At 74.0% G+C, this 51,909-nt stretch carries 47 protein-coding genes and 1 riboswitch; of the genes, 27 read left to right on the forward strand and 20 right to left on the reverse strand.

The window, feature by feature from the left end; translation table 11 throughout:
- The 3 genes from ACFV4G_RS11195 to ACFV4G_RS11205 all read left to right on the forward strand — a co-directional run.
- Nucleotides 1-557, forward strand: a 557-nt coding sequence (locus tag ACFV4G_RS11195) for a divalent metal cation transporter (protein ID WP_380438871.1), incomplete at its 5' end; no start/stop codon positions are given.
- Nucleotides 558-664: 107 nt separating this feature from the next.
- Complete coding sequence (locus tag ACFV4G_RS11200) at nt 665-1,399, forward strand: MgtC/SapB family protein (protein WP_380438873.1); 735 nt, start codon at nt 665-667, stop codon at nt 1,397-1,399.
- A gap of 48 nt (nt 1,400-1,447) precedes the next feature.
- Nucleotides 1,448-2,119, forward strand: a complete 672-nt coding sequence (locus ACFV4G_RS11205) for a YoaK family protein (protein ID WP_380438875.1) — start codon at nt 1,448-1,450, stop codon at nt 2,117-2,119.
- Between the two features lie 12 nt (nt 2,120-2,131).
- Here ACFV4G_RS11205 and ACFV4G_RS11210 read toward each other — a convergent pair whose 3' ends face one another.
- Entirely contained in the window at nt 2,132-2,677 is a 546-nt protein-coding gene (locus ACFV4G_RS11210) for a hypothetical protein (protein WP_380438877.1), read from the reverse strand.
- A 61-nt stretch (nt 2,678-2,738) separates the two neighbouring features.
- Complete coding sequence (locus tag ACFV4G_RS11215; protein WP_380438879.1) at nt 2,739-3,392, reverse strand: hypothetical protein; 654 nt, start codon at nt 3,390-3,392, stop codon at nt 2,739-2,741.
- Between the two features lie 420 nt (nt 3,393-3,812).
- On the opposite strand from ACFV4G_RS11215, the gene ACFV4G_RS11220 reads away from it, so the two are divergent.
- From ACFV4G_RS11220 to ACFV4G_RS11230, 3 genes are read left to right on the forward strand one after another with little or no spacing between them, the layout of a single operon-like run.
- A complete protein-coding gene (locus ACFV4G_RS11220) occupies nt 3,813-4,337 on the forward strand; it encodes a PadR family transcriptional regulator (protein WP_359963749.1) in 525 nt (174 codons plus the stop codon).
- Nucleotides 4,334-5,068, forward strand: a complete 735-nt coding sequence (locus ACFV4G_RS11225) for an ABC transporter ATP-binding protein (protein WP_380438881.1) — start codon at nt 4,334-4,336, stop codon at nt 5,066-5,068. Before ACFV4G_RS11220 ends, ACFV4G_RS11225 begins: the two co-directional genes overlap by 4 nt.
- Nucleotides 5,065-7,305 (forward strand): FtsX-like permease family protein, encoded by a 2,241-nt coding sequence (locus ACFV4G_RS11230; RefSeq protein ID WP_380438883.1) that lies wholly within the window; start codon nt 5,065-5,067, stop codon nt 7,303-7,305. The genes ACFV4G_RS11225 and ACFV4G_RS11230 overlap by 4 nt, the downstream gene beginning before the upstream one ends.
- A gap of 72 nt (nt 7,306-7,377) precedes the next feature.
- On the opposite strand, the gene ACFV4G_RS11235 is transcribed toward ACFV4G_RS11230, so the two are convergent.
- Complete coding sequence (locus ACFV4G_RS11235) at nt 7,378-7,881, reverse strand: NUDIX hydrolase (protein ID WP_380438884.1); 504 nt, start codon at nt 7,879-7,881, stop codon at nt 7,378-7,380.
- 21 nt (nt 7,882-7,902) lie between these two features.
- Complete coding sequence (locus ACFV4G_RS11240; protein ID WP_380438945.1) at nt 7,903-9,366, reverse strand: SDR family NAD(P)-dependent oxidoreductase; 1,464 nt, start codon at nt 9,364-9,366, stop codon at nt 7,903-7,905.
- 338 nt (nt 9,367-9,704) lie between these two features.
- Between ACFV4G_RS11240 and ACFV4G_RS11245 the strand changes: the two genes are divergently transcribed.
- Nucleotides 9,705-11,144: a GuaB1 family IMP dehydrogenase-related protein gene (locus ACFV4G_RS11245; protein ID WP_380438886.1), complete on the forward strand. Its 1,440-nt coding sequence runs from the start codon at nt 9,705-9,707 to the stop codon at nt 11,142-11,144.
- Here ACFV4G_RS11245 and ACFV4G_RS11250 read toward each other — a convergent pair.
- From ACFV4G_RS11250 to ACFV4G_RS11260, 3 genes are all read right to left on the reverse strand, one after another.
- The gene (locus ACFV4G_RS11250) at nt 11,105-11,974 is read right to left on the reverse strand and encodes a DUF5995 family protein (RefSeq protein WP_380438888.1); all 870 of its coding nucleotides are present in this window, start codon (nt 11,972-11,974) and stop codon (nt 11,105-11,107) included. The two genes, ACFV4G_RS11245 and ACFV4G_RS11250, sit on opposite strands and share 40 nt — an antisense overlap.
- A 158-nt stretch (nt 11,975-12,132) precedes the next feature.
- Nucleotides 12,133-12,522, reverse strand: coding sequence for a DUF3224 domain-containing protein (locus ACFV4G_RS11255; protein ID WP_380438890.1), 390 nt, complete (start codon nt 12,520-12,522; stop codon nt 12,133-12,135).
- A 107-nt stretch (nt 12,523-12,629) separates the two neighbouring features.
- Nucleotides 12,630-13,736 carry a PP2C family protein-serine/threonine phosphatase gene (locus ACFV4G_RS11260; protein WP_380438892.1) on the reverse strand — a complete coding sequence of 369 codons (1,107 nt, stop codon included), beginning with the start codon at nt 13,734-13,736 and terminating at the stop codon, nt 12,630-12,632.
- Between the two features lie 144 nt (nt 13,737-13,880).
- On the opposite strand from ACFV4G_RS11260, the gene ACFV4G_RS11265 reads away from it, so the two are divergent.
- The 3 genes from ACFV4G_RS11265 to ACFV4G_RS11275 all read left to right on the forward strand — a co-directional run bounded on the left by ACFV4G_RS11265 (nt 13,881) and on the right by ACFV4G_RS11275 (nt 16,827).
- Complete coding sequence (locus ACFV4G_RS11265; protein ID WP_380438947.1) at nt 13,881-14,837, forward strand: RluA family pseudouridine synthase; 957 nt, start codon at nt 13,881-13,883, stop codon at nt 14,835-14,837.
- 113 nt (nt 14,838-14,950) lie between these two features.
- The gene (locus tag ACFV4G_RS11270; protein ID WP_380438894.1) at nt 14,951-15,763 is read left to right on the forward strand and encodes an SDR family NAD(P)-dependent oxidoreductase; all 813 of its coding nucleotides are present in this window, start codon (nt 14,951-14,953) and stop codon (nt 15,761-15,763) included.
- On the forward strand, nt 15,760-16,827 hold the full coding sequence (locus ACFV4G_RS11275; RefSeq protein ID WP_380438896.1) for an S-adenosylmethionine:tRNA ribosyltransferase-isomerase: 1,068 nt from the start codon (nt 15,760-15,762) through the stop codon (nt 16,825-16,827). Before ACFV4G_RS11270 ends, ACFV4G_RS11275 begins: the two co-directional genes overlap by 4 nt.
- Before the next feature lie 7 nt (nt 16,828-16,834).
- Here ACFV4G_RS11275 and ACFV4G_RS11280 read toward each other — a convergent pair whose 3' ends face one another.
- The 3 genes from ACFV4G_RS11280 to ACFV4G_RS11290 form a co-directional block, all read right to left on the reverse strand.
- Nucleotides 16,835-17,242 carry a nuclear transport factor 2 family protein gene (locus ACFV4G_RS11280; RefSeq protein WP_380438898.1) on the reverse strand — a complete coding sequence of 136 codons (408 nt, stop codon included), beginning with the start codon at nt 17,240-17,242 and terminating at the stop codon, nt 16,835-16,837.
- A gap of 132 nt (nt 17,243-17,374) precedes the next feature.
- Nucleotides 17,375-21,058: a SpoIIE family protein phosphatase gene (locus ACFV4G_RS11285; protein ID WP_380438900.1), complete on the reverse strand. Its 3,684-nt coding sequence runs from the start codon at nt 21,056-21,058 to the stop codon at nt 17,375-17,377.
- Nucleotides 21,059-22,687: 1,629 nt separating this feature from the next.
- Nucleotides 22,688-24,148 (reverse strand): MFS transporter, encoded by a 1,461-nt coding sequence (locus tag ACFV4G_RS11290; RefSeq protein ID WP_380438902.1) that lies wholly within the window; start codon nt 24,146-24,148, stop codon nt 22,688-22,690.
- Between the two features lie 126 nt (nt 24,149-24,274).
- On the opposite strand from ACFV4G_RS11290, the gene ACFV4G_RS11295 reads away from it, so the two are divergent.
- Nucleotides 24,275-24,808 carry a winged helix-turn-helix transcriptional regulator gene (locus tag ACFV4G_RS11295; protein ID WP_380438904.1) on the forward strand — a complete coding sequence of 178 codons (534 nt, stop codon included), beginning with the start codon at nt 24,275-24,277 and terminating at the stop codon, nt 24,806-24,808.
- Nucleotides 24,809-25,125: 317 nt separating this feature from the next.
- Here the strand turns inward: ACFV4G_RS11295 and ACFV4G_RS11300 are convergent, their stop codons facing one another.
- From ACFV4G_RS11300 to ACFV4G_RS11325, 6 genes are all read right to left on the reverse strand, one after another.
- Nucleotides 25,126-26,331, reverse strand: coding sequence for an alpha/beta hydrolase family protein (locus ACFV4G_RS11300; protein WP_380438906.1), 1,206 nt, complete (start codon nt 26,329-26,331; stop codon nt 25,126-25,128).
- A gap of 149 nt (nt 26,332-26,480) precedes the next feature.
- Nucleotides 26,481-27,665, reverse strand: coding sequence for a thiolase family protein (locus tag ACFV4G_RS11305; RefSeq protein ID WP_380438908.1), 1,185 nt, complete (start codon nt 27,663-27,665; stop codon nt 26,481-26,483).
- Between the two features lie 135 nt (nt 27,666-27,800).
- Nucleotides 27,801-28,853 (reverse strand): serine hydrolase domain-containing protein, encoded by a 1,053-nt coding sequence (locus ACFV4G_RS11310; protein ID WP_380438909.1) that lies wholly within the window; start codon nt 28,851-28,853, stop codon nt 27,801-27,803.
- Between the two features lie 182 nt (nt 28,854-29,035).
- Nucleotides 29,036-29,911, reverse strand: a complete 876-nt coding sequence (locus ACFV4G_RS11315) for a glycoside hydrolase family 19 protein (RefSeq protein ID WP_380438949.1) — start codon at nt 29,909-29,911, stop codon at nt 29,036-29,038.
- Nucleotides 29,912-30,070: 159 nt separating this feature from the next.
- Entirely contained in the window at nt 30,071-30,484 is a 414-nt protein-coding gene (locus ACFV4G_RS11320) for an HIT family protein (protein WP_380438911.1), read from the reverse strand.
- 164 nt (nt 30,485-30,648) lie between these two features.
- Nucleotides 30,649-31,344 (reverse strand): MSMEG_1061 family FMN-dependent PPOX-type flavoprotein, encoded by a 696-nt coding sequence (locus tag ACFV4G_RS11325; RefSeq protein ID WP_380438913.1) that lies wholly within the window; start codon nt 31,342-31,344, stop codon nt 30,649-30,651.
- 128 nt (nt 31,345-31,472) lie between these two features.
- Between ACFV4G_RS11325 and ACFV4G_RS11330 the strand changes: the two genes are divergently transcribed.
- The gene (locus ACFV4G_RS11330) at nt 31,473-31,787 is read left to right on the forward strand and encodes an antibiotic biosynthesis monooxygenase family protein (RefSeq protein WP_380438915.1); all 315 of its coding nucleotides are present in this window, start codon (nt 31,473-31,475) and stop codon (nt 31,785-31,787) included.
- 63 nt (nt 31,788-31,850) lie between these two features.
- On the opposite strand, the gene ACFV4G_RS11335 is transcribed toward ACFV4G_RS11330, so the two are convergent.
- The gene (locus tag ACFV4G_RS11335) at nt 31,851-32,096 is read right to left on the reverse strand and encodes an SCO4226 family nickel-binding protein (RefSeq protein ID WP_380438917.1); all 246 of its coding nucleotides are present in this window, start codon (nt 32,094-32,096) and stop codon (nt 31,851-31,853) included.
- A 256-nt stretch (nt 32,097-32,352) separates the two neighbouring features.
- Nucleotides 32,353-32,480, forward strand: a riboswitch (FMN riboswitch).
- A 210-nt stretch (nt 32,481-32,690) separates the two neighbouring features.
- Here ACFV4G_RS11335 and ACFV4G_RS11340 point away from each other — a divergent pair.
- The 10 genes from ACFV4G_RS11340 to ACFV4G_RS11385 all read left to right on the forward strand — a co-directional run bounded on the left by ACFV4G_RS11340 (nt 32,691) and on the right by ACFV4G_RS11385 (nt 41,684).
- On the forward strand, nt 32,691-33,413 hold the full coding sequence (locus ACFV4G_RS11340; RefSeq protein WP_380438919.1) for a riboflavin synthase: 723 nt from the start codon (nt 32,691-32,693) through the stop codon (nt 33,411-33,413).
- 56 nt (nt 33,414-33,469) lie between these two features.
- Nucleotides 33,470-34,057: a nicotinamide mononucleotide transporter family protein gene (locus ACFV4G_RS11345; protein ID WP_359963820.1), complete on the forward strand. Its 588-nt coding sequence runs from the start codon at nt 33,470-33,472 to the stop codon at nt 34,055-34,057.
- A complete protein-coding gene (locus tag ACFV4G_RS11350; protein ID WP_380438921.1) occupies nt 34,054-35,337 on the forward strand; it encodes a bifunctional 3,4-dihydroxy-2-butanone-4-phosphate synthase/GTP cyclohydrolase II in 1,284 nt (427 codons plus the stop codon). Before ACFV4G_RS11345 ends, ACFV4G_RS11350 begins: the two co-directional genes overlap by 4 nt.
- 61 nt (nt 35,338-35,398) lie before the next feature.
- Nucleotides 35,399-35,872, forward strand: a complete 474-nt coding sequence (ribH, locus tag ACFV4G_RS11355; protein WP_380438923.1) for a 6,7-dimethyl-8-ribityllumazine synthase — start codon at nt 35,399-35,401, stop codon at nt 35,870-35,872.
- A gap of 172 nt (nt 35,873-36,044) precedes the next feature.
- Nucleotides 36,045-36,317, forward strand: a complete 273-nt coding sequence (locus ACFV4G_RS11360) for a phosphoribosyl-ATP diphosphatase (protein WP_030242547.1) — start codon at nt 36,045-36,047, stop codon at nt 36,315-36,317.
- Nucleotides 36,318-36,367: 50 nt separating this feature from the next.
- A complete protein-coding gene (gene hisG / locus ACFV4G_RS11365) occupies nt 36,368-37,216 on the forward strand; it encodes an ATP phosphoribosyltransferase (RefSeq protein WP_380438925.1) in 849 nt (282 codons plus the stop codon).
- A 153-nt stretch (nt 37,217-37,369) separates the two neighbouring features.
- Nucleotides 37,370-37,810: a PH domain-containing protein gene (locus tag ACFV4G_RS11370; RefSeq protein WP_380438927.1), complete on the forward strand. Its 441-nt coding sequence runs from the start codon at nt 37,370-37,372 to the stop codon at nt 37,808-37,810.
- Between the two features lie 246 nt (nt 37,811-38,056).
- On the forward strand, nt 38,057-39,397 hold the full coding sequence (locus ACFV4G_RS11375; protein ID WP_380438929.1) for a hemolysin family protein: 1,341 nt from the start codon (nt 38,057-38,059) through the stop codon (nt 39,395-39,397).
- On the forward strand, nt 39,394-40,440 hold the full coding sequence (locus ACFV4G_RS11380) for a hemolysin family protein (RefSeq protein ID WP_380438931.1): 1,047 nt from the start codon (nt 39,394-39,396) through the stop codon (nt 40,438-40,440). Before ACFV4G_RS11375 ends, ACFV4G_RS11380 begins: the two co-directional genes overlap by 4 nt.
- 194 nt (nt 40,441-40,634) lie before the next feature.
- Nucleotides 40,635-41,684 carry an NAD-dependent epimerase/dehydratase family protein gene (locus tag ACFV4G_RS11385; protein ID WP_380438933.1) on the forward strand — a complete coding sequence of 350 codons (1,050 nt, stop codon included), beginning with the start codon at nt 40,635-40,637 and terminating at the stop codon, nt 41,682-41,684.
- 11 nt (nt 41,685-41,695) lie between these two features.
- On the opposite strand, the gene ACFV4G_RS11390 is transcribed toward ACFV4G_RS11385, so the two are convergent.
- Nucleotides 41,696-43,777, reverse strand: coding sequence for an AAA family ATPase (locus ACFV4G_RS11390; RefSeq protein WP_380438952.1), 2,082 nt, complete (start codon nt 43,775-43,777; stop codon nt 41,696-41,698).
- A 399-nt stretch (nt 43,778-44,176) separates the two neighbouring features.
- A complete protein-coding gene (locus ACFV4G_RS11395; RefSeq protein ID WP_380438954.1) occupies nt 44,177-44,734 on the reverse strand; it encodes a uridine kinase in 558 nt (185 codons plus the stop codon).
- A 383-nt stretch (nt 44,735-45,117) separates the two neighbouring features.
- Here ACFV4G_RS11395 and ACFV4G_RS11400 point away from each other — a divergent pair, with 383 nt between their 5' ends.
- Nucleotides 45,118-46,281 carry an acyl-CoA dehydrogenase family protein gene (locus tag ACFV4G_RS11400; protein ID WP_380438935.1) on the forward strand — a complete coding sequence of 388 codons (1,164 nt, stop codon included), beginning with the start codon at nt 45,118-45,120 and terminating at the stop codon, nt 46,279-46,281.
- A gap of 130 nt (nt 46,282-46,411) precedes the next feature.
- On the opposite strand, the gene ACFV4G_RS11405 is transcribed toward ACFV4G_RS11400, so the two are convergent.
- Nucleotides 46,412-46,867, reverse strand: coding sequence for a hypothetical protein (locus tag ACFV4G_RS11405; protein WP_380438937.1), 456 nt, complete (start codon nt 46,865-46,867; stop codon nt 46,412-46,414).
- Nucleotides 46,868-47,096: 229 nt separating this feature from the next.
- Between ACFV4G_RS11405 and ACFV4G_RS11410 the strand changes: the two genes are divergently transcribed.
- The 4 genes from ACFV4G_RS11410 (at nt 47,097) to fxsA (ending at nt 51,877) form a co-directional block, all read left to right on the forward strand.
- The gene (locus tag ACFV4G_RS11410) at nt 47,097-47,537 is read left to right on the forward strand and encodes an Lrp/AsnC family transcriptional regulator (RefSeq protein WP_380438939.1); all 441 of its coding nucleotides are present in this window, start codon (nt 47,097-47,099) and stop codon (nt 47,535-47,537) included.
- Nucleotides 47,538-47,632: 95 nt separating this feature from the next.
- On the forward strand, nt 47,633-49,246 hold the full coding sequence (locus ACFV4G_RS11415) for an amidohydrolase (RefSeq protein WP_380438941.1): 1,614 nt from the start codon (nt 47,633-47,635) through the stop codon (nt 49,244-49,246).
- 355 nt (nt 49,247-49,601) lie between these two features.
- Nucleotides 49,602-51,242, forward strand: coding sequence for an apolipoprotein N-acyltransferase (gene lnt / locus ACFV4G_RS11420; RefSeq protein ID WP_380438956.1), 1,641 nt, complete (start codon nt 49,602-49,604; stop codon nt 51,240-51,242).
- Nucleotides 51,243-51,298: 56 nt separating this feature from the next.
- Nucleotides 51,299-51,877: an FxsA family membrane protein gene (gene fxsA / locus ACFV4G_RS11425; protein ID WP_380438943.1), complete on the forward strand. Its 579-nt coding sequence runs from the start codon at nt 51,299-51,301 to the stop codon at nt 51,875-51,877.
- The last annotated feature ends 32 nt before the right edge of the window (nt 51,878-51,909 follow it).

The following is a 51,909-nucleotide window of genomic DNA, read 5'->3' on the forward strand; positions in this document are numbered from 1 at the left end:
CGAAGGGCTTCTACGGGATCTACGCCGGCCTGGTCGTGGTCGCCGCGGCGATCACGCTGCTGTCCACCGAGTACACCCAGGGCCTGATGACGCAGTTCGTCCAGGTGCTCGCCGGCGTGCTGCTGCCCTCCGCGACGGTCTTCCTGCTGCTGCTGTGCAACGACAAGGCCGTCCTGGGCCCGTGGGTCAACGGCCCGAAGACCAACGCCTTCACCTCGGCCGTGGTCGGCGTGCTGGTCATGCTGTCGCTGATCCTGACCGCCGCCGTCGTCTGGCCGGACATCAGCTCGGAGGCGATCCTGTGGATCATGGCCGGCTGCGGCGTGGCGGGCGTGCTGGTCGCCGGGTACTTCTTCACCTTCGGCCGGAGCGGCACCAAGGAGGACCCGGTCGACCGCACCGGGCGCGAGAACTGGCGGATGCCCCCGCTGGAGACCCTGGAGAAGCCGGTCATGTCCACCGCCCGCAAGGTCGGCATGGGCGCCCTGCGCGCCTACCTGCTGATCGCGATGATCATGGTCATCATCAAGGTCGTCCAGACCGCCCTCGGGCACTGAGCCACCGTGAACCCACCGAACGGACGGGGGCGGGCCGAGGGCCTGCCGCCCGTCCGTTCCGCTTTCCCCTCCCGTCCGCCCGCCGTCTCCCCGTAGGAGGTGCCGCCGTGCACACCCTGACCACCGTCGAGTTCCTGGTCCGGCTGGCCACCGGCGTCGCCTGCGGCGCCCTGATCGGCGTCGAACGCCAGTGGCGCGCCCGGATGGCCGGCCTGCGCACCAACGCCCTGGTCGCCGCCGGCGCCACCCTGTTCGTCCTCTACAGCGAGGCCGTCGGCGACACCGGCAGCCCCACCCGGGTCGCCTCGTACGTCGTCTCCGGCATCGGCTTCCTCGGCGGTGGCGTCATCCTGCGCGACGGCGCCGGCGTGCGCGGCCTCAACACCGCCGCCACACTGTGGTGTTCGGCCGCCGTCGGGGTGCTCGCCGCCTCCGGCAAGCTCGAACTCGCCGTCCTCGGCACCCTCGCCGTGCTCGCCGTCCACCTCGTGCTGCGCCCGGCCGGGCGGCTGCTCGACCGCGCCCCGCAGTCCGGCAGCGACCCGGACTCCACCAACCGCGCGACCGTCCACGTGGAGTGCGACCGCAAGTCCGAGGCGCACATCCGGGCCCTGCTGCTCCAGTCCCTGTCGGCCTCCGGGCTCACCCCCACCGGCCTGCGCGCCCGCCGTGCCGACAACGGCGAGGCCACCAGCCTGCGCGCGACCGTCGCCATCACCGGCCAGGTCGCCCCCGCGCTGGAGCAGGTCGTCACCCGGCTCTCCCTCGAACCGGGCGTGCGCGACCTCCACTGGCACGTCGAGGACGAATCGGACGATCCCGGCGCCCCGGCGCTCGCGTGAGGGAGTAGAACGGAGGGACCGTCAGACCGTCCACCGCCAGGAGGCCCGATGCTCACTCCCGACCCCAGGCACGGGCCGCTCGTGCCGCTGCTCCTGGTGCTCACCGTCGTCACCGGCGTGGTCGACGCGGTCAGCTACCTCGCGCTCGGGCACGTCTTCGTCGCCAACATGACCGGCAACGTGGTGTTCCTCGGCTTCGCCCTGGCCGGCGCGGCCAACCTCTCCGCGACCGCGTCGCTCGCCGCCCTCGCCGCCTTCCTCGTCGGCGCCCTGGCCGGCGGGCGCCTCGCCGACCGTCTGCCCGAGCACCGGGGACGGCTGCTGCGGGCGGCGGTGGCGGCCCAGGCGGCGCTCGTCGTCGTGAGCACCGTCCTGGCGGCGGCGGCCGGGCACACCGCCGACCCGGTCCGCTACGCGCTGATCGGGCTGCTCGCCCTGGCGATGGGCGGCCAGAACGCGGTGGTGCGCTCGCTGAAGGTGCCCGACCTGACGACGACGGTGCTGACCATGACGATCACCGCCCTCGCCGCGGACCGCTCCGGCCCCCGCCGGCTGGCCTCCGCGGTCTGGATGCTCGCCGGGGCCCTGCTGGGCGCCCTGCTCGTCCTCCACGCGAACGTCCCGACGGCGCTGGCCCTGGCCTCGGCTCTGCTGGTCGCCGTCGCGGCCGTCCTCCACCGCGCCTCCCGCACCACCCCGCCCTGGGCGGCGCGGCCGTGACCAGGGCGTGTCTCAGGGGTGGTAGATCTCCTTCATCGCCGTGATCTTCCCCTGCTCGTTCCGGTGGACCGCGAAGTACGGCGTGCTGGCCAGCTTGTACGTGGCCAGCTCGGCCGGCGCGATCGTGCGCTCCTTGGTGCCCTTGCCGGTGAACTCGATGACCTGCACCACCGCGTTCTTCGTCAGCTGGTAGCCCGTGGCGTCGCCGGTGGGGGTGTACTCGACGAGCTCCTCGTTCTCCGCCTTGTAGCCGCAGCTCACCGGCGTCAGGGTCACCTTGGTCACGCCGCCCGCGGTGGTCGCGGAGTCGAACTTGACGAAGTCCGGCCGGGCCGGGTCCGGGTGGCAGGGCTTGAGCGCCGCAGAGGCGGTCGGCGCGGGCGTGGTGGGTGCCGCGCTCGCCGTCGGGGCGGGCGCGGGCGCGCCGGAGGCGGCCGTGGTGGGCGCCGGCGAGGCGGCCGCGGGCGCGGGGTCCGGGTCGTCCGGCCCGCAGCCGGTGACGAGTGCGGCCAGGCCCAGCGCGAGCGCGGCGGCCAGGGCGGTGCGGCGGTGCTTCATGTCTGTGGTCCCCCGGGTGCGGTTGGCTGACGGAGGAGACGCGGATCGGCCCCGGTCGGTTTCAGTCGTCCTGCCGGTGGCCCGCGCGGCCGCTCCAGAGGGGTTCGAGTCGGGCCCAGGAGCGCGTCCAGGACTCGTCGGACCGCCGTTCGAGGGCCCGCAGCCGCAGGCGGAGCCCGACGACGACGAGCGCGACGAGGGCGAGCAGCGTGCCGGCGCCGATGCAGGCGGCGGAGACGACGACGGCGCCGCGGTCGAGCGGGGGAGCGGTGACGGTGCCGTCGGGGTCGACCCAGATGCGGACGGTGCTGCCGACGGCGGCCGTCCGGGGCGCCTGGACGGTGCCGGTGTGCGGCTGCCCGTCGGGGTACGTCCAGCTCGCCTCGGCCTCGACGCGGCTCTCGTACCCGCCGGCGAGCCGGCCGGCGGAGGTGCCGTGTTGGGGCGGGCCGAGCACGACGGCGTCGACCTGGTGGAGCCGGCCGTGGTCGGCGGCGGCCCGGGGCGCGGCGGAGCGGTAGCTGACGAGGGCGCCGGCGGTGGCGAGGGCGAGGGCGAGCAGCAGTCCCAGCGCGGCGACGGCCCAGGCGCGGGCGCGGGAGCGGTCCACGGACCGGGCGAGCGGTTCGCGCCGTCCGCCGAGGGCCCGTCGCAGCTGGCGGCCGGTCCGCCGCGGGAGCGACGCCGGCCGGGCCGGCCGGGGGCTGCTGGACACGATGACGGCTCCTCAGGTGTGTTGGGACTGTGCAGTGGTGAACGGTGTTCCGTTACCCAATGTCCACCCCGCGCGAACCCGCGCACAAGAGCCGTGCGGGTTCGCACGAACGCGGCGTGTGACGGCCGGGCGCCGGTGGCGGCGGCCTCGGCGGCCGGAACGGGGTGACCGGAACGGGACGTTCGGCCCTCGGCAGGGCGGCGCGGGCGGGGCAGGCTTGGAACCGGGCCGTGCCTCCCGTGCCCGGGTGCGGCCCGGCCCGGTTCGCCGTGGGGGCGTCGGGCCGCGGTGTGCGGCAGGGGGCGGGTGTGGGGCCCGCCTCCTGCCCGCCGTACGCCGGGTTCTGACGTCGCGCCAGGTCAGCGGCTTGTTCTCGCCGGATATACACTCGGAGTATACGCGTGGGGTATGGTCCTCTCCATGAGTGTTCCCTTGACCCTGCTCGGGCTCCTGGAACGGGAGCCGAGCCACGGCTACGACCTCAAGCGCGACTACGACGCCCTGTTCGGCCGCGGCAAACCCCTCCCGTACGGTCAGGTCTACGCGACGCTCGGCCGCCTCGCCCGCGACGGCAAGGTGGTCGCCGGCGAGGCGGAGCCCGGCGACGGTCCCGAGCGCAAGCGCTACGTGATCACCGAGACCGGCGCGACGGAGTTCGAGACCTGGCTGACCGAGCCCGTCGCGCCCGAACCCAACCTGCAGAGCACGCTGTTCACCAAGGTCGTGCTCGCCCTGATGCTCGGCCGCGACGCCCAGGACTACCTGGACACCCAGCGCGCCGCCCACCTGCGCCGGATGCGCGAGCTCACCGACCTGCGCCGCACCGGCCCCCTGGTGGACGCCCTGCTGGCCGACCACGGCCTGTTCCACCTGGAGGCGGACCTGCGCTGGATCGACCTCACCGCCGCCCGCCTGGGCGCCCTCGCCGCGGAGGTGCGGCGATGACCGCCGTGATCGAGGCCCGCGACATAGCCCTGTCCTTCGGGGAGACGCCCGCGCTGCGCGGGGCCAGTCTCTCGGTCGAGGCCGGCGAGGTGCTGGCCGTCATGGGCCCGAGCGGGTCGGGCAAGTCGACGTTATTGCACTGCCTGGCCGGCATCCTGGTGCCCGACGCCGGCGAGGTGCACTTCGACGGACAGCGGATCGACACCATGGCCGAGGCCCGGCGCAGCGCCCTGCGCCGGGACCGCTTCGGCTTCGTGTTCCAGTTCGGCCAGCTGGTGCCGGAGTTGACGGCCGAGGAGAACGTCGCCCTGCCGCTGCTGCTGAACGGCGTGCGCCGCGCCGCCGCGCTGGCCGACGCCCGGCCGTGGTTCGCCAGGCTCGGCCTGGACGGCATGGAGAAGCGCCGCTCCGGCGAGCTGTCGGGCGGTCAGGCGCAGCGCGTCGCCCTGGCCCGCGGCCTGGTGGCCCGCCCACAGGTGCTCTTCGCCGACGAGCCGACCGGCGCCCTGGACTCGCTGACCGGCGAGCAGGTGATGGACCTGATGGTCGCCTCGGCCCGCGAACAGGGCACGACCGTCGTCCTGGTGACCCACGAGCCCCGCGTCGCCGCCTACGCCGACCGCGAGGCGATCGTGCGCGACGGCTCGGCCCGGGTGCTCTCGGCGGGACCGGTGGCGGGGTCGGTGGCGGGGCAGGCGGCCGGACCGGTGGCGGGACCGGTGGCGCCGTGATCGCCTTCTCGCTCCGCCTGGCCGTCAGCGGCGGCCGGGAGGCGCTGGCCCGGCTGGCGATGATCGCGGCGGCCGTCGCGATCGGCGTCGGCCTGCTGCTCTCCACGTTCGCGAGCGTCAACGCGATCGGCCGGGCCAACGAGCGTCAGCTGTGGATGAATTCGGGTACCAAGAGCCGGGCCGAGGCACCGGCCGCCGTCGACCCGCTCTGGTGGTACGCGCACGGCGACTTCTACGACGGCAAGGAGGTCTTCGAGGTCGAGGTCGCCCCGACCGGGCCCACCTCGCCCGTCCCGCCGGGCCTGACCGGGCTGCCGGCCCCCGGCGAGTACTACGCCTCGCCCGCGCTGGAGAAACTGCTGCGCGACGTCCCGGCCGTCCAACTGGGCGACCGCTTCCCCGGCCGGCTCGCCGGCACCCTGGGCGACGCAGCGCTGCCCTCCCCGGACAGCCTGTCGATCGTCATCGGCCGCACGGCGGACGAGGTCAGGGCGGGGCCGCGCGCCCGGCAGATCACGACGATCGCCACCACCCTGCCCGCCGACTGCGACAACGACTGCTTCGGCCACGGCGTGCGCGGCGACGCGATGACGCTCATCCTCACCGTGGTGGCCGGCGCGCTGATCTTCCCGGTGCTGATCTTCATCGGCACCGCGACCCGGCTGTCCGCCGCCACCCGCGAACAGCGCTTCGCCGCGATGCGGCTGGTGGGCGCGACACCCCGGCAGGTCTCGGTGATCTCGGCGGTCGAGTCCACGGTGGCGTCGGTGGCCGGGACGGTGCTCGGCTTCGCGCTCCACGCGGCGCTGCGCCCGCTGGTGGCCGAGGTCCCGTTCACCGGGAGCCGGTTCTTCACCTCCGACCTGACCCTGACCGTCCCGCAGGTGCTCGGCGCCGTGGTGGGCGTGCCGGTGGCGGCGGCGCTCGCCGCCCGGTTCGCGCTGCGGCGGGTCACGATCTCGCCGCTGGGCGTCTCCCGCCGGGTGACGCCGAAGCCGCCGAGCGCCTGGCGGGTGGTCCCGCTGCTGGCGGGGCTGGGCGAGCTCGGCTACTTCGTCGACAACCGCCCGCCGACCACCAACGGTCAGTCGGCGGCCTACCTGACCGGCTTCCTGCTCGTGATGCTCGGCCTCGTGGTGGCCGGCCCGTGGCTGACGATGGTCGTCGCCCGGGCGGTGGCCCGGCGGACCGGCCGGCCGGCCTCGCTCATCGCGGTGCGCCGCCTCGCGGACGACCCGAAGGCCGGGTTCCGCTCGGTGGCCGGGCTGGTGCTGGCGCTGTTCGTGGTCACCTCGACGGTGAGCGTCATCGGTACGATCAACGCCAACCGCGGTGCGCTGAGCGGTGATCCGGAGATCCGCAAGGCCGTCGTCCACGCCCCGTCGTTCGACCTCTTCCGCTCGGACGCGATGGGCACCGTGCCCGACTCCGTGCTCGCCTCCGCCCGCGCCGTGCCCGGCTTCCGCGGCCTGGCACTGGCCCACGACAACCCGGCCGGGCTCGGCCGGGAGTACCACGGCTCCGAGGCCATGCCCGCGCCCGCGCTGGTGCTCTGCCCGGAGCTGGCGCAGGTCCCGGTGATCGGCCACTGCGCGCCGGGCGCGGCCGTCGCCCTCGTCCCGCTCTGGCAGTTCGTCGACCTGCGGGAGGCGAGCGCCCAGGAGTGGCCCGCCGCTCCGATCTCCGTGCAGGACGCCGCCGCGCTGCCGGTGCGCATGGTCTACACGACCACCGACGGCTCGTCGGCGGCCATGGAACAGCTGCGGACGCTCTTCACCAGGGCCTACCCGACGTACGAGGCGCGGATGGCCGCCGACTGGGGCACCGTGTCGCAGAAGCAGCTCCAGGGCTGGCGCCAACTCGCGAACGTCGTCCTGCTGACCACCCTGCCGATCGCCGGGTGCAGCCTCGCGGTGAGCGTGGTCGCCGGACTCTCCGACCGCAGGCGGCCGTTCGCCATCCTGCGGCTGACCGGGGCGCCGCTGCGGCTGCTGCAACGGGTGATCGGGCTGGAGAGCGCGCTGCCGCTGCTGGTGGTCGCGGCGATCTCGATCGGGACGGGCTTCGCGGCGGCGGCGATGTTCCTCACGTCGCAGATGGACTACGACCTGGTGTCGCCGGGCGCGCTCTACTACGGGCTGACGGGCTTCGGCCTGCTCGCCTCGCTCGGCATCATCGCCTCGACGCTGCCGCTGCTGAGGCGGATCACCGGGCCGGAGGCGGCGCGCAACGGCTGACGGGCGGGATCCGGTCGAGCGGCCGGTGTCCCGGGGCAGCAGGGGAGCCCCGGGACACCGGTGTGCTCCGGCTCAGCCGATCCGGTAGCCGTGCGTGCCGGGGCGGCGCACCCCGTCCATGCCCGGCAGCCACGCGCCGAGGACGAGGGCGGACGGGTAGAACATCGGCTCCGGCAGGGCGTCCACCGCGAAGCGCTCCCAGCCCGCGCACGCGTGCGGCTCGGTGACCAGCGCCTCGGCGAGGCTCGGCGGCGCGAGCACGGCGGCGGTCAGCCGGGGCCGGCCGAGCTCGTGGTCGAGCAGCACGGCCAGCACCCGCATCTCGTCGGCCGGCAGCACGATGCCGGTCTCCTCGGCGAGTTCGCGCGCCGCCGCCTGCTCGAAGGACTCGCCCGGCTCCTCCACCTTCCCGCCCGGCAGGCTCCAGGTGGGCGGCTCGCCGGCGGTCGTGCGGCGGCCGACCAGCACCCGGCCGTCCCCGGTGGGCACGATGACGCCGGCGCCGAGCATCGGCGCGACCGTCCGGGCGGGTGCTGCCGGTGCGGGTGCTGCCGGTCCGGGTGAGGTGGAGGCCAACTCGCGTTCTCCTTCGGGTGGTTACCAGTTGCCGCGCTCGTAGTCCTTGAGGAAGCAGCCGTACAGGTCCTCGCCCCGCTCGCCGCGCACGATCGGGTCGTAGACCCGGGCCGCGCCGTCGACCAGGTCGAGCGGGGCGTGGAAGCCCTCGTCCGCCAGGCGCATCTTGTCCGGGTGCGGGCGCTCGTCGGTGATCCAGCCGGTGTCGACGGCGGTCATCAGGATGCCGTCGCTCTCGAACATCTCCTGCGCGCTCGTGCGGGTCAGCATGTTGAGCGCGGCCTTCGCCATGTTGGTGTGCGGGTGGCCGGCGCCCTTGTAGCCGCGGGTGAAGACGCCCTCCATCGCGGACACGTTCACCACGTACTTGCGGCGCGACGAGGACGCGGCCATCGTCTGGCGGAGCCGGCTGATCAGGATGAACGGCGCGGTGGAGTTGCAGAGCTGCACCTCCAGCAGCTCCATCGGGCCGACCTCCGAGACGGTCTGCACCCAGCTGTTGGTGTCCGCGAGGTCGGGTACCAGGCCGCCGGCGTCGATCGCGGTGCCGGCCGCGATCCGGGCGGGCGTCGCGGAGCCGGTGACGAGCGCGAGCGAGGTGACGTCCTCGGCGGCCATCCGCAGGTCGGCCCCGCCCGCCTGGTGGGGGAGCGCGGGCAGGTCGACGCTGCCGCTGCCGAAGCGGCCGATGGTGGTGGCCTGCGGGAGCTCGCCGGCCGGCAGCGGCGCGGTCTCGGCGGCGACCAGCTCGCGGTAGGACTCCGGCGGGCGGCGGACGGTCTGCGCGGCGTTGTTGATCAGGATGTCCAGCGGGCCGTCGGCGGCGACCTCGTCCGCGAGCGCCATGACCTGGGCCGGGTCGCGCAGGTCGATCCCGACGATCTTGAGGCGGTGGATCCACTGGTCGCTGTCCGGCATCGCCTTGAAGCGGCGGATCGCGTCGTTGGGGAAGCGCGTGGTGATCGTGGTGTGGGCGCCGTCGCGCAGCAGCATCAGCGCGATGTACATGCCGATCTTGGCCCGGCCGCCGGTCAGCAGCGCGCGCTTGCCGGTGAGGTCGGCGCGGGCGTCCCGGCGGGCCCGGTTGAGCGTCGCGCAGGGCTGGCACAGGTTGTGGTAGAAGGCGTCGACCTCGACGTACCGCTTCTTGCAGGTGTAGCAGGAGCGGGGCCGCTCCAGGATGCCCGCGATCTCGGTCGTGGTGACGGTGGTCAGGCCGAACGCGCCGGCCGTCTCGTCGTCGATCCTGGTCGGCGCGCCGGTGGCCGTGCGGGCGGTGACCTCGCGGTCGTTGGCGGTCTTGCGGGCCCGGGTCTCCTGGCGGCGGCGCTGCTTGAGCGTGCGGAATATGCCGCCGACGGCCTGGCGGACGGTGATCGCGTCCGGGTGGTCGACGTGCAGCTCGTCCAGCTCCGCGATCACCTCGAGACAGAGCCGCAGGCGCTCGGGATCGAGGCCGGGACCGTAGTCGATCTCCTCCTCGATGCCCTCGACCGGGCTCTCCCGGAGGTGCTGTGCCGCTACTTGCTGATCGATGCCCACGCTCGCTGCCGTTTCCCGTTTCGCCTCGCCGTTACCGCGTGAATGCTACGGGAGTCGCCCCGGCCGGGGCGAAAGGTCGATCGTTTGGACGATCATCCAAGTCTACGCGCGAAGCTTTGATCTTGATTTGTGCACAGCGCCAGCAATCGTCCCCGAACTGGCTTTTGTCCCGACCCTCCCGGAGAATCGAATGTTGGGTGCCGGGCGCCCGAGTGCGCCCCGGCGGCATCGCCGCAACCGCACCCGAGGTGTACCTTCTCCCAGCCAGAGAGCCCCATTTCATGCGCTTCCTGAACGACCTCAAGCCCTCGTACGACCTGACGTACGACGACGTCTTCATGGTCCCCAGCCGTTCCGCCGTGGGCTCCCGGCAGGCAGTCGACCTCTCCTCGAACGACGGCACCGGCACCACCATCCCGCTGGTCGTCGCCAACATGACCGCCATCGCGGGCCGCCGGATGGCCGAGACCGTCGCCCGTCGCGGCGGCCTGGTCGCCATCCCCCAGGACATCCCCACCGAGGTCATCGCCGAGGTCATCGCCTGGGTCAAGCAGCGCCACCTGGTGTTCGACACCCCGATCACCCTCGCCCCCGGCGCCACCGTCGCCGAGGCCCTGTCGCTGCTGCCCAAGCGCGCGCACGGCGCCCTCGTGGTCGTCGAGGACGGCAAGCCCGTCGGCGTCGTCACCGACTCCGACTGCCAGGGCGTCGACCGCTTCACCAGCCTCGCCGACATCATGTCCCGCGACCTGCTGCTCCTCGACGAGGACGTCGACCCGCGCGCCGCCTTCGAGAAGCTCTCCGAGGCCCACCGCAAGCTCGCCCCGGTCGTCGACGCCGAGGGCCGCCTCATCGGCATCCTCACCCGCAAGGCCGCGCTGCGCGCCACCCTGTACACCCCGGCCGTCGACGCCGCCGGCAAGCTGCGGATCGCCGCCACCGTCGGCATCAACGGCGACGTGGCCGGCAAGGCCAAGGCCCTGATCGAGGCCGGCGCCGACGTGCTGGTCGTCGACACCGCGCACGGCCACCAGGAGAGCATGATCAGCGCGCTGCGCGCCGTGCGCGGCCTGGACCCGCAGATCCCGATCGTGGCCGGCAACGTCGTCTCCGCGGCGGGCGTGCGCGACCTCGTCGAGGCGGGCGCCGACATCCTCAAGGTCGGCGTCGGCCCGGGCGCCATGTGCACCACCCGCATGATGACCGGCGTCGGCCGCCCGCAGTTCTCCGCCGTCCTGGAGTGCGCCGCCGAGGCGCGCCGGCTCGGCAAGCACGTGTGGGCCGACGGCGGCGTCCGCCACCCGCGCGACGTCGCCATGGCGCTGGCCGCCGGCGCCTCCAACGTGATGATCGGCTCCTGGTTCGCCGGCACCTACGAGTCCCCGGGTGACCTCCACACCGCCGCCGACGGCCGCCAGTACAAGGAGAGCTTCGGCATGGCCTCGGCCCGCGCCGTGAGCAACCGCACCGCCCAGGACTCCACCTACGACCGCGCCCGCAAGGCGCTGTTCGAGGAGGGCATCTCGCACTCCCGGATGTTCATCGACCCGACCCGCCCGGGCGTCGAGGACCTGATCGACTCGATCGTGGCCGGCGTGCGCAGCTCCTGCACCTACGCGGGCGCCAACACGCTGGAGGAGTTCCACGAGAAGGCGATCGTCGGCGTCCAGAGCGCGGCCGGCTACGCCGAGGGCAAGCCGCTGCACTCCAGCTGGGCCTGATCCGCACGGGCGGCGCGTGCGCCCGCCCCGCCACCGTTCTCGGGTTCGCCGACCGGCCGGTTCCTCGCTTCGGGGAGCCGGCCGGCGGCCGTTCCCGTGGCCGTTCCCGCAGCCGTTCCTGCGGCCGGGTCGTGGTGGACGCCGTCGTGCAGGCCGAGCGGCAGCAGGAGCGCGCGGCCGAGCAGCCCCACCGAGCCGTCCAGCGCGGCGGCGAAGGCGTGCGCGGCGCACGGCACCCGGCGCAGCTCCCACAGCGCCCGCACCGCCGACCAGGCCGCCTCGCGGGCGGCGTCCACCGACCAGGCGCCCAGCAGGTGCGCGAGCGGCGCGGCCGGCTCCGGCAGCCCGTGCGCGCCCAGCAGCTGCTCCCGGACGGCGGCCTCCACCTCGGCCAGCACCCCGTTGACCCGGTGGTAGTCGTCCTCGACGTCCTCCGGTTCGCAGCCGAGCAGCCCGCACGCGTCCAGGACGGCCAGCGGGAGGTCGTGCTGGATGTGGGCGTTCATCCCGGCCAGGGCGAACTGCAGCGGGTGCACCCCGGTGTGGGCGCGCAGCTCGAACAGCGGCCGCCAGCAGGCGGGCGGCTCCCGCCCGGCGGCGTCGGCCGCCACCGCGAGCAGGTACCGCCCCGCGAACACCACGTCCAGCTCGGCCACCGCCGCCGGATCGGCGAAGTACGGACCACCGAGCCGCTCCCGGACCGCCTCCGTGACGGTGAGGTAGGCCCGGTTGAACACCGCCACCCCGTCCTCCGGCGGCAGCCCCGCCCCGAGCGCCCGCAGCCGGGCGACCACCCCGTCGACCGTGCCGTCCGGGTTCGTGACGTCCACTGCCGTGCCGTTCGCTCCTGTGCTCGCCGCCGCACCGGGCATGCGCCACCCTCCGATGTCGATCGTGCACTGATCGCATCATCGTGGCAGTGTGTCCGGCCGACCGGAGCGCGCGGCGCGCAGCCGACCGGGGGACGGTCGACGGAGGGGCGGCGGCGTCAGCCCAGCTCGTACTCCAGGAGGTAGGTGTGCGCGCCGTCCTCGCCGACGGTCAGGTGGAACTCCCCGGTGAGCCCGGCCAACTCGCCCGAGCCGGTGCCCGGGACGACGCGTATCGTCACACCGGTGGTGTCCCAGGCGGCGTGCTGGAGCACGAACGAGCCCTTCCGCCCGTCCAGTTCACCCGTCACCTGCTCCACCGCGACGTACGAGGCCGGCGCGCCCGCGGCGTCCCCGACGGACGTCATCCGCACCTCGCTCGTGCCGGTGATCCCGCCGGTGAACGTCTTGGCGATCCGGATCCGGCCGAACGCCGCACCCGCCCGCTCCTCCGTCTCCACCGGCTCGAAGGCGGTCAGCTCGAACGCCCCGCTCGCCCTGTGCCCCATGGCGCTCTCCCCTCGACGAACGTCTCCGCGACCGACACCCCGTCGACCGTGATCAGAGCCTTGCACACAGCTCTGACAATCGCGCCCCACGCGGGTGAATGCCCTGGTCAGCGCTCCGCGCGCTGCTCCCAGCGGATCGCGAGCAGCGCCGCGTCGTCCGCGAGCCCGGCCGGGCCGACCCAGTCGTCGACGTCCGCCAGCACGCCGTCCAGCAGGTCCGCCGGCTGCCCCGCGTGCAGGCTGGGCAGCCGCTGCGCCAGCGGGTAGAACACCCCGTCGGCGTTCCGGGCCTCCGAGACCCCGTCGGTGTACAGGAGCAGCAGATCGCCCGGCCGCGCCTCGAAGCGCCCCACCGGGTAGCGGCCGCCGGTCAGCCCGAGCAGTCCCAGCGGCGGCGCCGCCTCCTCCGGCTCCAGCTCGCCCACCACGCCCGCGCGGCGCAGCAGGGGGTGTGGATGGCCGCAGTTCACGACCATCACCGGCTCCCGGCCCGGCGGCACGCTCAGCAGCAGCGCGGTCGCGAACCGCCCGTCGCCCGGTCTCGCGGCGAGCGCCGCGTCCAGGCGCTCCGCGAGCCGCCCGAGGTCGGGCTCGGTCCGCGCGCCCTCCCGGAACACCCCCAGCACGTCCGCCGCCGTCTCCACCGAGGGCAGCCCGTGCCCCTGGACGTCCCCGAGCAGGATCCGCACCCCGAACCGGGTGTCGAGGACGGCGTAAAGGTCCCCGCCGATCCGGGCCTCGGCTGCCGCCGCCACGTACCGCACGGCCAGCCGCAGCCGGCCGATCCGCTCCGGCGGCGGCCGCAGCAGCGCCCGCTGCGCCGCCTCGGCCACCGTGCGGACCTGGAACAGCTCCCGCTCGCGCGCCGCCACGAGCAGCACGTTGGCGGCGCTGGCCAGGGTCGCGGCGAGGACGGTCACCAGCACGCTGACCCGGACGGCGGTCGGCAGCTGCTCGTTGGCGCTCTCCAGCGTGCCCACGGCCAGCAGCGCCGCCGCACCGACCAGGAGCGGCACCCGCGCCTTCCTGGTGGTGGCCCCGGCCAGCACCGGAGCGACCGCGAGCAGCGGCGAGAGCGTCGTGCCGGGCCCGCTCACCAGGTCGGCCACGACGGCCCCGGCGAGCAGCAGGAACGCGCCGTACAGCAACCCCCGCGTCCGCCGGGGCAAGTGCAACGGCGGCAAGTCCCCCGGCTCGTCCTCCTCCTCGATCACCCCTCCACTGTCCCCGCGCCCCCGACACCCGGCACCCAGGGCGTGTCTTTCGGAGCAGGCCGGGTGCCACCCGCGCGGTCAGGGACTCCGGCCGCGCCCCCGTCGGCCGGGCCGTCGGCCGCCCGACTAGGCTGGGTGACCGAGATGAGACGCAAGAGCCGCCGCCCGGCCTCCCCCCTTCCGCAGCGCAACGGTGTGGACCCCGTGCACCTGCGGCTGCCGATCGAGGGGCCCTGGGAGACCGTCCGGGCGTACCTCGTCGAGCGGCTGGCCGCCGTCGGCACGGCGCGCGTCGACGCCGCGCTGCACGGGCGGGAGATCGTGGGCGAGGACGGGCCGGTCGCGCCGGACGACCCGTTCCGGCCCGGCGGGCACCTGTGGTTCTACCGGGACCTCCCCGACGAGGTTCGGGTGCCGTTCGAGCTCGCCGTCGTGCACCGCGACGAACACCTGGTCGTCGTCGACAAGCCGCACTTCCTGGCCACCACCCCGCGCGGCAAGCACGTCGTCGAGACGGCGCTGTCGCGGCTGCGGCACGGCCTCGACCTGCCCGCGCTCAGCCCCGCACACCGGCTCGACCGCCTCACCGCCGGGCTCGCCCTGTTCGTCGTGCGGCCCGAGGAGCGCGGCGCGTACCAGACGCTCTTCCGCGACCGGCTGGTCCGCAAGGAGTACGAGGCCGTCGCGCCCTTCGACCCCGGGCTGAGCCTGCCGCGGACCGTCCGCAGCCACATCGTGAAGGAGCGCGGGGTGATCGCGGCCCGGGAGGTCGACGCCCCGCCGAACAGCGAGAGCCGGATCGACCTGCTCGAGCGGCGCGACGGCCTCGGCCGCTACCGGCTCCGGCCGCTCAGCGGGCGCACGCACCAGCTGCGGCTGCACATGTCCGGCCTGGGCGTGCCGATCCTGGGCGACCCGGTGTACCCGGTGGTGCTGCCCGAGCCGGCCGCGGACGACTTCCGCCGGCCGCTCCAACTGCTCGCCTCCGTCGTCGAGTTCACCGATCCCGTGACCGGCCGCGAGCACCGCTTCGAGAGCCGTCGCACCCTGTCCGCCTGGACCGACCCGGCGGGCTGGGCGGCCGGGGCCGGGGGCACCTGACCGTCGGACCCCGGCGCCCTACGTCGGACCCGGCGCCCTAGGACCAACGGACGACCGGGTCCCGGTCCCGGTGGCCGATCCGGCACCCGGACGCTCGGAGCGATCGTGGGGGCATGAACGCAGCACAGCACACCGCCCCCGCCACCCCCACCACCCCCACCCGCGTCGCCGTCGTCACCGGGGCCTCCCGAGGACTCGGCCTGGCCCTCGCCGAGGCGCTCGCCGCCGACGGGTGGCAGCTGGTGATCACCGCCCGGGGCGCCGCCGGGCTCGCCGCCGCCGAGGCCCGGCTGGGCGCCGTCACCAGGGTCGTCGCGCTGCCCGGCTCGATCGTGGACGACGACCACCGCGCCCGCCTCGCCGAGGCCGCCGCCGGGCTCGGCGGCGCGAGCCTCCTGATCAACAACGCCGGGACCCTCAACGGCACGGACGACGCGCGCGCCGAACCGCTGCCCAGGATCGCCGACGCGCCGCTGCCCGAACTCCTGGAGACGTTCGAGGTCAACGCCCTCGCCCCGATCGCGCTCACCCAGCTCGTCCTGCCGCAGCTGCGCGCCCACGGCGGCGCGGTGCTGAACATCAGCTCCGACGCGGCCGTCGTGCCGTACGTCGGCTGGGGCGGCTACGGCGCGAGCAAGGCGGCGCTCGACCTCGCCACCGCCGTACTCGCCCGGGAGGAGCCGGAGTTGCGGGTCTGGGCGGTCGATCCCGGCAGCATGCGGACCGAGATGCTGCAGGCGGCGAGCCCCGGCGAGGACATCTCCGGCGAGCCGCTGCCGGAGGAGGTCGCCCCCGCCCTGCTCGGCCTGCTCAGGGGCGGCGCGCCGTCCGGCCGGTACCGGGCGGAGGACCTCGCAGCGGACGTTGCAGCGGACCGCACGGCGGACCGTGCGGCGGACCTCGCAGCGGTCCGAGGTGGGCGATGACCGTCCTCACGGAGCTCGGCCCCGACTTCACCGTCCCGCCCGAACTCTCCGCCCCCGCACCGGCGGAGGCCCGCGGCCGGGCGCGCGACGGCGTCCGGATGCTGGTCGGCCGGCGCGAGCGCGACACCGTGGAGCACCACCGCTTCACCGACCTGCCCGAGGTGCTGCGCCCCGGCGACCTGCTGGTGGTCAACAACTCCGCGACGATCCCGGCGGCCCTGCCCGGACGGCTGCCCGACGGAACGCCGGTCGCACTGCACCTGTCCTCGGCCCAGCCGGACCAACGCGGAGCGTTCCTGGTGGAGTTGCGCCGCGTCGTGCCCGGGAAGGCGGCGGAGTACTACCCGCCCGAGGACAGTCCGGCCCGCCCGAGGCTGCGGATCGGCCTGCCGGCCGGTGGTGCCGCCGAGTTGACCACCCCGTTCACCGCCCGCCTCTGGTACGCCGAACTCGACCTCCCCGCAGCGCTGTTGCCGTACCTGTCACTCCACGGCCGGGCGATCCGGTACGGCTACGTGGACCGCGACTGGCCGATGGAGGCCTACCAGACGGCGTTCGCCACCATCCCCGGCAGCAGTGAAATGCCCAGTGCCGCACGCCCGTTCACGACGGAGGTGGTCGCCCGCCTGGCCGGCCGCGGCGTGCTGCTCGCGCCGATCACCCTGCACACCGGCGTCGCGTCCCCGGAGGCGCACGAGGCGCCGTACGCGGAGCGGTTCCACGTCCCGGCGGCGACCGCCCGACTGGTGGGCCACGTCCGGGCGGGCGGCGGCCGGGTGATCGCCGTCGGCACCACCGCGGTGCGGGCGCTGGAGTCCGCCGCCGACCCGGACGGGACGGTCCACGAGGCCGACGGCTGGACGGAGTTGGTCATCACCCCCGAGCGCGGCGTCCGGGCGGTCGACGGTCTCCTGACCGGCTGGCACGAGCCGCGGGCCTCCCACCTCCAGCTCCTGGCCGCCGTCGCCGGCCTTCCGCTCCTCGCCCGCTGCTACCGCGAGGCCGTCCGGAGCCGGTGCCTCTGGCACGAGTTCGGCGACGTCAACCTGCTCCTGCCGGCCTGACGGCGCGTCAGGCGAAGAGCGTCCGCGCGACGTGGTCGGTGTCAAGGTACTCACGGACGGCGGTGATCAGCCCGTTCTCGACGGTGAACACGGCCGCGCAGTGGTTCTCGTACGCGCTGCCGTTCGCGGCCGTCCCCTTGGAAGTCCACTCGGCGAGGGCCTTCGGGCCGTCCGCGAGAACCTGGGTGAGCGTCACCTCCAGCGGGGTGTCGGGGGCGAACAGGGCGCGCGCGCCGACGAGGAACTCGCTGAAGATGGCTTCCTTGCCGCGCCACACCCGCGACAGGGGGAGGGTGCCCGGGTACTCCCAGGTGGCGTCGTCGGCGAAGCAGGCGACGGCGGTGTCGAGGTCACCCCCGGCGATCGCGGTGACGTAGGCGGTGACGACGGTGCGGGCGTCGAGCTGCTGGTTCACGGTGGCTCCTCTGGTGTCCTCCGGTGGGGCTGTCCCGCCGTGCCACCAGACAACCGCGCAGGCACCGCACCGGGCCAACAACCGCAGTGCGGGGCCGACAATCAACCGTTGTCGTCGCAGGCCACACGCGGTTCAGGAGGTGCCCGTCGTGCCGGGCGGCAGCTCCAGCTCGAACCAGACCACCTTGCCGTCCCCGGTCCGCCGGCTGCCCCAGCGGTGGGCGAGCTCGTTGACGAGGTGCATGCCGCGCCCGCCCTCGTCCTCGGACCTGGCGGGCCGCATGCGCGGGGCCTCGCCCTCCTGGTCGGCGACCTCGACGGTGAGCATCCGGTTGCAGAACAGCCGTAGCTGGGTGGGGGATCCGGCGTGGACGAGGGCGTTGGTGATGAGTTCGCTGGTGAGCAGCTCGGCCCAGTCGGCGAGGGCGTCGAGCCCCCAGTCGGCGAGTGTCGTGCGGGTGAAGCGGCGGGAGTGCGCGACCATCGCGCGGTCGCCGCTGAGCGGCAGGGTCGCGATCCGGTCCGCGCCGACCGGGCGGACCTGGGCCATGATGACGGCGATGTCGTCCTCGGCGGTGCGGCCGGTGAGTTCGGCGAGGACGGCGTCGCAGGTCTGCTCCAGGGAGCGGCGCCGGTCGGCGATCGTGCGGCAGAGCAGTTGGATGCCCTCGTCGATGTCGCGGCCCCGGCGTTCGACGAGCCCGTCGGTGTAGAGCGCGAGGATGGCCTCCTCGGGGAGGGTGAACTCGACGCTCTCGAACGGGACTCCGCCGACGCCGAGCGGCGCGCCGGGCGGCAGCTCGATCGTCCGGGCCCGCCCGCCGGGCTCGGCGACGACCGGCGGCAGGTGTCCGGCGCAGGCGGCGGTGCAGTGGCGGTCGACGGGGTCGTAGACGACGCACACGCAGGTCGCGAACTGCCCGTCCCCGAGTGCGATGGTGGCCTCGTCGAGCCGGTGCAGGACGCGCGCCGGGTCGAGGTCGAGGGTGATCAACGTGCGGGCGACGGTGCGCAGTTGGCCCATGGTGGCGGCGGCCCGGATGCCGTGTCCCATGACGTCGCCGACGATCAGCGCGACCCGTCCGGAGGGCAGCGGAACGACGTCGAACCAGTCGCCGCCGACCTCGCTGACGACACTGCTCGGCAGGTAGCGGTAGGCGATGTCCAGGCCGAGCGTGCGGTGGATCTCCTGCGGCAGCAGGCTGCGCTGGAGGGTGAGCGCGGTGTCCCGCTCGCGCCGGTAGAGCCGTCCGTTGTCGATCGCGAGGGCGGTGCGGGCGGCGAGCTCCTCGGCCAGCGCCTGGTCGGCCGGCCCGAACGGCACCGGGTTGGCCATGCGGATGAACTCCGCCCCGCCGAGCACGAGTCCGCGCGCCACCAGCGGCACCATCAGGTACGAGTGCACCCCCGCCGCCAGCCCGGGCTCCACCCGGTCGGGCGAGGCGACGATCCGGCGCAGGTCGTCCTCGGTGACCTCGGAGACGAGGATCGACCGCCCGCTGCGCAGGCTCTCGGCGTACAGCGCGGCGGACTGCGACGTCTCGCCGACGGAGTCCGCCGCGCCGGTCATGGTGCCCGAGGGGCCGACCTCGCCGACCGCGACCGCCCGCATCAGCACCGAGCCGTCGGGCGGGACGGGCCCCGGCTCCTCGCCGCCGAGCACCGCGTCGCGCAGGTCGACGGTGACGAAGTCGGCGAAGCGCGGGATCACGACCTCCACCAACTCCCGTGCGGTGTTGTGCAGATCGAGGGTGGTGCCGATCCGGGTGCTGGCCTCGTTGAGCAGCGACAGCCGCTGCTGCGCGGCCCATGCCTCGTCGAGCGCGCGCTGGCGGGCCGCGGCGGCGTCGCGCTCGCGGGTGAACAGCAGCGCGTTGTCGATGGACACGGCCGCCCGCACCGCCAACTCCCCGGCCAACGCCAGGTCGTCGTCCTCGTAGGGGCGCTCGACGAGGGTGCGGTAGAAGCCCGCGACGCCGACCGGAGTGCCGCGCGCGATCAGCGGGACCACCATGAACGAACGGACGTTCTGCTCGCGCACCGCGGCGGTGCGCACCGGGTCGTCGGCGAACCAGGCCAGCCCCTCGGCGTCCATCCGCGGCACCAGCACGGGCTTGCGGTTCGCCAGCGCCCACGCGTACGGCGAGCCGGGCCGGAAGCGCTGCACGCCACCGGTCCGGTCGATCGGGCGCAGGGTGGAGCCGTGCACGGAGTGGAAGGCCATCCGGCGCAGGAGCGCGGAGCCGTCCCCGGAGGGGCGGGCCTCACGCTCGCCGCGGACGAGGTCGTCCAGCACCTCGACGACCACCGTGTCGGCCAGCCTGGGCGTCGCCACCTCGGCCAACTCCTGCGCGGTGCGGTCGATTTCGAGCGTGGTGCCGATCCGGGCGGACGCCACGTTGACCAGCGCCAGCCGCTCCTGCGCGGCCTTCGCCTCCCGCAGCGCCTGCTGGCGGGCGAGGACGGTCTGGTGCTGGCGCAGGTACAGCCGGGCGTTGTCGATCGCGACGGCGGCGCGCGAGGCCAGCTCGTCACCGAGCGTGATGTCCGCCTCGGCGAAGGACTCCCGGGCGCCGCGCCGCGAGTACACGATCATGCCGAGCGTCGTGCCGCGCGCCACCAGCGGGGTGATCCGCACCGAGCGCGGCCGGTCGCCGAGCGCGGCCTGGCGGCGGCTCTCGGTGATGCCCTCGCTGAGCAGCGGCAGCTCCCAGGACGGCACGACGACCGTCCGCCCGGTGGCGAGCGCCCGCGCGTACGGGGAGTCGTGGGGGAGCTCGTACACCGCGTCGACGGGCAGGGCCTCCGCCGGGTACAGCGGATCGGTGGACGCGAGGGCCAGCCGGCGCACCAGCAGCGGGACGAGCCGGTCGGTCGGCTCGACGTTGCGCCCGGCGACCAGCGCCTCCAGGGCGAACACGCCGCTGATGTCGGCCACCCTCGGGACCATCGCGTCGGCCAGCTCGCGGGCGGTCTGCCGCAGGTCCAGCGTGGTGCCGATGGAGGCCGTCGCGTCGACGAGCAGGGCCAGCCGCTCCTGCGCGCGGGCGGCGCGGGCGTCGGCGTGGAACTGCTTGCTGATGTCGATGACCGTCGAACTGACCCCGAGCACCCGCCCGCCCGGCTCCTCCAGTCGGAAGTACGAGGCGGACCAGGCGTGGTCGTGCTGCGGATCGCCCGGAGTGCGGCCGTGCGAGCGCGTGTCCACGACCGGCGTGCCCGTCTCCAGCACCCGCCGCATCACGGCCTCCGCCTCGGCGCCGTTGATCCCGGGCAGCAGCTCGGTCAGCCGGTGGCCGACGTGCGCCCCGACGGACAGGCCGTTGACCCGGGCCAGCGCCTCGTTGAGGCGGACGAACCGCAGATCGGCGTCGAAGACGCCCATGCCGACCGGGGACTGCGTGAAGAACCCGTCCAGGACCGCCAGGTCCGCCTGGATCCGGCGCAGCGTCGTGACGTCCGAGGCGACGGCCAGCACCAGCGGGCGCCCGCCGGGGCCGGCGATGGGATGGGTGCGGAACTCCAGGTTCACGGGATGCCCGTCCCGGTGCCGCACGGGGAACACCCCGGACCACGGCCGCCCGTCCAGGATCTGCTGGAACAGCTCCAGCACGTCGGGCCGCTCCTCGTCCGAGGTCAGCAACTGCGCGGCCCTCGCACCGACCGCCTCGGCGGCGGTGTAACCGAGCAGTGCCTCGGCGTCGCTGCTCCAGTGCAGGATCCGCCCGTCGGCCTCGATCAGCGCCGTCGCGATCGGGACCATCAGCAGGGCGTCCTGCCGCGGCTCCCCCGTGCGCGGCTCGTTCTCGTTCACCATGGCCAGAGAACCGTCCGGAGATCGCTTCCACCAGCCCTGCCATCTTCGCACGCGGCCCCCGGAGCCCGCTCACCGTGACATCACCGCCCGGGGCGTACCCACCAGAACCCCGACCACCGGACCGCGGCTCACCCAACGGCCCGGATCCCTCGAACCCGCGCCCGGTCGACCGGCGAGTGCGCACCATCCCGGTAGAGGTGCCCCACGCACCGGCGGCGCAGCGGACTGCCTGCCACCAGCAAGACCGGCGACACCAGCAGCGCGCCGATCATGACCCCGATCCGGCAAGCGAAGTCGGTAGGGCTCCCTGCTCTCACGGGTCGACTCTCCGACAGCCACGGGCAGTCGATGCGACCGGCTTCTCACGCGGCCGGACAGGCCGCGGGAAGTCGTCCTGGCCGACTTCCTCCGCCGGCCCGTTGCCCTGGTCGGTATCGCCGGGGTCGTGGGAGGTCGTCCTGGCCGACTTCCTGTGTGGCGGGCTCGGTTGTGGCGTGTCGATTCCATCGGCTTCCTCCGCCGGCCCGCTGCCCCGGTCGGCATCGCCGGGGGCGCGGGAAGTCGTCCTGGCCGACTTCCTGTGTGGTGGGCCCGGTTGTGGCGTGTCGATTTCACCGGCTTGCTCCGCTGGCCCGCTGCCCCGGTCGGCATCGCCGGGGGCGCGGGAGGTCGTTCTGGTCGACTTCCTGTGTGGTGGGCTCGGTTGTGGCGTGTTGATTTCACCGGCTTGCTCCGCTGGCCCGCTGCCCCGGTCGGCATCGCCGGGGGCGCGGGAAGTTGTCCTGGCCGACTTCCTGTGTGGTGGGCCCGGTTGTGGCGTGTTGATTTCACCGGCTTGCTCCGCTGGCCCGCTGCCCCGGTTGGTATCGCCGGGGTCGTGGGAGGTCGTCCTGGCCGACTTCCTGTGCGGTCTGCTCGTGCACGGGATTTGATCTCGCGGACTTGCGCCCTGCGTTTCCATGACTCCGCGCACGCGAGAGGAGGTCGACGTGGCCGACTTGTTCTTCCGGCCCCCGACTGCCCTCACACACAGCGACGGAAAGTCGGCCGAATCGACTTTCTGCGCTGGCGGCCGCCCGCGTCTTTCGACGCTGGCTGGCCGTGGGGCGCAGGCTTGCCTGACGCTGAGACGCTGGAAGTCGGGCGGGTCGACTTTTCGGCCCGTTCCGCCCGGCTCGGTTGGGTGCTCTGGGTTGGGGCGGGGCGCCAGGAGTCGGGTGGGCCGACTTTTGGTGCGGAGTGGGGGCTTCGTCGTTTGGGTGGCTTTTGACTCTGCTGGGGCAGGGGGCGCGCTGGAAGTCGGTTGGGCCGACTTTTGGCTCCGGGATGGGGGCGTGGGTCGGTTTGGTTTTGTGGTCCGGGTTGGGCTCGTGGGGGGCGCCAGGGGTCGGGTGGGCCGACTTTTGGCGCGGGATGGGGCTTTGCCGTTTGGGTGGCTTTTGGCTCCGGGATGGGGCGTCGGCCGGTTCGGTCTTGTGGTCTGTGTTGGGCAGGCGGAGGCGTGAGAAGTCGGGCGGGCCGACTTTTGGCGCGAGTGGGGGAGCCGCTTGGCCTGGGCGATTGGGTTGGTGGCGTTCTGCTGTGGTGGGGCAGCGCCAGAAGTCGGGTGGGGCGACTTTCTGTGTGCCCTCAACTGGTGGGGACTCGCTCCCGTGTCGGGGCCTTCGCCCCCTCCGCGGCTCCCGTCCTGCGGGATTCGGCAGCGCGGGAGGCCAGGGCCAGCAGGGCTCCGGCGAAGCACAGGGCGGCCGCTACGACGACGGCTCGGTCGATGCCCGCCGCCAGGGCGCGGGCCGCTGCCTCGTGGCCGGGGGCGGTCGGGTGGGCGGAGGCGGCCACGGCCACCGTGACCGCCACGCCCAGGGCCGAACCCACGTACCGGGACGTGTTGTTGGCGCCGGATCCCATGGCCGCCCGGTGGGCCGGGACGCTGCTCACCGCGAGCCGGGCGAGGGCGGCGTTCAGCATGCCGCTGCCGATGCCCGCGACCGCGAGCCCGGGCGCCAGCCGTGCCCAGGTGGAGTCCGGGCCCAGCCCGTACAGGCCGGCCTCGCCGATGCCGCAGATCAGCAGCCCGACCGCGACCTGGGTGGTCGCCGCCAGGTGGGCCGCGAGCCGTCGGGCCTGGAGGGCGGCGAGGACCGAGAGGCCCGACCAGATGGCCAGCACCCCGCCGACCGCCGGCCCGGAGAGGCCGAGGACGCCCTGGAGCAGGGTGGGCAGGTAGCTCATGAAGCCGACCATCGACAGCCCGGTGAACATCGCCCCGCCGGTGGCCGCGATGAAGCCGGGGCTGCGGAACAGCGAGAGGTCCAGCATCGGCTCCCGGACCTTGGCTTCGACCAGGGCGAACAGTGCGAGCAGCAGCACCCCGGCCGCCAGCAGCACCAGTACTGCGGGCCGGCCCCAGCCGGTGCGGCCCTCGGCCAGTCCGGCGATCAGCAAGGTCGTTCCGGCGGCGAGGGTGAGGACGCCCCAGGGGTCGAGCGGGCGGGGCCGGTCGGCCCGTGACTCGGCGAGGACGGCCGAGGCGAGGGCCGCGAGCGCCGCGGACACGACGGCGAGCCCGCCGCCGACCGCCCGCCACCCGGCCCACTGCGCGACCAGCGCGCCGTAGACCGGGCCGATCGCGATGCCCAGGCCGACCGCCGCACCCCACACGCCGAGCGCCCTGATCCGGGCCGGTCCGGGCGGGAACGCGTGGCTGATCAGCCCGAGCGCGGGCGCCAGGATCGCCGCCGAACCGGCGCCGAGCAGCACCCGGGCGGTGAGGTAGGCGGCGCCGCCGGGGGCGAGGGCGGCGAGCGCCTCGGAGGCGGCGAACAGCAGTACGCCGAAGGTGAAGACGCGCTTGCGCCCGTGGTCGTCGGCCGCGCTGCCGGCGGTGAGCAGCAGGGCCGAGATGCCGACGAGGGTGCCGGTGAGGATCCAGGTGCGGCCTCCGGCCCCGAGGTGGGCCGCCTCGGCGGTGGCGGCGAGCGAGGCGGTGGGGGCGGTGTAGGCGACGGTGACCAGCGCGGTGGCGACCGCGGTGGTGACCAGGGTGGCAGCGGGCCGGACGGGCACGGGGCCGGTTGGTGCGGGGGACATCGGCGTTCCCTCCGGGAGCGGCGGTGGGTCCAGTGGGTCTGGTGAATGAACCTGCCTTCCGGTAGCACGCTACCACCAAGAGTCTGTTGATTGAACCCACTGGGCGACTGGACTACGCTGACCGCCATGGCGCTCGGAACCGACTACGAACTGCAGGACTGCGCACTCGCCCGCGCCCTGGAGGTGGTCGGCGAGCGCTGGAGCCTCCTGATCGTGCGTGACGCCTTCTACGGCGTGCAGCGCTTCAACGACTTCCTCGTCCACCTCGGCATCCCGCGGGCCGTCCTCACCGCCCGCCTCAACACGCTCGTCGCCGCCGGCGTCCTGCGCAAGGAGCCGTACCAGTACGCGCCGCTGCGCCACGGCTACCTGCTCACCGAGGCCGGACTCGAACTGTGGGCGCCGCTCTACCTGTTGAGCCGCTGGGGCGGTCGGCACGCCACCCCGGACGGTCCGCGCCACCTCTTCGCGCACGCCGCCTGCGGCACGGACCTCGACCGCACGGGCGCGTGCCCGCACTGCGGCCGGTTCGTCCCGCCCGCCGAAGTCGTGATCCGGCCCAACCCCGGCCGCGGCGGCGCCCCGCGCACCGACCCGGTCTCGCTCGCGCTGGCCGGCCCGCACCGGCTGCTCGAACCACTCGCCTCGGCCGCTCCCTAGCCCGCCCGGGCGTTCCCTGGCCCACCCGCCCGGTCACCGCCTGCCCCGTCCGGCCTGCCGGTCGCCGCCCACCCGCCCGGTCACCGCCTGCCCCGTCCGGCCTGCCGGTCGCCGCCCACCCGCCCGGTCACCGCCTGCCCCGTCCGGCTGCCGTCTGGCCTGCCGGTCGCCGCCCACCCGCCCGGTCGCCGCCTGCCCTGCCCGGCTGCCGGCTGCCGTCTGGCCTGCCGGTCGCCGCCCGGCTCCGCCGGGGCGCGGGGACGCCGACGAGGCCGTCGGCACCGTGCCGACGGCCTCGCGACGCTCGCGGCCGGCGCCTACGAGTGGAAGCCGACCTCCGGGTTCTCCGCCGTCGGCCCGTCGAGGATCGGCTGGTCGACGCCCTTCAACTGCAGGTCGAAGAAGGCCGCGACGTACTCGCGCGTGAGCGAGAGCGCGCGCTGGGCGGGGATCGTCCGGCCGGTGTCGGGGAGGCCGAGCGCGTCGAGGAACAGCGGGAAGTCGGTGAATGAGGGGTGGTTGGTGCCCGCGACGGTCAGCCAGCGCTTCCAGCCGTCGAGGTTGGGCCAGCTCTGGCTCCAGCTGGTGTCCTCCTCGCCGTCCGGCAGGGGGTGGCCGATCATCATGAACGGCTTGCCGCCGATGCCGGAGGCGGGCACGGTGACGTCCATGCTGCCGTCCAGGTCCACGCCGGCCTGGATCCGGTTGTCGGTGAGCAGGGCCGGGACGGTCGCCGCACCGCCGGCGGAGTGGCCGGCCATGCCGATGCGGTCGGGGTCGATCATGCGCGAGTAACGCCAGGCGGGGTGGGGGTGGGCGGTCAGCTGGTCGAGGACGAAGGAGGCGTCCTTCGCGCGGCTGCGGTCCAGGCCCGCCCAGGCCTCCGGGGTCTTCAGCTGGCCGCACATGACGCAGGGGAGCGTCTGCCCGTCGGGGAAGGTCGTTCCGGTGTTCTCGTAGGTGTGGTCGATCAGCGCGACGACGTAGCCGCGGCTGGACAGGTCCTCGGCGAGGCTGGTCAGCGAGGTGCGCGGCATCGTGAAGCCGGGCGAGAGGAGGATCAGCGGGTACCGGCCGGGCGCGGGGCGCGCGTCGGACTCGGCCCAGGTCCGGGTGGCGGTGATCGCCTCGGTCGGGATGGTGTTGCCCGGCAGCTTCGCGTCCAGCAGCATCCGTGCGGCCTCGGGCGTCATGTACGGGGCCGGGCCGCCGGTGCCCGCCTTGGCGGGGTAGTACATCGACACCATCAGCTGGCGCGGACCCGCCGACGGCACCCACGGGTCGGGCCGGTCCTGGTCGACGAGGTGCAGGATCTCCCGCCCGACCGCGTGCGGCCCGGTCGGGCGCGGGAGTTCGACGTGGACGGCGGCCGGCGTGGTGGCCGGGGTGCCGGCGGTGCCGGGAGAGGTGGCCGCGGCGGCCGCGGGTGGGGAGGCGGCGAGCGCGGGTGCGGCGACGACGACGGACAGCGGCAGGGCGAGCAGCAGGGCCGCCGCCGCGGCAGTGCGACGAATTCCGGTCATGCGAGGACCGTATGTGCCGCGCAAGGGAATTGACGTCGCCTCAGCGGTGTAGGGGTTCCACCGGAGAGTACGACGGCCGTCGACATACGGCCCCTACGGGCACCCCTAGGGGTGCACCGGCCCCGCCGTCGGGCGACCGACTCCGGGCGTCAGGCGATCGACTCCAGGATCGTCGCGTTCGCCAGGCCGCCCGCCTCGCACATCGTCTGCAGCGCGTACCGCGCGCCGCGCCGGCGCATCTCGTGGACCAGGGTGGTCATCAGGCGGGTGCCGCTCGCGCCCAGCGGGTGGCCGAGGGCGATCGCGCCGCCGTTGACGTTGAGCCGGGCCGGGTCGGCGCCGGTCTCCCGGAGCCAGGTCAGGACGACGCTCGCGAAGGCCTCGTTCACCTCGAACAGGTCGATGTCGGCGAGCGAGAGCCCCGAGCGGCGCAGCACCTTGTCGGTGGCGGGCAGCACGCCGGTGAGCATCAGCAGCGGGTCCGAGCCGGTGACCGCGAAGGAGTGCAGCCGGGCCAGCGGGCGCAGGCCGAGCCGGGCGGCGGTCTCGCTGCTGGTGATCAGGACGGCGGAGGCGCCGTCGTTGATCGGGCTGCTGTTGCCCGCCGTCACCGACCACGAGATCTGCGGGAAGCGCTCCGCGTAGCCCGGGTCCTCGAAGGCGGGGCGCAGCCCGGCGAGCACCTCGGGGGTGGTGCCCAGCCGCACCGACTCGTCCATGGTCACGAGCCCGTTCGGGGTGGGGACCGGTGCGAGTTCGGCCGTGAACAGGCCGTCCGCGTGGGCTCGTGCCGCCTTGGCGTGCGAGTCGGCGGCGAAGGCGTCCATCTCCTCGCGCGAGATCGACCACTTCGCGGCGATCAGCTCGGCGCTGACGCCCTGCGGGACCAGCCCGCCGGGGTAGCGGGCGGCGACGGACGCGCCGAACGGATCGGCGCCGGGCGGCACGTTGGACCACATCGGCACGCGGCTCATCGACTCGATCCCGCAGGCGACCACGATGTCGTAGGCGCCCGCGATCACGCCCTGCGCGGCGAAGTGCACCGCCTGCTGGGAGGAGCCGCACTGCCGGTCGACCGTGGTCGCCGGGACGGAGTCCGGGAACCCGGCCGCGAGCCACGCGTAGCGGGTGGTGTTCATCGCCTGCTCGGCGACCTGGTCGACGCAGCCGCCGATCACGTCGTCGACCAGGGCCGGATCGATGCCGCTGCGCCCGATCAGGGCCTGGAGCGTGTGCGCGAGCAACTCGACCGGGTGGACGCCGGCCAGCGAGCCTCCCGGCTTGCCCTTGCCGACGGGGGTGCGGACGGCTTCGACGATCACGGCGTCACGCATGACGGCCGCCCTTCTTGGGTGTTGGGGACCTGAGAGGGTAGTTGGAAAAGCAAACTCACTATAGATCTAGTGAGTTCGAGAATCCAACCCTCTCGGGCTCGTCGCCGCCTCGCCGCTTCCGCCTCTCCGCGCCGGCTACACCGCCGTCGCGAACTCGTTCTGCAACCTGCGCAGCAGCGCCGTCCCCGCCGAATCGGCAGACCGCCCGCTGTTGACCAGGACCACCACCCCCACCTGCTTCTCCGGATCGAAGGCGACGAAGGACCGGAACCCGCCCGTGCCGCCGTTGTGCCAGATCTGGAGGTGACCGCCCTGCTGGGTGTGCAGGCGGTGGCCGAGCCACCCCAGGTGCATCCAGGCGAACGGGTTGACGCGGTGCCGCACCTCCCTGGTGAGCGAGACCGCGGGCGCCAGCGGCCCGTCCGGCTCGCGGCCGGCGGCCAGCTGGGCCCGCAGGAGTATCGAGAGGTCGGCGGCGGTCGAGCGGAGCGCCCCCATGCCTCCCAGGTCGGCGAGGTCCCAGTACGGCACCGGCCGTGCGGCCGCCGAGTGCCCCCGGGCGAGCCGGTCGGAATGCTCCTCGCCGGGCGTCACGACGGTGTCCCCGAGCCCGAGCGGCGCGCAGACCTCCCGGCGCACCAGCTCCTCGTACCCAACCCCGGCCCGCTCGGCCAGCGCGAGACCGAGCAGCCCGGCGCCGAGGTTGGAGTAGCGGAAGCTGCGCCCGGGCGCCGAGCGCAGCTTGGTGCGGCCGAGCCCGGCGAGGACGTGCTCCGCCGTGCAGTGCGCGTACGGATCGGACCGGCGCGAGGTGAACAGACTGGCCACCAGGACGCCCCGGGGCAGGCGGGGGAGTCCCGAGGTGTGCGTGGCGAGGTCCTTCAGGGTGATCTCCCGCCCGCCCCGGACGGGGAGCACGGTGCCGCCGGGGAGCAGTGCGGCGGCCGGCTCCTCCAGCGCGGTGGAGCCGTCGAGCACCATCCGGGCGAGCGCGAGCGAGGTGAACACCTTGGTGACGGAACCGATTTCGAACAGCGTGCGCGGTCCGGGCGCGCCGCCGCCCGGACCGGTGCGCCCGGCACCGTGGATCTCCACGGCGCCGCCGGCCAGCCCGGCGACCACCGCGCCGACGTGCTGGCCCGCGAGCCGGTCGGCCGTCCGCTGGACGAGGCAGGCGAGTTCGTTCATGACTATGAGCCTAGGCCCGCCCACCTGCCGATTCGTCAGCCCTCATGGTGATCTGCGCCGCCTCCCCGTGCGTCCCCGGGAGTACGCCCCGCTGCGCTCGCCGAAGTACAGGCGAAGTACGGGCGGAATGCGGGGCGACGTACGGGCCGGGCGAAGTACGGGCGAAGTACGGGCGGGGCGCGTCAGCAGGTCAGGTTCGCCCCCGGATCCACGCCGAGGAGCTGCGCGAACCCCTGGTACAGGCTGACCCGGTGCTGCATCTGCGCCGGGTTGTTGCCGTTGCACTCCAGCGTGCCGTTGATGCTGCGGATCGTCTCGCCGAAGCCGGCGCCGTTGACCATCGCGTCGTGTGCGGTCATGGTGCCCGGCCCGTTCTGGGTGTTCCAGTACCAGAGGCCGGTCTTCCAGGCGACGGCCGGATCGGTCTCCACCAGGCCCGGACTGTCCAGCAGGTCGATCCCGAGCGAGTCCCCGGCGGCCTTGTAGTTGAAGTTCCAGCTGAGCTGGATCGGCCCGCGCCCGTAGTACGCGGCCTGCCCGGCCGGGCACCCGTACGGCTGCGAAGCGTCGCAGTAGTGCGGGTAGTTGGCGGTGTTCTGCTCGACGACGTAGACCAGCCCGCCGGTCTCGTGGCTGACGTTGGCGAGGAACGCGGCGGCCTCCTGCCGGCGGACGGTGTCGCTGCCGGTGGTGGTGAAGCCGGGGTAGGCGGGGAGCGCGTCGAGGAGGCCCTGGTAGGTGTAGAAGGGGTTCCGGTTCGGGAACATCTGCTCGAACTGGGCCTGGCTGACCGGGAATCCGCCCGGACCGGGCTGGGTGGGGGTCGGTGTGGGCGACGGGTCGCCGGAGCCGCCGCAGGCGCCCTGGTCGGACCAGACGCCGGAACCGCCGGTACTGGGCGGCTCGTTCCGGGTCCACCACTTGGCGGCCCAGTTGTGCCCGCCGTACGAGACGGCGGCTCCGCCGGTGTACACGGCCGAGGAGCTCCACGGCGTGCCGCAGGTGGCGGCGCCGGCGCCGGCCGGGAAGAGCAGGAGGACGGCGAGCGCCGTCGTCATGGCGGAGAGCAGCGCGAATGCGCGTTTGACTGACACGTCATCACCCTCGGTGCAGTGGGGGAGTTGTGGGGGTGATGACGACTGAACCGCTATGGTCTATACCTGTCAAGGGGTTTGGTCAAAGGCGCTTACGAAATCCGAAAGGGGCCCCGCCCCGCCCTACGGCGCCAGGGCCGTCCGCAGCCGCGCCGCGACCTCGGCCGCCGCAGCCTCGTCCGGGTACGTCCCGCGCGGCCAGAAGAAGCCGCGCAGCCCGTCCTTCGGATTGCGCGGCACGACGTGGACGTGGAGGTGCGGCACCGACTGGCTGATCCGGTTGTTCGCCGCGACGAAGGTCCCGGCCGCGCCCAGCCCGCGCTCCACGGCGGCGGCCACCCGCTGGACCCGCAGGAAGAACGGCCCCACGTCGGCGGCCGGCAGGTCGGCGAGGGTGCGGTGGTGGGTGCGCGGGACGACGAGGACGTGCCCGGGGAAGAGCGGTCGCCGGTCCAGGAAGGCCACCGCCGCCTCGTCGTCCAGCACCCGGTGCGCGGGCTCGGTGCCGGCGACGACCGCACAGAAGACGCAGTCCATCCGCCCATTCAAGCCGCCGCCCGCGGCCCGGGCACCTCCACCGCGCGAACGGGCGCAGGCGGAGCGAACTGGCGCGAACCAACGTGAACCGGCGCGGGCGGATGCGGACCGATGCGGACGGATGCCGGCCGATGCGGACGGACACGGCCGGGCTCCGGCAGCCCCTACTCGTACCGGTACTGCAGCGCGTCCCGCTCGTCCTGCTCGATCATCTCGATGGTCAGCCCGCCGTCCCGCAGGTGCGAGAGTGTGACCGCCGCCGAGCTCGGCTGTGCGTCCTTGGCGAGCCAGTTCTCCGGCTTCCACGCCGAACCGCGCAGGAACGACTTCGGGCAGTGCGCGTACACCTCCTCGACGCCCACGACGATTGCGCAGCGCGGCGGCTTGCCGACGGCCGTCAGCCGGCGCAGCAGCTCCGGGTCGGTGGACACGCAGGCCCGCCCGTTGACGCGCAGGGTGGTGTCCCGCCCGGGGACGACGAAGAGCAGCCCGACCCGGCCGTTCTCCAGGATGTTGTTCAGGGTGTCCAGGCGCTTGTTGCCGGTGGCGTCCGGTATGGCCAGCGTGTACTCGTCGAGCACCGAGACGAACCCGGCCGGCCCGCCGCGGGGCGAGACGTCGCAGCGGCCCTCGGCGTCGGAGCTGGCCACGAAGACCATCGACGAGCAGGCGATCAGCTGCCGCGCGACCTCGTGCAGCCGGTCCACCTGCTTCTGGCGCGCCCGTTGGCCGGGCTGTTCGTAGACCTCGCGCAGCTGCTCGGCGGTGCGCAGGGCGCCGGCGTCGAGCGCGGCGAAGAGGCCATGCGGCCCGTCCTGCCCGGCGGTTGACGGAAGGGAAGTTTCCGATGTGCTGGTCATACCGGCGAATCTAGCCGGGCGGGTCAAGGCACCGGCCGGGGCGAATCCGAGTCCACCCCTCCCCACCAGCGCTTTTCCGCAGATTCCGCTGATAATGGGGCCAAGGACTTCCGCGGGAGGTGGTGGTCGTGATCGTCAGGATCTGGGCCGGGCAGGTCATGGCCGGGCGCGTCGAGGAATTCTGCACGCTGCTCACGACGAAGGTGATCCCGCAGCTCGGCAGCACCGACGGCTGCCTGGGCGGCGAGCTGCTGCGCTCGGTGACCGAGGACGGGCACCGGGTGCTCGTGGTCAGCCGGTGGCGCGACGAGGAGGCCCTGCGCGGGTACGCCGGGCCGATGTGGCGGATCCGGCCGGTCTGGTCCGAGGGGGAGCTGAGCTACCTCGCGCACCCGCCCGTGGTCAGCCACTTCATGCCGATCGCCGCACCCGCCAGGCTCTGAGGCCCGCCACGTTCTGGGGCCCGCCGGGCTCTGCGGCCTGCCAGGCTCTGGGGCCCGCCGGCTTCAGATCTGCAGCGGCACCGGGTGGATCTCGTCCGCCGGGTGGCCCGTACGCGTGTGGACGCGCTGCACGGCCTCCTTGGACGGCGCGTCGGAGAGGCAGTACACCGTGCCCGATTCGGGGTCGGCCCACGCCTGCTCGAACCGCACGCCCTCGTCGCCCTGGACCGCCAGGTCGGCGTCGTGGGCCGCCTTGAGCTGGTCGCCGGTGATCCCGGCCATCCCGTGGTGGACGTCCATGAACTTCATCGTTCTCGCCTCCACAGCTCCGGACCCCGGAGCTTCCTCACCTTCCGTGAACACCCCCACCATCACCAGCCTGCGCCCCCACCCCGCCGACCACCACCGCACGGCCGCGCGCCCACGGTCGCCCCGCGATCACGAGTGCCCCGCGACCACGAGCGCGCCGCGCATTCCCCGCCCGCACGTGAAACAGCCCACAGCGAAAGCCTCTCGCTGGCCTTGCGCGCGCCGTGGCACAATGACCGCAACAGCAGTGACGTTCAGCGCACTCCGGGGTCGGTGAAAATCCGAACCGGCGGTTACAGTCCGCGACCCGTCCGCAGCCAGCGGGCGGTTGACCAGGTGAAATTCCTGGACCGACGGTTAAAGTCCGGATGGGAGGCGTGCGCGGGCGGACGAAGAGCAGTACCCGTGGCCCCCCGGTGGTCCGCGGGAAGGTGGACGGCGGGAGCGCACGCGCTTCCGTGCCGGGCGAGCGATCTCCCGGCTGCTGCGGTACCCCGGAGACGGGTGTGCCACCGGCTCCGTGCACCGGTGCCCGTCCGTGTCATCTCCCCTTGCCGCCCCGGAGTCCGCGCCCCAAGCGCGAGGAGAACCCGGGTGTTCACCGGCATCATCGAAGAGCTCGGCGAGGTCGTGTCGATCGAGGAGATCGGCGACTCCTCGCGAATCCGCCTGCGCGGCCCGGTGGTCTGTTCCGGTGCGCGTCACGGCGACTCGATCGCGGTCAACGGCGTGTGCCTGACGGTGGTCGACACCCCCGAGCAACTGGCGGCCGGCACCGGCGAGTTCAGCGCCGACGTGATGGCGGAGACGCTGCACCGCTCCAGCCTGGGCGAGCTCGCACCGGGCTCGCCGGTCAACCTGGAGCGCGCCATGGCGCTCGGCGACCGGCTCGGCGGCCACCTCGTCCAGGGGCACGTCGACGCGACCGGCAGGCTGCTGGCCCGCGAGCCCGGCGAGCGCGACGCGGCTGGCGAACTCCGCTGGGAGGTCCTGCGGTTCAGCCTCCCGGAGACCATCTCCCGCTACCTGGTGGAGAAGGGCTCGATCACCGTCGACGGCGTGAGCCTCACCGTGGTCGAGGCCGCCCGCGACAGCTTCACCGTCAGCCTGATCCCCGCCACCCTCGCGCTGACCACGCTCGGCGCGAAGACCGTCGGCGCGAGCGTCAACCTGGAGGTGGACGTGCTCGCCAAGTACGTGGAGCGGCTGCTGGAGTCCCGCACCCTGCCGAACCTCCCCAACCTGAACGGCCTGAACGGCCTGAACGGCCTGAACGACCTCGACACCGCGAACGAAACCACGGGGGAATCCAAGTGAGCTGGCTGAGCTCCGAAGCCTTCACCGTCCTCGGCGAGCACGTGAAGTGGGCCGACATGATCGGCAACGTGTTCGGCCTGACCGGACTCGCGCTCGGCTGGCGCCGCTCGGTGTGGAGCTGGCCGGTCCAGCTGCTCTCCGGCGCCGTGCTGATCGCCGCCTACCTGGGCGGCCACGTCCCGGGCCTGATCGGCAAGCAGCTGATCGTCATCGTCACCGCCGCCTGGGGCTGGGCCCAGTGGCAGCGCGGCCGCCGGGACACCGGCACGATCGCCGTGCGCTTCGCCACCTGGCCCGAGCGGGCGGCCCTGGTGGCCGGCACCGCCGCCGGGACGGTCGCGCTCGGGCTGCTGTTCAAGGCCTACCCGACGCTCTCCTGGAGCCCCTGGTCGGACGCCTACATCTTCGTCGGCACGCTGGCCGCGATGGTCGCCCAGGCGCGCGGCTGGCTGGAGTTCTGGTTCGCCTGGATCGCCGTCGACGTGGTCGGCGTCCCGCTCGCGTTCAACAGCGGCTACACCTTCTCCGGCCTCACCTACTCGATCTACTTCGTCCTGGTGCTGCTCGGCCTGCGCGCGTGGTGGCTGAGCACCCGTGAGCAGCGTCCCCAGTCCGCCACCGTCCCGCAGGGAGTCACCGCATGAGCCGCCAGAGCAGCTTGACGACCAGTCAGAACGACGGCGACGCAGACGAGTTCGTCCTCGACCCGGTCGAGCGGGCGATCGCCGACATCGCCCTCGGCCGCGCCGTGATCGTGGTCGACGACGAGGACCGCGAGAACGAGGGCGACATCGTCTTCGCCGCCTCCGCCGCGACGCCCGAGCTGATGGCCTTCACCATCCGCTACAGCTCCGGCGTGATCTGCGCCCCGATGACCGGCGACGAGCTCGACCGGCTCAAGCTGCCGCCGATGACGCAGGTCAACGAGGACCGCAAGGGCACCGCGTACGCCGTCTCGGTGGACGCCCGCGAAGGGGTCGACACCGGCATCTCCGCCGCCGACCGCGCCCGCACCGTCCGCCTGCTGTCCTCGGCCGGCACCGAGCCCGGCGACCTCACCCGCCCCGGCCACGTCTTCCCGCTGCGCGCGGTCGAGGGCGGCGTGCTGGTCCGCCCCGGCCACACCGAGGCCGCGGTCGACCTGGCCCGGCTCGCCGGGCTGGCGCCGGCCGGCGCGATCGCCGAGGTGGTCAACGACGACGGCACCATGGCCCGCCTGCCCGAACTGGTCGCCTTCGCCCGCGAGCACGGCCTCGCGATCATCTCCATCGAGGACCTGATCGCCTACCGCCGCCGCACCGAGCTGCACGTCGACCGTGCCGCGACCACCGCCCTGCCCACCGTCCACGGCGAGTTCACCGCCGTCGCCTACAAGGGCACCATCGACGGCGTCGAGCACATCGCCCTGGTCGCCGGCGGACTCGGCCCGGACGGGCGGCTGCCGGAGGGCGAGGACGTGCTGGTGCGCGTCCACTCCGAGTGCCTCACCGGCGACGTCTTCGGCTCGCTGCGCTGCGACTGCGGCCCGCAGCTGGAGGCCTCGCTGCGCCGGGTCGCCGAGTCCGGCCGCGGCGTCGTCCTCTACCTGCGCGGGCACGAGGGCCGGGGGATCGGCCTGGCCCACAAGCTGCGCGCCTACGAGCTCCAGGAGCAGGGGCGGGACACCGTCGACGCCAACCTCGACCTCGGTCTGCCGGCCGACGCCCGCGACTACAGCATCGGCGCCCAGATGCTCGTCGACCTCGGCGTGCGCTCGCTGACGCTGCTCACCAACAACCCCGAGAAGCTCACCGCGCTCACCGAGCACGGCCTCAAGGTCAAGGGGCGTGAATCGGTCGAGGTCGCGCCGGGCGAGCACAACCTGCGCTACCTGCGCACCAAGCGCGACCGGATGGGCCACGACCTGCCCGGCCTCGGCTCCTGACCGCCCCGAGCCCACCCGCACCAACCCACCCGCACGACGCACAGGACAGGAAGTAGCGAACATGAGCGGCCACGGAGCCCCCGAGCTGACCATCGACGGCGCCGCCGACCTCAAGGTCGCGGTCGTCGCCGCCCAGTGGCACGACCAGGTGATGAACGGCCTCCTGGACGGCGCCCACCGGGCGCTCAAGGAACTGGGCGTCACCGAGCCGACCGTGCTGCGCGTGCCCGGCACCTTCGAGCTGCCGGTGGCCGCCAAGCGCCTCGCCGACCGCGGCTACGACGCCGTGATCGCCCTCGGCGTCGTCATCCGCGGCGGCACCCCGCACTTCGACTACGTCTGCCAGGCGGCCACCGCCGGCCTCACCCAGGTCAGCGTGGACACCGGCGTCCCGGTCGGCTTCGGCGTGCTGACCTGCGACAACGACGAGCAGGCGCTCGACCGCGCGGGCCTGCCCGGCTCCGCCGAGGACAAGGGCCACGAGGCCGTCACGGCCGCCGTCGCCACCGCGGTGACGCTGCGCGACCTCGGCTGACGCACGCGTCACCGATCGCGCCGGCACGCGAGTCACCGATCGCGCCGCCACGCGCGTCACCGAGCGCATCACCACGCGCGCACGGTCCCGGACCGTGGACGTCCAATGGACTGTCCACGGTCCGGGACCGTTTACCGTCGGTCCGCCCGCACGCCGTAAGGTGAGTCCCATCATGGCTTCGAAGACATTCGAGGAGCTCTTCGCCGAGCTCCAGCAGAAGGCCGCCACCGGCGACCCCTCGTCCTCCCGCACCGCGCAGCTCGTCCAGCAGGGCGTCCATGCGATCGGCAAGAAGGTCGTCGAGGAGGCCGCCGAGGTCTGGATGGCCGCCGAGTTCCAGTCGGACGAGCAGACGGCCGAGGAGGTCTCGCAACTCCTCTACCACCTTCAGGTGATGATGATCGCCCGTGGCCTGACGCTCGACGACGTCTACAAGTACCTCTAACAGACCGCTCCCACCAGCACCCCTCCCAACAGGTAAGGAACCGACCTCCCATGCTGCGCATCGCCGTCCCCAACAAGGGTTCTCTCTCGGGTCCCGCGGCGGAGATGCTCCATGAGGCCGGCTACCGCCAGCGGAAGGACCCCAAGGAGCTCGTTCTCGTCGACCCGAACAACGAGGTCGAGTTCTTCTTCCTGCGCCCGCGCGACATCGCCGTCTACGTCGGCTCCGGCCGCCTGGACGTCGGCATCACCGGCCGCGACCTGCTGCTGGACTCGCACTCCAACGCCGAGGAGGTGCTCGCGCTCGGCTTCGCCGGGTCGACCTTCCGCTTCGCGCGTCCCGTGGGCGTCCCGGTCGAGGACGTGAAGGGCCTGGAGGGCCTGCGCATCGCGACCTCCTACACCGGCCTGGTCGAGCAGCACCTCGCCGACCACGGCGTGAAGGCGACGGTCACCAAGCTGGACGGTGCCGTGGAGACCGCGGTGCAGCTGGGCGTCGCCGACGTGATCGCCGACGTCGTGGAGACCGGCACCAGCCTGCGCAACGCGGGCCTGGAGGTGTTCGGCGAGCCGATCCTGATCTCCGACGCCGTCGTGATCCGGCCGAAGGGCGCCGGTGAGGACCCGGCGGTGGAGCAGTTCCTGCGCCGCCTCCAGGGCGTGCTGGTGGCCCGCCGCTACGTGCTGATGGACTACGACATCCGCGCGGAGAACGTGAGCGCCGCCGTGGCCCTCACCCCGGGCCTGGAGTCGCCGACCGTCTCCCCGCTGCACACCGAGGGCTGGGTGGCCGTGCGCGCGATGGTGCTCCGCAAGGAGGCGCAGCAGATCATGGACGACCTGTGGGGCATCGGCGCCCGGGCGATCCTGGTCACCAACATCCACGCCTGCCGCCTCTGACCTCGCGTCCCGCGGGCCTCCGGTCCGCGCGCAGGTAAGCAAGGGTTGAATGGGGCGGGGACGCCGACCGGCGTCCCCGCCCTCGCGCTGTCCGCCGCCGGACAACCCCTGACCGAACCGCCCCCGACCGAACCACCCCCACCGGAGATCCACGTGTCCACGCCCGTCGAGTACCCCGTCACCTGGGCCCCGCGCCGCACCCGTGCCGTGCTGCTGCCGGTCTGCGCGCTGCTGGTGGTGCTGTTCGCCGGGATGGCGCTCGTGCTCCCGGAGACCTGGCAGCTCAACGACCGGATCATGATGCTGTGCAGCGGTGTCGCGTTCGCGTGCGTCGGCCTGATGCTGGCCCGCCCCCGGGTGACGGCGGACGCGGAGGGCGTGACGGTGGTCAACTTCGTGCGCCGCCGCCGGCTGGCCTGGGCCGAGATCGTCCGGGTCAACTTCCGCCAGGGCGACCCGTGGGCCACGCTCGACCTGTCCGACGGCACCTCGCTGGCCGCCGTCGGCATCCAGTCCGGCGTCGGCAAGGCCCAGGCGATCGCCAACGCCCGCGCGCTGCGCGACCTCGTCGAGCACCACGCGCACGCCGCCTGAGCAGGGCCCGAACGCTCCTCCCGGAATCGAACCGCGGCCGAACCGCAGCCGAGCTGCGGCCGAACCGCAGCCGGATCGCGGTCGGATAACGGTCGAAACGGCTATGGTCTACGCTGGTAAAAGCGGGGCAAAGTTGCCGCCCCGCCCGACACGACCTGAGGAGTGACACTCCCCCTCGATGGACGATCCGTCCGGTAGTAGTACCTGCGCCGCCTCACTTCCGGCCCCCGGAAGGCAGGCGGCACTGTGATCACCGCCTGGCTGCTGTTGTTCGCGGCCGTCCTGCTCATCCTCGCCAACGGCCTCTTCGTGGCCGCCGAGTTCGCCTTCGTGACCGTCGAGCGCGGGGCGGTGGAGCGCGCCGCCGAGGCCGGCGACGCCAAGTCCCGCCGGGTCGCGCGGGCCCTGCGCCACCTCTCCTTCGAGCTCTCCGGCGCCCAGCTGGGCATCACCGTCACCTCGCTGGTGGTCGGCATGCTCGCCGAGCCGGCGCTGTCGACCCTGCTGAGCCCGGTGTTCGATGCCGTCGGCCTGCCCGACGCGGCCGCCCACGCCACCGCCGTGATCGTCGGCATGCTCCTGGCGACCGTCCTGCAGATGGTGATCGGCGAGTTGGTCCCGAAGAACTGGGCCATCTCCCGACCGCTCCAGGTGGCCCGCGCGGTGGCCGCGCCGCACATGGCGTTCTCGCGCGCCTGCCGTCCGCTGATCAGCTTCCTCAACGGGGCCGCCGACCGTACGGTCCGCGCCTTCGGCATCGAGCCGCAGGAGGAGCTGGCGCACGCCCGCACCCCGGCCGAACTGGTCTCGCTGGCCCGGCACTCCGCCAAGGCCGGCGCGATAGACGAGGAGTCGGCGACGCTGTTCGTCCGCACCCTCGGCCTCGGCGAGCTCACCGCGGAGTCGGTGATGACGCCGCGCGTGGACGTCGCCGCGCTGCAGCGCGACGCGACCGCCTCCGACGTGGTCAACCTCACCCGGGCGACGGGCCTGTCCCGCTTCCCGGTCTACACCGACAGCCTGGACGAGGTCACCGGCACCGTGACGCTCAAGGACGCGCTGGCCGTCCCGGCCGTCCACCGCGGTCGGACCAGGGTCGCCGAGCTGGCCTCGCCGCCGCTCCTGGTGCCCGAGACGCTGCCCGCCGAGCGCCTGCTCGACCAGCTGCGCCGGCTCCAGCCGATGGCGATCGTGGTCGACGAGTACGGCGGCACCGCCGGCGTCGTCACGGTCGAGGACATCGTCGAGGAGATCGTCGGCGAGGTGCAGGACGAGCACGACCCGGCCGACAGCCCCGAGCTGGTCCCGCTGCCGCCCGTCGACGGCCGGCCGGTCTGGGAGGCCGACGGCCGCGCCCGGACCGACCAGCTGGAGGCCATCGGCCTGCACGCCCCGGACGGCCCGTACGAGACGCTGGCCGGCCTGGTCGCGGACCTGCTCGGCAGGCTGCCCCAGCCGGGCGAGCAGGCCCACCTGCCGGGCTGGCTGCTGACCGTGGAGGCGGTCGACCGGCACCGCACCAGCAAGGTCCGGGTGGAGCGCAGCACCGCGCACCCGGAGTTCGACGACGAGGACGGGACCCGATGACCGCGCTCCAACTGGCCGTCGCCCTCCTGCTCCTGCTCGGCAACGCGTTCTTCGTCGGAGCCGAGTTCGCGGTGATCTCGGTGCGCCGCAGCCAGATCGAACCGCTCGCCGAGGCGGGCCACAAGCGCGCCCGCACCGTGCTGCACGCGCTGTCGAACGTCTCCGCGATGCTCGCCGCCGCCCAACTGGGCATCACCGTCTGCTCGCTGGGCCTCGGCGCGCTCGCCGAGCCGACCATCGCGAGCCTGCTGGAGGGCCCGTTCCACGCGATCGGGATCCCGTCCGGCCTGATGCACCCGCTGTCGTACGGGATCTCGCTGGCCGTCGTGGTCTTCCTGCACATGGTGATGGGCGAGATGGTGCCGAAGAACGTCGCCCTGGCCGGGCCGGAGAAGGCCGCGCTGTGGCTCGGCCCGCCGCTGGACCGCCTGGCCCGCTGGCTGGCCCCGGTGATCGGCTTCCTGAACGCCTTCGCCAACGGCGTGCTGAAGCTGTTCCGGGTCGAGCCCAAGGACGAGGTCGAGTCGGTGTTCACCACCGAGCAGCTGATGTACCTGCTGGTCGACTCCCGGGACGCGGGCCTGCTCGACGAGGAGCGCCAGGAGCGCCTGGAGGACGCGCTGGAGATGGGCCACCGGCCGGTCACCGACGTCCTGCTCAGGCCCGAGCAGCTGGTCACCGTGGACACCAAGGTGACGGCCGCGGAGGTCGAGGAGCTGGCGCTGCGCACCGGTTTCTCGCGCTTCCCGGTGACCGACGGGGACCCGGCCGGCCACGGCTACCTGGGCTACCTGCACCTCAAGGACATCCTCGACGTCGAGGACCCGTCGCTGCCCGTCCCGGCCCGCCTGTGGCGGCCCATCACGGTGCTGCGCGGCGGCCTCCCGCTGGACGACGCGCTCGGCGCGATGCGCCGGGCGGCCTGCCACCTGGCGGCCGTCCTCGACCAGGACGGGCGCACGCTCGGCGTGGTCATGCTGGAGGACGTCCTGGAGGAGCTGGTCGGCGAGATGCACGACCCGGACCACCGCTCCGTGGCGTAACGTTTTTTCGCCGCGTTCGGCCGCGCTCGGCCGTGCTCGGCCACACTCGGGTACGTTCCGCCACCCTCAGCCGCGTTCCGCCGCCGACGGCGGCCGCTTCGTCACCCGCTCCACCGGCGTTTCCGCTCTCGGCGATTCTGCCGACAGCAGGCAGCCGTTCCCATGCCGGCCACCCGCAGGACAGGGTGGTCGGCATGAGGCTTCTCTTGCTGGGTGGAACGAAGTTCGTCGGACGCGCCATCGCCGAGGAGGCGGTGGCACGGGGCTGGGAGGTGACGGCCCTCAACCGCGGCACGCAGCCCGCGCCCGAGGGCGTGACGGTGCTGCGGGGCGACCGCACCGCCGAGGGCGGGCTCGACGCCCTGGCGGCGGGGGAGTGGGACTCGGTGGTGGACACCTGGTCCTGGGCCCCGGCGGCGGTCCGGGCGAGCGCCCGGCTGCTCAAGGACAGGGTCGGGCACTACGCGTACGTGTCCAGCTGCTCGGTGTACGACTACCCGAAGCCCGCCGCCGCCGACGAGTCCGCCGCGGTCGTCGAGGCCACGCCGGACGCCGCGGGCGAGGTGCCGTACGCCGAGGCCAAGCGCGGCGCGGAGCTCGCCCTGGAGGAGGAGTTCGGCGGGAGCGCGGTGTACGCCCGCGCCGGGCTGATCCTCGGCCCGTACGAGAACATCGGCCGGCTGCCGTACTGGCTCAACCGGATCGCCAGGGGCGGCCCGGTGCTCGCCCCCGGCCCGCGCGGGCTGCCGCTGCAGTACATCGACGCCCGCGACCTCGCCGCCTGGATGCTGGACGCCACCGCGGCGCGGCTCGGCGGCGCGTACAACCTGGTGAGCCCGCCCGGGCACGCGACCATCGGGGCGGTCCTGGAGGAGTGCGTCCGCGCCACCGGCTCGGACGCCGACCTGCGCTGGACGGACCCGGAGCGGATCGTGGCGGCCGGGGTCGAGCCGTGGACGGAACTGCCGATCTGGGTGCCGCCGGGCGACCTGCACGACTACCTGCACGACGCGAACGTCGACCGCGCGGTGGCCACCGGCCTGCGCTGCCGGCCGGTGGCCGAGACCGTCCGGGACACCTGGGCGTGGCTGGAATCGATCGGCGGCAGCGCGCCGCAGCGCAGCGACCGGCCCTTCGTGTGGCTCGACGCCGAGCGCGAGGCCGAGCTGCTCAGGAGCTTCGGGGGCTTCGGGGGCTTCGGGGGCTTCGAGGGCTCGGGGGGCTCCGGGAGCCTCGGGAGCTGACCCGCGGGCGGTCAGTTCCGGCCGTCGATCAGCTCCCCGTACGCCTGGACGAGGTCCGGCAGCCGCAGCGTCGCCAGGTCCTCCCGGCCCGGCGGCTCGCGCAGCAGCGAGAGCCGCAGGTCCCGGTAGGCGCAGGACTTCTCGTACAGGGTACGGATGAAGCGGCCGTTGCCCAGTTCGTCGATCCAGCCCTCGCGCACCACGTGGGTGCAGATGCTGGCCAGCTCCTCGGCCGCGTCCTCGTCCCAGCCGTCGCCGTCCCGGCCGGCCAGCGCCGCGCCGATCGCGGTCAGCTCGCCGGGGCGGTAGCTGGGGAAGTCGACCCGGGTGGTGAAGCGGGAGTTGAGGCCGGGGTTGGTGGCGAGCAGCCGGTTCATGCCCTCGGGGTAGCCGGCCAGGATCACCACCAGCCGGTCGCGGTTGTCCTCGGCGCGCTTGAGGAGCACTTGGAGCGCCTCGTCGCCGTACGCGTCGCCCTTGGTGTAGCCGGAGTTGGAGAGGCTGTACGCCTCGTCGATGAAGAGCACGCCGTCCAGCGCGGAGTCGATCAGCTCGTTCGCCTTGACGGCGGTCTGGCCGAGGAACTCACCGACCAGGTCGGCCCGTTGCGCCTCGACCAGGTGGTCGCCGGAGAGCAGGCCGAGGGCGTGGAAGACTCGCCCGAGGATCCGGGCGACGGTGGTCTTGCCGGTGCCCGAGGGGCCGGAGAAGACGAAGTGCCTCTTGGGTGGCTGGACCGGCAGACCCTGCTCGGCGCGGAGCCCTGCCATCCGCAACTGCGCCGACAGCGCCCGCACTTGGCGCTTGACCGGCTCCAGGCCCACCATCATGGCGAGTTCGGACAGGGCGGCGTCCAACTCGCGCTCGCCGCCCGCCTGCTGGGATCCGGCGGACGGGGCGATCCGGGGCAGCGCCTCGCCGCGGAGCGGGAGCGGCACGACGGGCACGATGGGCGCGACGGGCGTGGCGGGCCCGGCCGGTCCGGTCGGCCCGGCCGATCCGGAGCGCTCGCCGGCGGCCTGCGGCGGGGCGTCCGTCGGTGCGGCCTCCTCGGCGTACCCGCCGCCGCTCGGGTAGCCGGGCCCCTGGCCGTACGCGTCCTGGTACTCGACGTCCTCGGGAGAAAGGGCGTCCGGAGAAAGGGCGTCCGGAGAAAGGCCGTTGGGGGAGAAGCCGTCGGGGGAGAGGCCGCTCGGAGCGAGCCCGTTCGACGGAAGCCCGTTCGAGGGGAGCCCGTTGGGAGAGAGCTCGTCCGGCGCGAACACCCCCGTCGACTGCACACCGGGCAGGAAGCCCTCCGGCGTCATCTCCTCCGGCGGGACGTCGTCCAGGTACGGCTCCTCCACCCCGCCCGGGCGCCCGCCCTCCAGCAGCCCGTCCGCGAGCGCGTCCTCCGCCGAGATCGCGGCCAGCCGGGCCGCGGTGTCCATGAACGCCGGATCGGCCCGGTGCACCGCCCGGTACAGCGGCAGCGCCGCCGCGCTGCGCCCGGCCCCCTCGTACGCCCGCCCCAGCCAGTACCGCAGCTCCTTGCGCTGCGGCTGCTCGGAGCGGCAGCGGGCCAGCGAGGCGGCCAGCGGGGCCTGGGCCTGGGCGCACATGTCCAGCCGGACCCGCGCCATGCCGGCGAACAGCCCGGCCTCGATGCCGAGCATCGGGTCGTCGAGCAGCCGGTCGGTGTCGCGGATCAGCTGTTCCCAGTCCTTGAGCAGGTAGGAGCGGCAGGCGTACAGGAACTGGGCGGACGGGTCCTCGCTGGGCGCCGGGCACTGCTCCAGCGCGCGGTCGAGCTCGGCCAGGTGTCGGCCGTCCAGCCAGTGCGAGGCGTGCGCGAGCGCGAGGTCGCGGGCGTCCTCCAGGACCGGCTGCACCCACCAGCCCAGCCAGTACCAGGAACTGAGCGGCCGGCGGTGGATCCGGCGCTGTTCGCCGAAGCGCTTTTGGTGGCGGTACATCGCGAGCAGGGCGGCCGGGGTGTCGCTGCGCAGGGCGTGCAGGCCGAGCCACGCGTCGGCCATGCCGGGGTCGAGCCGTACCGCCGCGCGGAACTCCTCCTCGGCGCGCGCGTACGCGCCCGCCGTGTAGGCGTCCATGGCGCGCAGCCAGGCCCGGTCGGCGAGCCGGTCCGGGCCGCCCGCGTTGCTGTCGGAACTGTCGACCGTCGTCACTCACGCCCCCCGCGGTGTGGCCCGGGGCTCGGCCCGCGGGCCGCGTGCGCGGAGCCGGCCGGTGCTCGCAAGCCCCCGGGGCGCAGATGCGCCTGGTGCAAATCGTACCGGGGCCACGCTGATCCGGAAGGGTGCCGCACCGGTTCAAATGCGATCGTGCGCGCGGTTGTTGGGCACGTCGGGCGGTGGGGGAGCGCATTTCGCGACGGGCGCGGACGGCACCCCCGGCTCACGGGGGAACAAGCCGGGGATGCCGGGTCCACGGTGGCCGGAAGCTTTCGTTCCGGCGTCTGGGGAGAACTTAGGACGCGGTGACTGCGCAGGTCAAGAGCTTGTTGAAGGTTCACCCACGGTGCCCGGCGAGATCCGTCCGGTCACTCCGTCGACGCGGGTGCCGGCGTGCGGCCGGCTCGGGTCGGCGGCGAAATGCGCCGATTCGGCGCGTGCCCAGCCCACCCAGAATTCGGCCAGTTCCGGCCCGTCCCGTTCCTCGCCGCGGCGCCGGGCGGTGGTGGCGTCCAGGTCCATCCAGATGATCCGCGCCAGCCACGGCCGCACCTCCCGCCGCCCGGCCCCGACGCCCTCCACCAGCACCACCGGCGCCACCGGCACCGCGGCCGTGCCGGCGAACCGCCGCAGCGTCCAGTCGTACACGTCGTACGCGGTGTCCCGACCCGCCGCCAGCGGCTCCAGCACCTGCTCGCGCAGCCGCCCGGCCCAGCCGAAGGGCTCGGCGTGGGTGGCGAGATCGTCGAGGTGGATCACCGGGGCCCCGCCCAGCGCCCCGGCCAGCCGCCCGGCGAACGTCGTCTTGCCCGAGCCCGCGTGCCCGTCCACCGCGACCAGCCGCACCGGCCCGCAGGACGGCGGCAGCGCCCGCAGCTCGGCGGCGAGGGCGGCGACGGTGTCGGGGCTGCCGGGGGCGGCGAGGGCGCCAGGACCGCCCGGAAGGCCCGGTGCGCCGAGGGTGCCAGGACCGTCCGGACGGCCCGGTGCGCCGTGATCGGGCGGCGTGATCAGGCCGGCACGGGGGTTCGGGGTATCGGAAGCAGCCACATCGTCAACCCTACGGTGCCGTACCCGGCCACTCCGGACAGTTCATATGCGCAGGTCGTGACGTCGGCGCGGCTTTCGGGCATACTCACTTCGCCACGCCTGTGAACGGCCGTTCACCGCAACCCGGTGCCGGTCGGGCCGACCTGCCACACCCGCGCCGGACCTGCCGAACCAGGACCCGGCGCCCGATCGAGGAGGCGACCGCCGCCATGACCACCTCCCCTGCGAAGCCCGTGGACCGCCAGCTGCCCACCGAGGAGGCCCGTGAGCTGCTGAGCCTCACCCGGGAGCTGGTCCAGCGCGAGCTCAAGCCGCGCGCGGCGGAGGACGAGGCCGCCGACCGCTTCCCGCGCGACGTCTTCCGCACGCTCGGCGAGGCGGGCCTGCTGTCCCTGCCCTACGACGAGAAGTACGGCGGCGGCGAGCAGCCCTACGAGGTCTACCTCCAGGTCCTGGAGGAGCTGTCGGCCGGCTGGCTGGCCGTCGGCCTCGGCGTGAGCGTGCACACGCTCTCCTGCCACGCGCTCGCCACCTTCGGCACCGAGGAGCAGCGCGCCGCCTGGCTGCCCGGCATGCTCTCCGGCGAGCAGCTCGGCGCCTACTGCCTCTCCGAGCCGCAGTCCGGCTCGGACGCCGCCGCGCTGCGCACCCGCGCCGGGCTGGACGGCGACGAGTACGTCGTCAACGGCACCAAGGCGTGGATCACCCACGGCGGGCGGGCGGACTTCTACAGCGCCCTGGTGCGCACCGGCGTGGACGGCCCGAAGGGCATCAGTTGCCTGCTCGTCCCCGGCGACCAGCCCGGCCTGTCGTTCGCCGCGCCGGAGCACAAGATGGGCATGCGCTCCTCGCCGACGGCGCAGGTGCACTTCGACGGTGCCCGCGTCCCGCGCGAGCGGCTGGTCGGCGAGGAGGGGCAGGGCTTCCAGATCGCCCTCGCCGCCCTCGACTCCGGCCGCCTCGGCATCGCCGCGTGCGCGATCGGCGTCGCCCAGGCCGCGCTCGACCTCGCGGTCGAGTACGCCGGCACCCGCCGCCAGTTCGGCCGCCCGATCGCCGAGTTCCAGGGCCTGTCGTTCATGCTCGCCGACATGGCCACCCAGATCGAGGCCGGCCGGGCGCTGTACCTGTCCGCCGCGCGGCTGCGCGACGCGGGCCGTCCGTTCTCCAAGGAGGCGGCGATGGCCAAGCTGTTCTGCACCGACACCGTGATGCGGGTGACCACGGACGCCGTCCAAGTGCTCGGCGGCTACGGCTACACGCAGGACTTCCCGGCCGAGCGGTACATGCGCGAGGCGAAGGTGCTGCAGATCGTCGAGGGCACCAACCAGATCCAGCGGCTCGTGATCGGCCGCCACCTCACCCGGGGCTGACGGGCCCCTCACCCGCGGCCGGCACACGGCCCCGACACGGCCTCCGGCCGTCGCTCCAGGGTGCGGAGCGGCGGCCGGAGGTTTCGCTTTCCCGTCGAATGCGGTTTGACGTCCCGTCAACTCGCTGGCGTCAGCGGCTGATCAGCCGGCGCCGCTGCTCGGGGATGGTCGGCGTGACGGCGGCGACGCGCACCGGGCGGTGCGCCACCGCGTGCGAGAACGGCTGGGTGCGCCAGTCCAGGCCGCTCGGCAGCTTGAACAGCGCCTCGAAGCCGGCCGGGCCGTCGTCGTCCGAGGCCTCCGCCTCGGCGAGGTCGTCGGTCGGGGTGCCCGAGCCCGGGCAGATCGCGGGGGCGAAGGGGTTCCACGCGGTCGGCAGCAGGGCGTGCAGCGGCAGCCGCTCCTCGTCCGCGACGAGGGCGATCGGGCGCCGGCACTCGGGGCAGTGGACCCGGAAGATGTCCCAGGGCTCGCCGTCGCCCGGGTCGGCGCTCGGCGTGGGGAGGTGCCCGACCGCGATGTCGTCGCGGCCGGCCGTATCGTCGGTCTCGTCGGAGCCCAGGGCACGCTGGTCGGTAGCAGGCATGAGGATCCCCCTCGGATCGGGCCCGGCGTGGTCGCCCGGGGCCACAACCAGCACTTCCCTCCCGCGCGGATACATAATCCTGCGGTCCGGCGCACCATGATGCACCGGGTGTGTCCTTCGCCACATTCGCCCGGCATGTGCCCGCCTGACACCCCTGCCCGCCCCTGGTGACACCGTGTGCGCCCATCGGGGCGCCCCGCGCGCCCCCGAGCGGGTAGGTTTGCGCACTGTGGAGGATCTCGACCAACGCATCGTCCAGCTGCTCCTAGAGGACGGCCGGATGAGCTACACGGACCTGGGCAAGGCCACCGGCCTGTCCACCTCGGCGGTGCACCAGCGCGTGCGCCGCCTCGAACAGCGCGGGGTGATCCGCGGCTACACCGCGATCATCGACCCCGACGCCGTCGACCTGGCGCTGACCGCGTTCATCTCGGTCAAGCCCTTCGACCCCAGCGCGCCCGACGACACCCCCGACCGCCTGGCGGGCCTGCCCGAGATCGAGGCCTGCCACAGCGTCGCCGGCGACGAGAACTACATCCTCAAGGTCCGCGTCGGCGCGCCCGGCGACCTGGAGGACCTGCTCGCCCGCATCCGCAGCGCGGCCGGCGTCTCGACCCGCACGACGGTCGTGCTGTCCACCCCCTACGAGGCGCGACCCCCGAAGATCTGAGCACCGGTCGGTGGGCGCCTCTCCCCCAGCCCGTCGGCTTGGGGGTGCCCCCCAGCCCGTCGGCGGGCAAGGAGGGAGGGTGCAGACTTGGGCGCATGACCGAACGCACCAACCGGACCGTCCTGCTGCGCGGCGGCGCCGTCTACAGCCCCGCCGACCCCTTCGCCACCGCGATGCTCGTCGAGGGCGAACACGTCGCCTGGGTCGGCAGTGACGGCGCCGCCGAGGCGTACGAGGGGGTGGCCGACGAGATCGTCGAGCTCGACGGCGCCCTGGTCACCCCGGCGTTCGTCGACGCCCACGTGCACGCGACCTCCACCGGACTGGCGCTCACCGGCCTCGACCTCACCGGCAGCCCGTCCCTCGCCGCCGCCCTGGCGGCCCTCACCGCCTTCGTCGACGCCCAGGAGACGGCCGGCGGCGTGCTCATCGGCCACGGCTGGGACGAGACCGGCTGGCCCGAGGGCCGCCCGCCCACGCTCGCCGAACTCGACGCCGCCGCACGGGGTGCCGCCGTCTACCTGTCCCGCACGGACGTCCACTCCGCCCTCGCCACCACCGCGCTGCGCACCCTCACCGAGGGCCTCGCCGACCGGCCCGGCCACTGCGCCGAGGGCCCCCTCACCAAGGACGCCCACCACGCCGTCCGGCAGACCGCGCTCGCCCGTCTGACCCCCGAGCAGCGCCGCCGCGCCCAGCGCGCGACCCTCGCCCGCGCCGCCGAACTGGGCATCGGCGCCCTGCACGAGTGCGCCGGCCCGGAGATCTCCTCCGAGGCGGACCTGGCCGCCCTGCTGGCCCTGGCCGCCGACGGCGATGGCCCCGAAGTCTTCGGCTACTGGGGCGAGTTGGGCGGCGTCGAGACGGCCCGCCGACTCGGCGCGGTCGGCGCCGGCGGAGACCTCTTCGTCGACGGCGCACTCGGCTCGCACACCGCCTGCCTGCACGCCGCCTACGCCGACGCCGACCACACCGGCACCGCCTACCTGACCGCCGACCAGGTCGCCGACCACGTCGCCGCGTGCACCGAGGCCGGGCTCCAGGCCGGCTTCCACGCCATCGGCGACGCCGCCGTCGGCGCGGTCGTCGACGGCGTCCGGGCGGCCGGCGAGCGGGTCGGCGCCGCGCGCGTCAAGGCCCTGCGCCACCGCGTCGAGCACGCCGAGGCGCTGGACGACGAGTCCGTCGCGGCCTTCGCCGAACTCGGCCTCACGGCCTCCGTCCAGCCCGCCTTCGACGCCGCGTGGGGCGGCCCGGAGGGCATGTACGTCCAGCGCCTCGGTGCCGGACGGGCCGCCGCGCTCAACCCGTTCGCCGCCCTGCTGCGCGCCGGTGTCCCGCTCGCGTTCGGCTCCGACGCCCCGGTGACCCCGCTCGACCCGTGGGGGACGGTCCGGGCCGCGGCCTTCCACCGGACGCTGGAGCACCGGATCTCCGTCCGCGCCGCGTTCACCGCCCACACCCGCGGCGGCTGGCGCGCGATCGGCCGCGACCAGGACGGCGTCCTCGTCCCGGGCGCCGTCGCCAGCTACGCGATCTGGGCCGCCGGCGACCTGGTCGTCCAGGCCCCCGACTCCCGCGTCGCCGGCTGGTCCACCGACCCGCGCTCCGGCACCCCCGGCCTGCCGGACCTCACCCCCGGCCACCCGCTGCCGACCTGCCTGCGCACCGTCGTGCGGGGCCGCACGGTCCACGCGGCCGCCGAGTAGACGGGCGGAGCCGCCGGGCCACGCAGGTCGGCCGGACGACGATCAGCCCGGCGGTCCCCGCCGGCTCCACCGTCCCGCGCACGCTGCTCACCCAGGACTTCCGCCTGGAGCCCCTGGGCGAGCGGCACAACGCATCCGATCTCGCCGCCTGGTCCGGCAGCCCGCCTCCACCGCGCGGTCTCCATCCGATCTCGCCGCCGACCGGCCGTTCGGCGGGATCCGCCACGCGCCCCGCTGACCAGGCCGCGGGCCCGTCCCCACCCGCCCCTCGCCTCCCGGTCACCGTCCGTTCCGGGGTACCTTCTTCGCACTGCGTCCGAACAACAAGCCACAGAGAGATGGTGCGCCGGTGACCATGTCCGTCACCCAGGAGCGGTCCGCTGCCGCACCCGAGCCGCCGGCCCCCGAAGCACGGCCCGGCCGGCTCGCCCGAGCCGTCGCCAAGGTCCGCGCCGGCCTGCCCCGGACCGGCCTCGCCGCCCTGGCCGGCCTGCTGCTGGCCCTCGCCTTCCCGCCGTACGACCTGTGGCCGCTGTCGCTGCTCGGCGTCGCGGCGCTCTCGCTGCTCACCCGGGGCCGCACGGTCCGCCAGGCGGCCTGGACCGGCTTCGCGTTCGGCTTCCCGTTCTTCCTGATGCTGCTCAGCTGGCTGCGCGTGGTCGGCTGGGACGCGACGGTCGGCCTGTCGGTCGTCGAGGCGCTGTTCATGCTGCTGCTCGGCGCCGGCCTCGCCCTCACCTCCCGCCTGCCCGCCTGGCCGCTGTGGGCCGCGTGCCTGTGGGTCACCCAGGAGTGGGCGCGCGACCGGCTGCCGCTCGGCGGCTTCCCCTGGGGCCGGCTGGCCTTCGCCAACACGGCGACCCCGTACACCCCGCTGGCCGCGATCGGCGGCGCCCCGCTGGTTACCTTCGCGGTCGCCCTCTCCGGCGCCCTGCTGGCCTGGGCGGCGCTGCGCCTGCGCGGCCCGCGCCGCGCCCCGCGCGCGGCCGCCCTGGCCGGACTCGGCGCCGTGGCGGCGCTGCTGGCCGGCTACCTCGTCCCGGTGCCGACCAAGGCCGACGACACCGTGAAGGTCGCGATCGTCCAGGGCAACGTGCCCAACCCCGGCATGGACTTCCTCGGCCGCCCGATGATGGTCCTCAACAACCACGCCTCGGCGACCGAGCGGCTGGCCGCCGACATCAAGGCCGGCAAGGTCGAGCGCCCCGACGTCGTGATCTGGCCGGAGAACTCCTCCGACCTCGACCCCTTCAGCGACCCGCTCGCCTACGAGCGCATCGACGGGGCCGTGAAGACCGTCGGCGTGCCCACCCTGGTCGGCACCCTGGTGGACGGCCCGGACGCCCAGCACGTCCAGAACGAGGGCATCGTCTGGGACCCGAAGACCGGCCCCGGCGCCTCCTACACCAAGCAGCACCCCGTCCCGTTCGGCGAGTACGTGCCGTTCCGCGCCCAGCTGATGAAGGTGATCACCCGCCTGCAGCGGGTCGCCCGCGACTTCTGGCCCGGCGACCACAACGGCGTCATGCAGCTGGGCCCGGCCCGGATCGGCGACGTGATCTGCTTCGAGGTCGCCTACGACGAGATCGTCCGCGACACCGTCGACAGCGGCGCCCGCGTCCTGGTCGTGCAGACCAACAACGCCACCTACGCCAAGACCGGCCAGCCCGAGCAGCAGCTCGCGATGTCCCGGCTGCGCGCGGTCGAGCACGGCCGGGCCGTATTGATCGCCGCCACCAGCGGCATCAGCGCGGTGATCGCCCCGGACGGCACGGTGGAGCAGCGCACCCGGGAGCTGACGCCGGCCGAGCTGTCCGCCACCGTCCCGCTGCGCGACGGCACCACGGTGGCCGACCGGATCGGCCCCGCTCCGGAGTGGGCGCTCGCCCTCGGCGGCCTGCTGGCCTGCGGCGCGGGCCTCCTGGTCTCGCTGCGCCGGCGACGGTCCGGCGGAACACCGGCCGCCGGGGAATCGTTGGACGAGGTGGTGCCGTAGCCGGCCCGGACCTCCCGTGCGGCGTGCAGAGCACCGCCTTGGAGTGGATCCGTACCGTGACCCAGCAAGCTACCCCCGCCCGTCCGGCCCCGCGCGGAAAGCTCCGCCGTGTGCTGCCGCTGCTGATCACCGCCTGGCTGGTGCTGGAGATCTGGCTGCTGGTCCAGGTGGGTTCGTGGCTGGGCGGCTTCACCGTCCTGCTGCTGCTCATCGCCGGCGCCGTGATCGGCGGCTCGCTCATCAAGCGGGCCGGGCTGAAGGCGCTGTCCGCGGCGATCGAGCAGAGCAAGGACCCGAAGTCGCAGCAGCCCCAGACCGGCACCAGCATGACGGTCCTGGCCGGTCTGCTGCTGATCGTCCCCGGCTTCCTGTCGGACCTCGTCGCGCTCACCCTGCTGTTCCCGCCGACGCGCGCGCTCTGGCGGGCGGCCGGCCGCCGGCTGGCGGACAAGGCGCTGCGCAGCACCTCCGCCGTGGGCGCGGACGCGTTCGCGGACGCGATGCGGCTGCAGGAGCAGATGCGGATCCACCGCCCGGACGGCAAGGTCGTCCAGGGCGAGGTGGTGGATCCCGAGGCGGGCCCGCGCGGCCCGCAGGGCCCGGACACCACCTACCGCCCGCCGATCACCGGCTGACCGCCCCCCAATCCCCCGCCCGGGCCCGGGGC

Source organism: Kitasatospora sp. NPDC059747, from assembly GCF_042732955.1.
Classification (GTDB): domain Bacteria; phylum Actinomycetota; class Actinomycetes; order Streptomycetales; family Streptomycetaceae; genus Kitasatospora.

What these genes read in the sequence shown, in the direction of transcription:
- ACFV4G_RS11385 (WP_380438933.1), top strand. Translation starts at nt 40,635, where the DNA reads ATGAGGCTTCTCTTGCTGGGTGGAACGAAGTTCGTCGGACGCGCCATC.
- ACFV4G_RS11380 (WP_380438931.1), top strand. Translation starts at nt 39,394, where the DNA reads ATGACCGCGCTCCAACTGGCCGTCGCCCTCCTGCTCCTGCTCGGCAAC.
- ACFV4G_RS11285 (WP_380438900.1), bottom strand. Translation starts at nt 21,058, where the DNA reads ATGGTGAACGAGAACGAGCCGCGCACGGGGGAGCCGCGGCAGGACGCC.
- ACFV4G_RS11320 (WP_380438911.1), bottom strand. Translation starts at nt 30,484, where the DNA reads ATGGACTGCGTCTTCTGTGCGGTCGTCGCCGGCACCGAGCCCGCGCAC.
- ACFV4G_RS11360 (WP_030242547.1), top strand. Translation starts at nt 36,045, where the DNA reads ATGGCTTCGAAGACATTCGAGGAGCTCTTCGCCGAGCTCCAGCAGAAG.
- ACFV4G_RS11290 (WP_380438902.1), bottom strand. Translation starts at nt 24,148, where the DNA reads ATGTCCCCCGCACCAACCGGCCCCGTGCCCGTCCGGCCCGCTGCCACC.
- ACFV4G_RS11275 (WP_380438896.1), top strand. Translation starts at nt 15,760, where the DNA reads ATGACCGTCCTCACGGAGCTCGGCCCCGACTTCACCGTCCCGCCCGAA.
- ACFV4G_RS11310 (WP_380438909.1), bottom strand. Translation starts at nt 28,853, where the DNA reads ATGAACGAACTCGCCTGCCTCGTCCAGCGGACGGCCGACCGGCTCGCG.
- ACFV4G_RS11335 (WP_380438917.1), bottom strand. Translation starts at nt 32,096, where the DNA reads ATGAAGTTCATGGACGTCCACCACGGGATGGCCGGGATCACCGGCGAC.
- ACFV4G_RS11415 (WP_380438941.1), top strand. Translation starts at nt 47,633, where the DNA reads ATGACCGAACGCACCAACCGGACCGTCCTGCTGCGCGGCGGCGCCGTC.
- ACFV4G_RS11220 (WP_359963749.1), top strand. Translation starts at nt 3,813, where the DNA reads ATGAGTGTTCCCTTGACCCTGCTCGGGCTCCTGGAACGGGAGCCGAGC.
- ACFV4G_RS11205 (WP_380438875.1), top strand. Translation starts at nt 1,448, where the DNA reads ATGCTCACTCCCGACCCCAGGCACGGGCCGCTCGTGCCGCTGCTCCTG.
- ACFV4G_RS11315 (WP_380438949.1), bottom strand. Translation starts at nt 29,911, where the DNA reads ATGACGACGGCGCTCGCCGTCCTCCTGCTCTTCCCGGCCGGCGCCGGC.
- ACFV4G_RS11255 (WP_380438890.1), bottom strand. Translation starts at nt 12,522, where the DNA reads ATGGGGCACAGGGCGAGCGGGGCGTTCGAGCTGACCGCCTTCGAGCCG.
- hisG (WP_380438925.1), top strand. Translation starts at nt 36,368, where the DNA reads ATGCTGCGCATCGCCGTCCCCAACAAGGGTTCTCTCTCGGGTCCCGCG.
- ACFV4G_RS11210 (WP_380438877.1), bottom strand. Translation starts at nt 2,677, where the DNA reads ATGAAGCACCGCCGCACCGCCCTGGCCGCCGCGCTCGCGCTGGGCCTG.
- ribH (WP_380438923.1), top strand. Translation starts at nt 35,399, where the DNA reads ATGAGCGGCCACGGAGCCCCCGAGCTGACCATCGACGGCGCCGCCGAC.
- ACFV4G_RS11300 (WP_380438906.1), bottom strand. Translation starts at nt 26,331, where the DNA reads ATGACCGGAATTCGTCGCACTGCCGCGGCGGCGGCCCTGCTGCTCGCC.
- ACFV4G_RS11305 (WP_380438908.1), bottom strand. Translation starts at nt 27,665, where the DNA reads ATGCGTGACGCCGTGATCGTCGAAGCCGTCCGCACCCCCGTCGGCAAG.
- ACFV4G_RS11270 (WP_380438894.1), top strand. Translation starts at nt 14,951, where the DNA reads ATGAACGCAGCACAGCACACCGCCCCCGCCACCCCCACCACCCCCACC.
- ACFV4G_RS11345 (WP_359963820.1), top strand. Translation starts at nt 33,470, where the DNA reads ATGATCGGCAACGTGTTCGGCCTGACCGGACTCGCGCTCGGCTGGCGC.
- ACFV4G_RS11405 (WP_380438937.1), bottom strand. Translation starts at nt 46,867, where the DNA reads ATGCCTGCTACCGACCAGCGTGCCCTGGGCTCCGACGAGACCGACGAT.
- ACFV4G_RS11295 (WP_380438904.1), top strand. Translation starts at nt 24,275, where the DNA reads ATGGCGCTCGGAACCGACTACGAACTGCAGGACTGCGCACTCGCCCGC.
- ACFV4G_RS11400 (WP_380438935.1), top strand. Translation starts at nt 45,118, where the DNA reads ATGACCACCTCCCCTGCGAAGCCCGTGGACCGCCAGCTGCCCACCGAG.
- lnt (WP_380438956.1), top strand. Translation starts at nt 49,602, where the DNA reads ATGTCCGTCACCCAGGAGCGGTCCGCTGCCGCACCCGAGCCGCCGGCC.
- ACFV4G_RS11265 (WP_380438947.1), top strand. Translation starts at nt 13,881, where the DNA reads ATGAGACGCAAGAGCCGCCGCCCGGCCTCCCCCCTTCCGCAGCGCAAC.
- ACFV4G_RS11325 (WP_380438913.1), bottom strand. Translation starts at nt 31,344, where the DNA reads ATGACCAGCACATCGGAAACTTCCCTTCCGTCAACCGCCGGGCAGGAC.
- ACFV4G_RS11390 (WP_380438952.1), bottom strand. Translation starts at nt 43,777, where the DNA reads ATGGACGCCTACACGGCGGGCGCGTACGCGCGCGCCGAGGAGGAGTTC.
- ACFV4G_RS11350 (WP_380438921.1), top strand. Translation starts at nt 34,054, where the DNA reads ATGAGCCGCCAGAGCAGCTTGACGACCAGTCAGAACGACGGCGACGCA.
- ACFV4G_RS11245 (WP_380438886.1), top strand. Translation starts at nt 9,705, where the DNA reads ATGCGCTTCCTGAACGACCTCAAGCCCTCGTACGACCTGACGTACGAC.
- ACFV4G_RS11225 (WP_380438881.1), top strand. Translation starts at nt 4,334, where the DNA reads ATGACCGCCGTGATCGAGGCCCGCGACATAGCCCTGTCCTTCGGGGAG.